Origin of the sequence: Nocardioides sp. GCM10028917 (genome assembly GCF_042666175.1) — a bacterium.
Lineage (GTDB): Bacteria > Actinomycetota > Actinomycetes > Propionibacteriales > Nocardioidaceae > Nocardioides.
On sequence record NZ_JBHTFL010000007.1, the window covers coordinates 1 to 40,495 of the forward strand.

At 70.7% G+C, this 40,495-nt stretch carries 38 protein-coding genes and 1 pseudogene; 20 read left to right on the forward strand and 19 right to left on the reverse strand.

Annotated features, from left to right (window positions below):
- Positions 1 to 200 (reverse strand): annotated as a pseudogene (locus tag ACFQW6_RS09375) (HNH endonuclease); the annotation flags it as partial.
- A gap of 295 nt (positions 201 to 495) precedes the next feature.
- Between ACFQW6_RS09375 and ACFQW6_RS09380 the strand changes: the two are divergent.
- Positions 496 to 1,137 carry a nucleoside/nucleotide kinase family protein gene (locus ACFQW6_RS09380; RefSeq protein ID WP_378543659.1) on the forward strand — a complete coding sequence of 214 codons (642 nt, stop codon included), beginning with the start codon at positions 496 to 498 and terminating at the stop codon, positions 1,135 to 1,137.
- On the opposite strand, the gene ACFQW6_RS09385 is transcribed toward ACFQW6_RS09380, so the two are convergent.
- Together ACFQW6_RS09385 and ACFQW6_RS09390 are read right to left on the reverse strand one after the other, a co-directional pair.
- Positions 1,128 to 1,664, reverse strand: coding sequence for a hypothetical protein (locus ACFQW6_RS09385; RefSeq protein ID WP_378543662.1), 537 nt, complete (start codon positions 1,662 to 1,664; stop codon positions 1,128 to 1,130). The two genes, ACFQW6_RS09380 and ACFQW6_RS09385, sit on opposite strands and share 10 nt — an antisense overlap.
- Positions 1,665 to 1,691: 27 nt before the next feature.
- The gene (locus ACFQW6_RS09390; protein ID WP_378543665.1) at positions 1,692 to 1,940 is read right to left on the reverse strand and encodes a nuclease-related domain-containing protein; all 249 of its coding nucleotides are present in this window, start codon (positions 1,938 to 1,940) and stop codon (positions 1,692 to 1,694) included.
- Positions 1,941 to 2,012: 72 nt separating this feature from the next.
- On the opposite strand from ACFQW6_RS09390, the gene ACFQW6_RS09395 reads away from it, so the two are divergent.
- A complete protein-coding gene (locus ACFQW6_RS09395) occupies positions 2,013 to 2,663 on the forward strand; it encodes an endonuclease/exonuclease/phosphatase family protein (RefSeq protein ID WP_378543668.1) in 651 nt (216 codons plus the stop codon).
- Between the two features lie 28 nt (positions 2,664 to 2,691).
- Here ACFQW6_RS09395 and ACFQW6_RS09400 read toward each other — a convergent pair whose 3' ends face one another.
- Both ACFQW6_RS09400 and ACFQW6_RS09405 read right to left on the reverse strand, forming a co-directional pair.
- Positions 2,692 to 4,356: an NERD domain-containing protein gene (locus ACFQW6_RS09400; protein ID WP_378543671.1), complete on the reverse strand. Its 1,665-nt coding sequence runs from the start codon at positions 4,354 to 4,356 to the stop codon at positions 2,692 to 2,694.
- Positions 4,357 to 4,402: 46 nt separating this feature from the next.
- The gene (locus tag ACFQW6_RS09405) at positions 4,403 to 5,674 is read right to left on the reverse strand and encodes a YbjN domain-containing protein (protein WP_378543674.1); all 1,272 of its coding nucleotides are present in this window, start codon (positions 5,672 to 5,674) and stop codon (positions 4,403 to 4,405) included.
- A 148-nt stretch (positions 5,675 to 5,822) separates the two neighbouring features.
- Here ACFQW6_RS09405 and ACFQW6_RS09410 point away from each other — a divergent pair, with 148 nt between their 5' ends.
- The gene (locus tag ACFQW6_RS09410) at positions 5,823 to 7,010 is read left to right on the forward strand and encodes a zinc-dependent alcohol dehydrogenase (RefSeq protein WP_378543677.1); all 1,188 of its coding nucleotides are present in this window, start codon (positions 5,823 to 5,825) and stop codon (positions 7,008 to 7,010) included.
- 35 nt (positions 7,011 to 7,045) lie between these two features.
- Here ACFQW6_RS09410 and ACFQW6_RS09415 read toward each other — a convergent pair whose 3' ends face one another.
- From ACFQW6_RS09415 to ACFQW6_RS09430, 4 genes are read right to left on the reverse strand one after another with little or no spacing between them, the layout of a single operon-like run.
- A complete protein-coding gene (locus ACFQW6_RS09415; protein ID WP_378543680.1) occupies positions 7,046 to 7,285 on the reverse strand; it encodes a hypothetical protein in 240 nt (79 codons plus the stop codon).
- Positions 7,286 to 7,296: 11 nt separating this feature from the next.
- Positions 7,297 to 8,271 (reverse strand): SPFH domain-containing protein, encoded by a 975-nt coding sequence (locus ACFQW6_RS09420; RefSeq protein ID WP_378543682.1) that lies wholly within the window; start codon positions 8,269 to 8,271, stop codon positions 7,297 to 7,299.
- Between the two features lie 39 nt (positions 8,272 to 8,310).
- Positions 8,311 to 8,928, reverse strand: a complete 618-nt coding sequence (locus tag ACFQW6_RS09425) for a VC0807 family protein (RefSeq protein WP_378543685.1) — start codon at positions 8,926 to 8,928, stop codon at positions 8,311 to 8,313.
- Positions 8,929 to 8,930: 2 nt separating this feature from the next.
- On the reverse strand, positions 8,931 to 9,515 hold the full coding sequence (locus ACFQW6_RS09430; RefSeq protein WP_378543687.1) for a TetR/AcrR family transcriptional regulator: 585 nt from the start codon (positions 9,513 to 9,515) through the stop codon (positions 8,931 to 8,933).
- 129 nt (positions 9,516 to 9,644) lie between these two features.
- Here ACFQW6_RS09430 and ACFQW6_RS09435 point away from each other — a divergent pair, with 129 nt between their 5' ends.
- Together ACFQW6_RS09435 and ACFQW6_RS09440 are read left to right on the forward strand one after the other, a co-directional pair.
- Positions 9,645 to 10,583, forward strand: a complete 939-nt coding sequence (locus ACFQW6_RS09435) for an acyl-ACP desaturase (RefSeq protein ID WP_378543690.1) — start codon at positions 9,645 to 9,647, stop codon at positions 10,581 to 10,583.
- An 82-nt stretch (positions 10,584 to 10,665) separates the two neighbouring features.
- The gene (locus ACFQW6_RS09440; protein ID WP_378543693.1) at positions 10,666 to 11,298 is read left to right on the forward strand and encodes a cupin domain-containing protein; all 633 of its coding nucleotides are present in this window, start codon (positions 10,666 to 10,668) and stop codon (positions 11,296 to 11,298) included.
- Here the strand turns inward: ACFQW6_RS09440 and ACFQW6_RS09445 are convergent.
- Complete coding sequence (locus ACFQW6_RS09445; RefSeq protein ID WP_378543696.1) at positions 11,259 to 11,987, reverse strand: hemerythrin domain-containing protein; 729 nt, start codon at positions 11,985 to 11,987, stop codon at positions 11,259 to 11,261. The genes ACFQW6_RS09440 and ACFQW6_RS09445 overlap by 40 nt on opposite strands.
- A 96-nt stretch (positions 11,988 to 12,083) precedes the next feature.
- On the opposite strand from ACFQW6_RS09445, the gene ACFQW6_RS09450 reads away from it, so the two are divergent.
- Together ACFQW6_RS09450 and ACFQW6_RS09455 are read left to right on the forward strand one after the other, a co-directional pair.
- On the forward strand, positions 12,084 to 15,527 hold the full coding sequence (locus ACFQW6_RS09450) for a BTAD domain-containing putative transcriptional regulator (protein ID WP_378543699.1): 3,444 nt from the start codon (positions 12,084 to 12,086) through the stop codon (positions 15,525 to 15,527).
- 151 nt (positions 15,528 to 15,678) lie between these two features.
- On the forward strand, positions 15,679 to 17,793 hold the full coding sequence (locus tag ACFQW6_RS09455; protein WP_378543702.1) for an MMPL family transporter: 2,115 nt from the start codon (positions 15,679 to 15,681) through the stop codon (positions 17,791 to 17,793).
- Between the two features lie 46 nt (positions 17,794 to 17,839).
- Here ACFQW6_RS09455 and ACFQW6_RS09460 read toward each other — a convergent pair whose 3' ends face one another.
- The gene (locus ACFQW6_RS09460) at positions 17,840 to 18,028 is read right to left on the reverse strand and encodes a DUF1918 domain-containing protein (protein WP_378543705.1); all 189 of its coding nucleotides are present in this window, start codon (positions 18,026 to 18,028) and stop codon (positions 17,840 to 17,842) included.
- 90 nt (positions 18,029 to 18,118) lie between these two features.
- Between ACFQW6_RS09460 and ACFQW6_RS09465 the strand changes: the two genes are divergently transcribed.
- The 9 genes from ACFQW6_RS09465 (at position 18,119) to ACFQW6_RS09505 (ending at position 28,080) form a co-directional block, all read left to right on the forward strand.
- Positions 18,119 to 18,508 carry a DUF2237 family protein gene (locus ACFQW6_RS09465; protein WP_378543708.1) on the forward strand — a complete coding sequence of 130 codons (390 nt, stop codon included), beginning with the start codon at positions 18,119 to 18,121 and terminating at the stop codon, positions 18,506 to 18,508.
- Between the two features lie 140 nt (positions 18,509 to 18,648).
- Positions 18,649 to 19,242, forward strand: a complete 594-nt coding sequence (locus tag ACFQW6_RS09470) for a hypothetical protein (RefSeq protein WP_378543711.1) — start codon at positions 18,649 to 18,651, stop codon at positions 19,240 to 19,242.
- Positions 19,243 to 19,354: 112 nt separating this feature from the next.
- Positions 19,355 to 19,819, forward strand: coding sequence for a hypothetical protein (locus tag ACFQW6_RS09475; protein WP_378543714.1), 465 nt, complete (start codon positions 19,355 to 19,357; stop codon positions 19,817 to 19,819).
- A 226-nt stretch (positions 19,820 to 20,045) separates the two neighbouring features.
- On the forward strand, positions 20,046 to 21,158 hold the full coding sequence (locus ACFQW6_RS09480) for a flavin-containing monooxygenase (protein WP_378543716.1): 1,113 nt from the start codon (positions 20,046 to 20,048) through the stop codon (positions 21,156 to 21,158).
- A gap of 33 nt (positions 21,159 to 21,191) precedes the next feature.
- Positions 21,192 to 22,811, forward strand: coding sequence for a LuxR C-terminal-related transcriptional regulator (locus ACFQW6_RS09485; RefSeq protein WP_378543719.1), 1,620 nt, complete (start codon positions 21,192 to 21,194; stop codon positions 22,809 to 22,811).
- A 121-nt stretch (positions 22,812 to 22,932) separates the two neighbouring features.
- A complete protein-coding gene (locus ACFQW6_RS09490) occupies positions 22,933 to 23,412 on the forward strand; it encodes a hypothetical protein (protein ID WP_378543722.1) in 480 nt (159 codons plus the stop codon).
- Positions 23,413 to 23,445: 33 nt separating this feature from the next.
- Positions 23,446 to 24,279, forward strand: a complete 834-nt coding sequence (locus ACFQW6_RS09495) for an alpha/beta hydrolase (protein WP_378543725.1) — start codon at positions 23,446 to 23,448, stop codon at positions 24,277 to 24,279.
- Positions 24,280 to 24,503: 224 nt separating this feature from the next.
- On the forward strand, positions 24,504 to 24,917 hold the full coding sequence (locus ACFQW6_RS09500; protein ID WP_378543728.1) for a (deoxy)nucleoside triphosphate pyrophosphohydrolase: 414 nt from the start codon (positions 24,504 to 24,506) through the stop codon (positions 24,915 to 24,917).
- A gap of 70 nt (positions 24,918 to 24,987) precedes the next feature.
- On the forward strand, positions 24,988 to 28,080 hold the full coding sequence (locus tag ACFQW6_RS09505) for a DUF3427 domain-containing protein (RefSeq protein WP_378543731.1): 3,093 nt from the start codon (positions 24,988 to 24,990) through the stop codon (positions 28,078 to 28,080).
- Positions 28,081 to 28,205: 125 nt separating this feature from the next.
- Here the strand turns inward: ACFQW6_RS09505 and ACFQW6_RS09510 are convergent, their stop codons facing one another.
- Entirely contained in the window at positions 28,206 to 31,112 is a 2,907-nt protein-coding gene (locus ACFQW6_RS09510; RefSeq protein WP_378543734.1) for a vitamin B12-dependent ribonucleotide reductase, read from the reverse strand.
- A gap of 103 nt (positions 31,113 to 31,215) precedes the next feature.
- A complete protein-coding gene (nrdR, locus tag ACFQW6_RS09515) occupies positions 31,216 to 31,692 on the reverse strand; it encodes a transcriptional regulator NrdR (protein ID WP_378543737.1) in 477 nt (158 codons plus the stop codon).
- Between the two features lie 358 nt (positions 31,693 to 32,050).
- Here nrdR and ACFQW6_RS09520 point away from each other — a divergent pair, with 358 nt between their 5' ends.
- Positions 32,051 to 32,389 carry a hypothetical protein gene (locus tag ACFQW6_RS09520; RefSeq protein ID WP_378543740.1) on the forward strand — a complete coding sequence of 113 codons (339 nt, stop codon included), beginning with the start codon at positions 32,051 to 32,053 and terminating at the stop codon, positions 32,387 to 32,389.
- Positions 32,390 to 32,443: 54 nt separating this feature from the next.
- On the opposite strand, the gene ACFQW6_RS09525 is transcribed toward ACFQW6_RS09520, so the two are convergent.
- From ACFQW6_RS09525 to ACFQW6_RS09540, 4 genes are all read right to left on the reverse strand, one after another.
- Positions 32,444 to 33,034, reverse strand: a complete 591-nt coding sequence (locus tag ACFQW6_RS09525; RefSeq protein WP_378543743.1) for a hypothetical protein — start codon at positions 33,032 to 33,034, stop codon at positions 32,444 to 32,446.
- A 176-nt stretch (positions 33,035 to 33,210) separates the two neighbouring features.
- Positions 33,211 to 33,774 carry a hypothetical protein gene (locus ACFQW6_RS09530; RefSeq protein ID WP_378543746.1) on the reverse strand — a complete coding sequence of 188 codons (564 nt, stop codon included), beginning with the start codon at positions 33,772 to 33,774 and terminating at the stop codon, positions 33,211 to 33,213.
- A 198-nt stretch (positions 33,775 to 33,972) separates the two neighbouring features.
- Entirely contained in the window at positions 33,973 to 34,320 is a 348-nt protein-coding gene (locus ACFQW6_RS09535) for a LysM peptidoglycan-binding domain-containing protein (RefSeq protein ID WP_378543749.1), read from the reverse strand.
- 188 nt (positions 34,321 to 34,508) lie between these two features.
- On the reverse strand, positions 34,509 to 35,315 hold the full coding sequence (locus tag ACFQW6_RS09540; protein ID WP_378543752.1) for an SDR family oxidoreductase: 807 nt from the start codon (positions 35,313 to 35,315) through the stop codon (positions 34,509 to 34,511).
- Positions 35,316 to 35,443: 128 nt separating this feature from the next.
- Between ACFQW6_RS09540 and lexA the strand changes: the two genes are divergently transcribed.
- From lexA to ACFQW6_RS09555, 3 genes are all read left to right on the forward strand, one after another.
- Positions 35,444 to 36,166 carry a transcriptional repressor LexA gene (lexA, locus tag ACFQW6_RS09545; protein ID WP_378543755.1) on the forward strand — a complete coding sequence of 241 codons (723 nt, stop codon included), beginning with the start codon at positions 35,444 to 35,446 and terminating at the stop codon, positions 36,164 to 36,166.
- A gap of 81 nt (positions 36,167 to 36,247) precedes the next feature.
- On the forward strand, positions 36,248 to 37,465 hold the full coding sequence (locus ACFQW6_RS09550; protein ID WP_378543758.1) for an NAD(P)/FAD-dependent oxidoreductase: 1,218 nt from the start codon (positions 36,248 to 36,250) through the stop codon (positions 37,463 to 37,465).
- Positions 37,466 to 37,498: 33 nt separating this feature from the next.
- Complete coding sequence (locus ACFQW6_RS09555) at positions 37,499 to 38,230, forward strand: sulfotransferase family 2 domain-containing protein (protein WP_378543761.1); 732 nt, start codon at positions 37,499 to 37,501, stop codon at positions 38,228 to 38,230.
- A gap of 9 nt (positions 38,231 to 38,239) precedes the next feature.
- On the opposite strand, the gene ACFQW6_RS09560 is transcribed toward ACFQW6_RS09555, so the two are convergent.
- Both ACFQW6_RS09560 and ACFQW6_RS09565 read right to left on the reverse strand, forming a co-directional pair.
- Positions 38,240 to 40,234: an ATP-dependent DNA helicase gene (locus tag ACFQW6_RS09560; protein ID WP_378547506.1), complete on the reverse strand. Its 1,995-nt coding sequence runs from the start codon at positions 40,232 to 40,234 to the stop codon at positions 38,240 to 38,242.
- Positions 40,235 to 40,287: 53 nt separating this feature from the next.
- A complete protein-coding gene (locus tag ACFQW6_RS09565) occupies positions 40,288 to 40,419 on the reverse strand; it encodes a hypothetical protein (RefSeq protein ID WP_378543764.1) in 132 nt (43 codons plus the stop codon).
- Positions 40,420 to 40,495 lie beyond the last annotated feature (76 nt).

Here is a 40,495-nt window from a genome sequence, read left to right on the forward strand (position 1 = left end):
TTCGCCGCCGTGTCCCCAGCCAGGTCGCCGGCGTCGGCGAGGATCCGCAACCGCAGCTCCACCATCTGGGCCTCCGCCGCCACCAGCTCCCGCAACGCCGCCGCCTTGTCCACGGTCGACATGAACGTCGGATTCGCGTCGGCGACCGCCTTCAGCACCGACCTGACGTCACAGGCCGCAGCAAGGATCGGATGCGACACCACGGGACTCCTCCACGTCGACGTACGGGTCGACCACGCGCGCGGTCGAATCGATGGTCGTCGCTCCTGGAGGCCCGGATCACGGACTATTACTCACCCTCGCAACTCGCCCTCCGAGCCCGGGTTGAGCGCACTGGTGACTATGTCCTGGTGGCCCGGATCTGTGGGAGAACGTGCGGCCCAGTCTACCCGTACGAAGCAGTATTCGCCAGAGTTTTCGAGCGTGTGGACAACGTCTGCACTACGCTCGCGGCATGCGCGCACCGACGGTCCCGGACGCTGGCTCCCAAGCCACGTGACCCGCTCATCGGCCACACTGCTCGACCGCGCCCGGGCGCTCCTCGACCGGCCGGGCCGCGTCCTGCTCGGGGTCACCGGCGCGCCGGGCGCCGGCAAGTCCACGCTCACCGAGACGCTGCTGTCGCAGCTGCGCGCTGAGATGGGCGCTGAGGCGGTCGGCCACCTGCCGATGGACGGCTTCCACCTCGCGGACGTCCAGCTCGACCGGCTCGGACACCGCAACCGCAAGGGTGCGCCCGACACCTTCGACGTCGACGGCTACGTCGCCGCGCTTCGCCGTCTGCACGAGCAACCCGACCGCACGCTCTTCGCCCCGGGCTTCGAGCGCGACCTCGAGCAACCGATTGCCGCCGCCATCGCGATCCCGCCGTCGGCTCGGTTCGTGGTCACGGAGGGCAACTACCTCCTTCTGCCCGACGGCGGCTGGGAGCGCGTACGCCCCTTGCTGGCCGAGGTCTGGCACGTCGAGGTCGACGACGACGTACGCCGCGAGCGGCTGGTGCGCCGGCACGAGCAGTTCGGCAAGTCCCCCGACGCTGCCCGCACCTGGGTCGAGCGGGTCGACGAGCCCAATGCTCGGCTGATCAGCGCCACCCGTGACGCCGCAGACCTGGTCGTGCGGCTCGATCAGCTGTGACCGTTGACGGCGTCCTTGGTCGCCCGGTTCTTCTTCCGCGCAGGGGTCCTCTTCTGCTTCTGGACGGGAGTCGGCTCCGAGGACTCGTCCGGCGCGATCACACCGGCGTACTGCTGGCCTGCCCACTCTCCCGCCTTCTGCAGGCCGCCAGTGATCACGGCCGCCAGCAGCAGCAGAGCGCCCGCCATCGCAAGCACCGGCCGGGAACGACGCCTCGACGGACGGCGCGCGGGGGTCGCGGCCTCGTGAGGTGACACAACCGGTCGCACCGCGCCGCGACGGATCGCGTCCGCACAGTGAGCCACCTCGTCCGGGCCGAGCACCGGCGGGCGAGAGGTCAGCGTGGCAACGAGGTTCGCCGTCGAGCACAGAGTCACGTTCCAGGACGTGGCGGTGACTTCTTCATCGCGCACGAAGCAGAGCACGCCGACACAGCCCCGGGGTGACACCAGTGCCTGCACTGCAATCGCTGCCGCCGTCACGGAGGAGACGGCATCCTCGCGACGTCTCCCGTTCTGTGTCAGCACGTGGTCACGGACCTCGATGCTCCCCGACTAGTTCTTGGCGTCCACGACGAACACCCCACCTGGCCCGATGACGACGTGATCCAGGTTGGCGCGTTGGCGCCCCGGCCAGGCGAGGTCGTGGAGCACGACCCAGCCGGCAGGAAGCGCGGCCAACGCCGTAGCCACAGCAACCTCCCCCGCTGCGCCCTGCTCCCACAGAGCGGCCGAGCGCTCGAGACGTGCGGCCTGTTCCCGCTGCCTGCGCGCAACGTCGTACGCGGACTCTCCTGCTGACATGCCTGTCACCCCCGGCGCGCGAGCCTAGGCACTTCTTCCACGGCACGCAGGCGAATCCGCCATGATGCCGCCGTGCGCATCGGGACGTGGAACCTCGCCGGACGCTGGTCGGACGAGCACCGGAGGTTGATGCTCGACGCCGACTGCGACGTCTGGTTGCTGACCGAGGTCAGCGAACGGACGAGTCTCCCCGGTTACGCCGTCAGCCCGTCGCAGGCGTCCACGGCTCGGCGACGCTGGTGGGCGGCGGTCGCCAGCCGGCAGCCGATGGCCTCGAGCCCAGACCCGCATCCCGCCAGCGCGCAGGCACAGGTCGGCGCGACGACGTACGTCAGCTCGGTGCTGCCGTGGAAGTCATGCGGAGCGCGCCATCCGTGGGTCGGTGCCCGTCACGCCGACAAGACGAAGCACGTCGTTGACGACCTGCTCCTGCGCCTCCGCGCTGCCGACTCGCTGGTCTGGGGAGGCGACTGGAACCACGCCCTGGCCGGTCGGGAGTACGCCGGATCGCAGGGCGGCCGCCGCGAGGTCACACGAGCCGTCGAGGAGCTCGGCCTGGTGGTCCCGACTTCCGAGCTGCCCCACCCGATCGAGGGCCTGCGCAGCATCGACCACATCGCCGTCCGGGAAGGCAGAGCGGCGGCGGCCAGACGCCTCGAAGCCACGCACGAGGGCAAGCGCCTGTCCGACCACGACGCCTACGTCGTCGACACCGACCTCTGAGCGTCAGTCGCGCCTCGTCCGACGCACCTCACAACCCGAGCCTCCGGGCGACGTCCCCGCCCGCCACCCGGCGAACGGTGTCGGGATCTCCGACGACCACCAGCTCGTCCGTGGCACGCGACATCCCGACGTAGAGCCGCTCGCGGGCACGGTCGCGTGATCCGTCCTCGTTGAGGCACAGCACGACGGCCCGACGCTCGAGCCCCTTGCAGCCGAGGACGTGGCCGTAGAAGACGTCGTCGTCCCAGTAGGTGCGCCAGTAGCCCTCCTGGTCGTGGAAGTCGGTCCGCTCGACCTGGACCGGGTGGCGGTGCCCGGTGGTCAGGAGGGCGACGTTGCGCGGCTCCCACCCGGACTCGAGCAGCGCATCGACGGCGTCGTCGGCCGCCTCGACTGCGTCCTCCTGGCTGGCAGGGACGAACCGGACGGCCGGCCCGTGGCCACCCCGTGAGTACATGCGGCTGGGCGCGAGGGGTCCGAAGGAGTCATGGATCTGCTGGGTGTTGCGGAGGTTGTGGTCGAGCACGAGCGGAACGAGGGCGACCGGAGGCCGGCCGAAGCGCGCGAAGATCCGCTGGTTCTCGTCGGAGTAGACGTAGAGACCGCCCTGCTCCTCGTCGCGCAGTGACCTGAGCACCGGCGTCCACCAGGAGTCCGCGAAGTCCTGCGCCTCGTCGACGATCACCGCGTCGTACTTGTGGTTGTCGGGCAGCTCCTCGGCGAGCTCGGCCATCTCGGCCGGCAGCCGCTCCTCCCAGAACTCGCTGTCCGTGCGGTCGCCCTCGGCGGCACCCCACTGCTGGCCGAAGGCGTGGAAGGTGCCCACGAACGCGGGTCGGTGGCGGCGGTCCCACGTCGCCACCTGGCGGCGGAGGTGCTCCGCGAGGCCGATCGAGTAGCAGAGCAGCGCGACCCGCTGCGACTTGCGGCCCTGACCGCCACGAGCCAGCTCCTTGGCCTGCTGGAGGGCGAGGACGGTCTTGCCGCTGCCGGCGCCGCCGCGCACCTCCACGCGGGTCAGCAGTCGGGTCACGCGGAGGATGGAGGCCTGTTCCATGGTGAGCCGGTCGAACTCGGCCGCGCGGTCGTCCGACTCCGCGTTGACGTCGTAGGGAGTCGGGAACCGCCCCGTGAGGATGTCGGTGATCACCTCGACGTCGTCGTGGGTCGGCGGCCGGTCGCCGTGCTGCATCCACCATGCTGTGTTGCGGATCCTCTCAGCCAGCACGGCCTGGTCGTCCTTGTCGTGGAGCGACCAGCGCGGCAGCTCGGGAACGCTGAAGTCCGCGTCGAACCGCGTGTAGGGCACGATCACGCCGTGTCCCCAAGCCACGCGGCGGGTGGTGCCGCCGCGCGGGTGCTGGTCGACGTAGCGGCGCAGCGCGTGCTTGGTGCTGCGCGCCTGGTCGACCGGGCGGATCTGCCGGCGACCACCCCCGCTTCGGGTCCACCACCGGTGTCCCTCGGCGTCGTCCGGCTCGACCGTGACGCTGCCGCCCTTGACCTCCAGCACGAGCACGCCGATGTCGGGCATGAGCACGACGAGGTCGGCCTCGTGGTCCTTGTCGCCGTCGGTGAGGCGGAGATTGGCCAGCAGGACGTCGTCGTCGGCGAGCGTGTCGCGCAGCCGCTCCCACACCTCCTTCTCGGAGCCGGTGGTGAAGGTCGGGCTCTCCGGGATCAGGCGCGGCATGCGACCACCCCATCACCGATCCGGTCCTGGCGTGGGCCGAACGCGGTCACCGGGTGGTCCCGGCCTCGTCCTCGTCGAAGAGCGCGAGCTGGTCGAGCTGCACCTTGCGCACCGGCGCGTCGACCATCAGTCGCAGCCCGGCCCGCATCCGTGCCGCCAGGTCGCGGAGGTAGTCGTGTCGTGCCCGCGCGACCTTCTCCTGGGTCCGCCGGCCCGCTGCCCTGGCCTCCCGCATCCGGGTGCGCGTCTCCCGGCGGCGCTTCTCGGTGATCCGGATCGCCTTGAGCAGGAGGCCGGTGTCGTTGCCGTAGATGCGCACCATCGCGGCGGGCCCCACCGACCCGCGGTCGTCGCGCTCGAGCTCGGCCATCACGGCGTACGCCGTCTCGAACCGGCTGCCCGGCCGCTCGCCGGCGGGCTCGGGCGCCGTGCGGACGCGCTCGGCGAGGTCGCGTGCCCACCCGTCGACCTGCGACAGCATCCGGAGTATCTCGATCCGGACGGCGGCCGGCTCGGCCACCTCGAGCCCGAGCTCGCGCGTGACACTGATGCGCTGGTCGGTGAGCACGAACGTCAGGCCGAACTCGGTGCGGTTGAGCCGGTTGACCTCGACCAGCGCGGCCTGGCGGTCCGCCACGTCGTCGACCAGCAGGCACGAGAGCAGAGCCCGCGGAGCGTTGTTGTTGATCGACACCCAGACGAGGTGGTCCTCCGTCGGCAGCGGGAGGTCACCGTCGTCGTCCCACTCCGGCGCCTCGTCGAAGGTGCCGGCGACCGCCAGGTCGATGACCGCCCGGACCTCCTCGACCGACGACGGTCGGACGATCTCGTCCGGGTCGGCCTCGGCGCGGTGCGGCTGCGGCGGCAGAGGGCGTACGGCACCCTCCGGCTCGAGGCCGCCGGCGTCGAGGTAGACCGGGTGGAGCACGCCGTAGACCTCGCGCAGCGCCCGGACCACCATCACGGCTGCCCGGTCGGCCTGCCGCTGCTCGAGGTCGAGCCAGAAGTTGGTCTCGCCCTCGGACCAGTCCTCGGCCTCGGGTCGGTGGAAGCCCATCCCCTCGAGGGCGCGCTCCTGCTCCTGGTCGAGCTCGGACCCGGCGGCGAGGTAGACGTTGCTCACCGCCTCCACGCGCACCATCGCGTCACCGCCTGCCATTTGGCAGTAGGGCGCCGCCGCCGTCCCCTGCTGTGGCAGCTCGACGACGATCGAGTCCTCCTCGCCCATCCCGGCGACGTGGTCCGCCAGGCGCTGGCGGAACTCCCGCCAAGCCGCCTCCACCGCGTCGTCCCACCGACGCTCCAGCTCTCCGCCCATGCCTCGACCCCTCACCGGATCGCCCCCGCGATCCCCACGACCACGACTCTAGGGACGACCACCGACACCGGGTCGGGCTCGCATGCACCGCGCGCACGCGGGTACCGGACGCCTCCGACCACCCCCGACCCGAAGGCGGTTCAGCGCGATGAAGGCAGTCACCTGGCAGGGCGTCCACGACATGCAGGTCACGGAGGTCCCCGACCCCCGCATCGAGGAGCCGTCGGACGCGATCATCAAGATCACGTCGACCGGCCTGTGCGGCTCGGACCTGCACCTCTACGAGACCCTTGCGCCGTTCATGGAGGCGGGCGACATCGTCGGCCACGAGCCGATGGGCATCGTCGAGGAGGTCGGCGCGGGCGTCAGCAACCTCAAGGTCGGTGACCGCGTCGTCGTGCCGTTCAACGTCTGCTGCGGCTCGTGCTGGATGTGTGGCCAGGGCCTCTACAGCCAGTGCGAGACCACGCAGAACCACGAGCACGGCACCGGCGCGAGCTTCTTCGGCTACAGCAAGCTCTACGGCCAGGTCCCCGGCGGGCAGGCGGAGTACCTCCGCGTCCCGTTCGCCGACTTCCTGCCCGTCAAGGTGCCGCACGAGCACGCCGACGACCGGTTCCTCTTCCTCTCCGACGTCCTGCCGACCGCGTGGCAGGCGCTGCAGTACGCCGACGTGCCCGACGGCGGCACGCTGCTCGTCCTCGGTGCCGGACCGATCGGTGACATGGCGGCGCGCATGGGCGTACGTGCTGGCCACCGCGTGATCTCCGTCGACCGGGTGCCGGAGCGGCTCGCCCGCGTCGAGGCCTTCGGCGCCGAGCCGCTCAACCTCGACGACGCCGAGGACGTCGGCAGCGTGGGCGACGTCGTGCGCGAGGCCACTGGCGGCCGGGGCCCGGACGCCGTCATCGACGCCGTCGGCATGGAGGCCCACGGTTCCGCCGGCGCGCAGGTCGTGCAGAAGATGACCGGCCTGCTGCCCGACGCGATCTCGGAGCCGATGATGAAGAAGGCCGGGCTCGACCGCCTCGCCGCCCTGCACACCGCCATCGACGCCGTACGACGCGGCGGCACCATCTCGATCTCCGGCGTCTACGGCGGTCAGGCCGACCCGCTGCCGATGATGCAGCTCTTCGACAAGCAGATCCAGGTCCGGATGGGCCAGGCGAACGTGCGCCGCTGGACCGACGAGCTGCTCGCCATGCTGGTCGAGGACGACCCGTTCGGCGTCGACGCCTTCGCCACCCACCACCTCCCGCTCACCGAGGCGCCCGATGCCTACGCGCACTTCCAGAAGAAGGAGGAGGGCATGGTCAAGGTGGTCTTCCAGCCCTGAGCCGCGACGTGGACCTGACCCGCGACCCGCGTGGGTCAGTCCTCGCGGTCCTTCGGGGGACGTCCCCGCTTCGGCACCGGACCGGCGTCGCGCGGCGCGCGTCCGGAGGCCCGCAGTGCCTCGCGCAGCAGCAGCTCGATCTGGGCGTTGACGCTGCGCAGGTCGTCCGCGGCCCAGCGCTGCAGGGCGGAGTGGACGGCAGGGTCGAGGCGCAGCAGCACGGACTTGCGCTCTGCGCCTCGCCTGGGAGCCGACTCCCCCGCCTCCTCGCTCACGGACGACCCGATCAGGTGTACAGCGAGCCGGTGTTGATGACGGGGGTCGTGCCGCGCTCGGAGCAGAGCACCGTGAGCAGGTTGGACACCATGGCCGCCTTGCGCTCGGCGTCGAGCTCGACGATGTCCTTCTGCTCCAGCTGCGCGAGCGCGCTCTCGACCATGCCGACCGCGCCGTCGACGATCTTCTCGCGTGCGGCGATGACGGCCGAGGCCTGCTGCCGCTGCAGCATCGCCTGGGCGATCTCGGGGGCGTACGCCAGGGCCGAGATCCGCACCTCGATGACCTCCAGCCCGGCCAGGGCGATCCGCTCGGCGACCTCCGAGGCGAGCTCGGCCGAGATGACCTCGGTGTCGCCGCGCAGGGTGACCTCCGTGGCAGCGTTGTCGTAGGGGTGGCTCATCGCCACGTGCCGCAGGGCCGACTCGGCCTGCACCGCCACGAAGTCCTCGTAGTCCTCGACGGCGAAGGTCGCCCGGGCCGTGTCGGCCACCTGCCAGACGACGATGGCCGCGATGTTGACGGGGTTGCCGTCGGCGTCGTTGACCTTGAGCTCGTTGGTCTCGAAGTTGTGCACGCGGACCGAGACGTTGCGTCGGGTGGTCAGCGGGACGATCATCCGCAGCCCCTGCTTGCGCACGGTGCCGACGTAGCGCCCGAAGAACTGCACGACCCTCGTCTGCCCGGGCGCCACGATCGTCAGCGAGGCGGAGAGCAGCAGTGCGAGGACGATGATCGCGACGCCGCCGACGATGAGGCCGATGCCACCGCGGCCGGCGTCCGCGTCGATGATGCCGGCGACCGCCATCCAGCCGCCCAGCCCGAGGAGCAGCAGCGACACGGCGAGCCCGGCGAAGCCGTCGACGGACCACGCCTGGCGCTCGGTCACGTCCACCCGCGTGCCCTCGTGCCCCACCGGGTGTCCTGCCGGCGGACCACCCTCCGACTCACCGATCTCCTGCTGCAGTGCCCGGTCCTCGTCCATGCGGTCAGCCCCTCTCAAGAATGTGATGACAAATAGATATCACATTCTGACCCGCCGCCGCCCTCCCAGGGCACCTGCTCGTACGTAGACGACGGTCGTCACCACGTTGAGCACGACGGCGGTCGCGAGGTACGTCGCCAGGTTGAGCGCAGGCACCACGTCCGGCGGGAGGGTGTACGCCATGACGACCCGCGCGCCGGCGTCGAGCAGCGTGCCGATCGCCCAGAGCGTGCTCGCCGTACGCCACATCTGCCGGAACCACGGCTCGCGCTCCCAGAGCCCTTCCCAGTCGCCCGGCCAGCCGAGCCGGCCCTCGACCATCGGCCTGGCGAACTGGTAGGCCAGCGGCCGGTCGGCCCACCACAGGCTGGCGAGGAACCAGAGGCCGACGCCGCTGGTGACCACCGCGTCCTTGGCGAGCAGGAACCGCTCGTCGCCCGGGACCAGGGAGATCGAGAAGCTCGCGAAGAGCAGGACCGTGAAGAACGCCTCGAGCCCGCCGGGGCGGTTGCCGCGGAGCAGCGACACGCACGCCGGGACCAGGGACAGCACCGCGCCGACGACCAGCGCGGCGTACACGCCGACACCGAGGTGACGCATCAGGTAGTAGAGCGCCGTCGACCCGACGATCCCGAGGAGCGGTCGGAGCAGAGCCACGGTCAGGCCCTCGTCGCGCGGTCGAAGAGCTCCACCAGCTCGGCGGCGTACGCCGTGCAGTCGAGGTCGGCGTCGGCCTCCAGCTGGAACGGCACCGCCTCGACGGCCCGCTGGATGGTGCTGGCCATGACGTGGGTGTCGAAGGCCCGCATCTCGCCGGTGCGCTGGCCGCCGGCGAGGATCCGCTCGAGGTGGCTCACGTCGCTCGGGGCCGGCCTGCCGTCGCCCCACGCGCCGGACACCACCACCTGCAGCAGGGCCGACATGGGCGCGCGATGGGCGTCGGCGTACCCGACGACGCCCTCGATGTAGGCCCTGAGGCGCTCGCCCGGCGTCTCCGCCGCCATGACGCGCGCGCCGACGTGCTCGCCGATCCCGGCGACGACGTGCTCGACCAGCGCCGCGACGAGCTCGGCCTTGCCGGCGAAGTGGTAGCTGATCAGCCGGGTGCTCGACAGGCCGGCCCGCTCGCGGATCCGCGCGAAGGAGGCCCTGGCGAAGCCCTCCTCCGCGATGACCTCGATCGTTGCCTCGAGGATCTGGGCACGGCGCGCAGTTGCTGCTGTCGAGCGAGCCGTTACTTGCATGAGTAAGACGGTAGCGCCGGCGTCATGCACCGCGCAATGCCACCGACGGGCCTAGCCTCCGGACCGCCCTCGGGTGTAGGCAGGGAGGGTGAGGCGCCCGCCCTCGCGACCGCCGGACGAGGAGATGGCATGGCCGCACTCGAGAGCACCCAGCTGCTGACCGAGCTCGAGCCGGTGGTGGAGGAGAACCTCAACCGCCACATGGCGATGGCCGACGAGTGGATGCCCCACGAGTACGTCCCGTGGAGCCTGGGCCGCGACTTCGCCGACCTCGGCGGCGATCCGTGGGAGGTCGCGCAGTCGCAGCTCTCGCCCATCGCGCGCACGGCGCTCGAGGTCAACCTGCTCACCGAGGACAACCTCCCGAGCTACCACCGCGAGATCGACCGCGCCTTCGGTCGCGACAGCGCGTGGGGCACGTGGGTGAACCGGTGGACCGCCGAGGAGGGCAGGCACGCGTTCTGCATCCGCGACTACCTCCTCGTGACCCGCGGCGTCGACCCCGTCGAGCTCGAGCGCGCGCGGATGGAGACGATGGAGACGGGCTACGAGGCGATGGACAAGTCGCTGCTCAACGTCTGCGCGTACGTGTCGTTCCAGGAGCTCGCCACCCGCGTCTCGCACCGCAACACCGGCCGCTACACCGAGGAGCCGATCGCCGACAAGCTGCTCGCCCGCGTGGCCAAGGACGAGAACCTCCACATGATCTTCTACCGCAACATCGTCACCGCGGCCCTCGAGCTCTCCCCCAGCCAGACGATGCGCGCGATCACCGAGGAGGTCGTTGGGTTCGAGATGCCCGGCAGCGTGATCCCCGGCTTCTCCCGCAAGGCCGTGCAGATGGCCAAGGCCGGCATCTACGACCTGCGCATCCACCACGACGACATCGTCGCGCCGCTGTTGCGGCAGTGGGGCGTGTGGGAGCTGGAGGGGCTGGATGCCGATGGCGAGGCTGCCCGCGACGAGCTGGCTGCTGCTGTCGCCGCGCTCGACAGTGAGGCGACGCGGTTCGTCGAGCGACGGGACGAGGCGGCAGCGAAGAAGGCGGCGCGCCAGGCGAGCGGCTAGGAGGCGGGCTTGACCCCCTCGCCTTGGTGATGACGTGCCGTCGACGGCGGACCTACAGTCGACTGTCGGCAGGAGGTGTGCCATGGCCAGGGCCGGTGACGTGCTGGAGCACCCGGTGACGGGCGAGCGGGTCGTGTGGCTCAGGGTCGCGCGGGACACCGACGGTCGGCTCCTCGAGGGCGACATCTTCGCCCGGCCCGGCGGGCACCCGGCCGCCACCCACGTGCACCCGCACCAGGAGGAGCGCTTCCGGGTCGTCCAGGGCACCGTGAGGTTCGAGGTCGACGGCGGGAAGCGGGTCCTCGGGGCCGGGGAGACCACGACCGTCCCGCCCGGGCGGGCCCACACCTGGGCCAACGTCGGCGACGACGAGGCGTGCGTGCGGGTCGAGATCGAGCCGGCACTGCGCACCGAGATGTTCTTCGAGACCTTCTTCGGACTGGCCAAGGACGGCAGGACCAACAGCAAGGGCCTGCCCAACCTGCTGAGCATGGCGGTGATCCTGCGGGAGTACGACGCCGAGATGCAGCTGGCTCGGCCGCCGCCGCCATCCAGCGAGCCGTCTTCACTCCCCTCGCGCTGCTCGGCCGGACGCTGGGATACCGAGGGTGGTACCCGCAGTACACGTCCGCGCCGATGCCGCGACCTCGGTGACCGCAGCGCCAGGGCCGCCTCTCAGGCGAACCGGAACGCGACACGCTCGCCGCGCTCGTAGCGGCGGCGGAAGATGCGCAGGAGCAGCCCGTACCCGGGTGGGGCGGACTCGAGCAGGCGCTCGCGGGCGTCGGCCGGCACGCCGTCCATCGCCCACGGGAGGATGAACGGGACCGCGCGCAGCGGGTAGCGCCTCTCCACCGCCGTCTCGAAGGCCGCGTTCTCCTCCTCGCTGAGGCTCCGCTGCAGCATCGGGAGGGCGTGCTGCTCCTCGTCGGCCAGGTGCGACTGCAGCAGCTCGTGGGCGGCGCCCAGCCGGATCTCCAGCGCGTTGCGGTGATCGGTGCACGGGTGCGCGCTCATCGAGGCGAAGGCGTCACGCACCTTCTCGAGCGCGGGGTCGATGTCGTCGTGCTCGTCCTCCATCTCGGCGAGCACCCGGAGGCCGGCCGCGTCGGCGGCGGCCTCGGCGTGCCGCTGCAGCAACGGCCACAGCTCGTCGTCCTCGGCGGAGTGGTGGTGGTGCAGCACGTCGGCCATCGCGACCCAGCGCCGCTCCAGCGCGGCCCACACCTCGTGCTCCGCGATCGGCGTGCCCTCCACGGCGGCGGCGAACCTGTCGAAGTCGCGCCGCAGGGCGTGGTGCATGACGTACATCCCCGTCTGGTCGTGCGGGCCCTCGGCGGTGTGAGCCTGCCCGGGCAGGGTCAGCTGTGGGCGGTACGACGGGCTGGTCCCGGTGTGCTTCATGGGCTCTCCTCGGCTGGTGGTGCGAGCACGATCTCCCCCGACTCTTGAGCCGGACTCCAGAGCGACTTGGGCCGCTTTCCCGCTACGTTGCTGCGCGTGTGGGTCCGCGTGCTCGGAACGAGCCAGGTGGCGCTCGGGGAGGACCCGGCAGCCACCGTGGACGTCGGCGCCCGCAAGCCGCGCTCGGTCCTCGCCGCGCTGGCTCTCCGGCTCGGCAGCGACGTCCCACCCGACGCGCTGGTCCGACTGGTGTGGGGCGAGGACGCGCCGCGCGGTGCCCACGGCACCCTGCACTCCTACCTCTCCGGCGTACGTCGCGTCCTCGAGCCGGGCCTCGGGCCCCGGGAGAAGCCCCGGGTCCTGCTGACGAGCGACCACGGCTACCGGCTGGCGATCGGCCGCGAGCACGTCGACGCGCACCGCTTCGCCGACGAGGTCCGCACCCTTCACCGGTCGCTCGCGCCCCTCGCCGCGCAGCTCACCGCCGGGCCGAGCGCCGACTGGCCGACCCGCGGGGAGATCTCGCACGGCGTGGACCGGATCGAGGAGCTGCTCGCCCTGTGGACCGGTGACGCGTACGCCGACCTCCCGGACGAGCCCGAGGTCGTCCTCGAGCGCGCGTCGCTCGACCAGCTCCGGCTCGACGCCGAGGAGGCGCGGGTCCTTGGCCTGCTCGCCCTCGGTGACCACGCGGTCGTCGTGGCCGCCACCGAGGAGTCGACGGCGAGGTACCCGCTCCGTGAGCGCGTCTGGGCGCTGCACGCGCTCGCCCTGACCCGCTCCGGTCGGCAGGCCGAGGCGCTGGCCGCGCTGCGCCGGATCCGGTCCGTCCTGGCCGACGAGCTCGGCCTCGACCCGGGGCACGAGCTGCGCCAGCTCGAGCAGGCCGTGCTCGTCCAGGACCCCGCCCTGCACCAGTGGTTGCGTGCTCCCGTCGCGGCCGGGCCTGTGACGGCACCCACCGTCCCGGCGACGTCGGCGCCCCCGCCACCAGCCCCCTCGCCGGCCCCGTCAGCGACCGGTACGACGGCCGGGTGGCCGACGGTCGGCCGCGAGACCGAGGAGGCGGCCCTGCTGGACGTGCTGGCCCGCGCCGAGGCGGGCACGCCCGCGACCGCCCTCCTCGTCGGCGAGCCCGGCATCGGCAAGTCGCGGCTGCTCGCCAAGGTCATCGCCGCGGCGCGCGAGCGCGGCTTCCGCGTGGCGACGGGCAGCTGCTCGCAGGACGACGGCGCCCCCAGCCTGTGGCCCTGGAGCCAGGCCCTGCGCGAGCTCGCCGACGACGGCGAGCTCGACACCCAGGTCGGGGCACTGCTGACAGGCGCACCGTCAGGCACCGGCGACGGTGCCGAGCGGGAGGCGTTCCGCGCCCGGGAGACCCTGGCGCACGCGGTCACCTCCCGGTCGTCGTCCGGGCCGGTCCTGCTGGTGCTGGACGACCTGCACTGGGCCGACACCGCTTCCCTCAAGGTGCTGCGACACCTCGTCACCAGCGCCGCACCCGGCCACCGCCTGGCGGTCGTCGTCACGCGGCGCAGGCTGCCCGAGCCGACCGGCGACCTGGCCGAGGTCGGCGAGGAGCTGGCGCGCCACCACGTGACCCGGCTCGACCTGTCCGGCCTGGCACCGGAGCAGGCCCGGGACCTGGTGGCCGCCGTGGCCGGCACCGTCGTGCCCGCCGAGGTGGTGGACGACTGGCACCGGCGCTCGGGCGGCAACCCCTACTTCCTCGTCGAGCTCGCCCGACTCGACGCCCGCGACAGCACGACGCTGCCTGCGACCGTCCGGGACGTCATCGTGCGCCGCCTGCAGGGCCTGCCCGAGCCGACTCGCGAGCTGCTCCTCCTCGCCGCCGTCCTGGGCCGCCGCTTCTCGCTGGACCTGCTGGCGGCGGTGGCGGGAGAGCCGGTGGAGGACGTCGACGACGCCCTGACGCCGGCTCGCGAGGCAGGGCTCGTGGAGGACCCGGAGGCCGGGACCGCTGCCTTCACCCACGCCCTCACCCGCGACGCCGTCGCGACGACCGCGAGCCCGTCGCGCCTGGCGCGGCTCCACGCGCAGGTGGCCCACACCCTCGCCGACGACGACGCCGCGGTCGGCGGGATGGTCGTCCGCGAGGAGCGGGTCGCCGAGCTCGCCCGGCACTGGCTCGCCGCTGGACCCACCCACGTCGGCCGGGCCTGGCGGGCGGCAGCCAACGCGGCCGCGCAGGCGCGTCGTACCTTCTCGTGGGTCGAGGCCGAGCGGCTCGTCGCGGCGGCGATCGACGCGCACCGACGCGACCCGCTCGGCACGACCGTGGAGCGGATCGACCTGCTCCTGACCCGCGCCCGCGACTGCCGTCCCAACGCGGAGTGGGACCAGGTGCTGCCGTGCGCGGAGGAGGCGATCGCACTCGCCCGGCGCGAGGACGACCTGCCCAGGCTCGCGGCGGCGGCTGCGGCCGCCACCGACGGGTCGGTCTGGATGCCCCAGCAGTGGAACGAGGTGCCGGAGGACGCTGTCGAGGACCTGCGCTGGGCCTTGACCGAGCTGCCCCACGGTGACTCGGCGGAGCGCTGCCGGGTCATGCTCGCCCTCGCGGTGCTGCTCTACTACGACCCCTCGGCGCAGGCCGAGCTGCGGGCGCTCGCCGAGGAGGGCGTCGCCATGGCCCGCCGGATCGGCGACCCCGCCCTGCTGGCCTGGGCGGCACCGACCGCCTGGAAGGCCCTCTGGACCCCGGCCCACGCAGGCCTCCGGCTCGACCTGGCGCGGGAGGGGCTCCGTGCCACGCGGGAGGCAGCGGACCCGGACGCCGAGGTCGTCGCCTCGGTCCTGCTGACCGGCAGCCTTCTCGAGCTGGGCGACCGGACGGCGTACGGCGACTCCGCGGCGGCCACCGCACGGCTCGCGTCACGCCGCCGCAACTCCTACGCCCAGGTGGCGCTGGGGTGGATCGACCTCAGCCTCGCCTCGCTGCGGCGCGACCAGCCCGCCGTCGAACGGCTCTCGGCCGATCTGCACGCGCTGCGGCCGCGGCTCAACCCCGGGAACGAGGCACTCCACCTGATGGGCATCCACCTGATGTCGCACATGTGGGACGAGCGGATCGGCGAGCTGATCGAGCCGATCGCGCAGGCCATCGCGGTCGCGGACAACGACATGGCCGCGGACGTGCTGCTGCTCGCGACGGCCCGCGCGGGCGACCCCGACCGGTTGCGCGCGCAGCTGGCGACGCCGGTGTCGACGCACGTGGACAACTGGGGCAGCACCAGCACCTGGTGCAGCGTCGCCGAGGCCGCCGCAGTCGCGGGCGACGCACTCCTGGCGGAGCAGATGGCCGCCCACCTGACCCCGCTCCACGGGCGGATGGCGATCAGCGGCATCTCCACCCTGATGGGTCCGGTCGACGGCTACCTGGCCCTGGCCCTCGCCGGCAGCGGCAGGAAGCAGGAGGCGACCGACGCGGCGGGACGGGCGATCGACCAGTGCGACACGTGGGGCTTCACGGCGTACGCCGACTGGCTGGGCGCGCACCGCGAGCGACTGACCTTCTGAGGTCTCCCCGCTGGTTGAGGAGCGACGAAGTCGCGTCACGAAACCTGGTCACCACGCTCTTGGGTCGCGCACCCAAGCGGCGTCCAAGTCCGCCTGAAGCTGGCGCCCTCAGGGTCATCGGGTCAGCCCGACCCGCACCCAGGAGACCACCATGTCGTCGTACCTTCACCGTCTCGGCCGCTCGTCCGCCGCCCATCCGTGGCGGGTGATCAGTGCCTGGGTCCTGCTCGTGGCCACCGCCGCGGCGCTGGCCTCGTCCTTCGGCGCACCCATGCGCGACGACTGGGACGTGCCGGGCGCCCGGGCCCAGCAGGGCATCGACCTGCTGCGCGAGCACGGGGTCGGCGGCTTCGCCAGCGCCCGCGTCGTGGTCCACGACCGCGAGGGCGACCCGCTCCCCTCCGCCGAGATCGGCACCTTGACCGAGCGCCTGCGCGGCCTGGAGCACGTCGCCGCGGTCCCGCCTGCCCGGGTCAGCGCTGACGGCGACACGGCTGTCCTCACCGTGCAGTACTCCGAGCCCATCACCCACCCCGACCTGATGGCCGACATCGAGCCGCTCGAGGGTGCGATCGCCGGGACGGTCGACGCCGGCCTGCAGGTGGAGCTCGGCGGCGAGGTCCCCGACACCGCCGGTGAGCCGATCAGCGGACGGGGCGAGCTGATCGGCGTGGGGATCGCCCTGCTGATCCTCGTCATCGCTCTCGGCTCCGCCATCGGCGCGGGCCTGCCGCTCGTCGCGGCCGTCGCCGGCCTGGCCGTGGGCAGCTCGGGCATCGCCCTGCTCGCCGCGACCATGTCGGTGAGCACCTCCGCGCCGATGGTCGCCTCGATGGTGGGGCTCGGCGTGGGGATCGACTACGCACTGCTCCTCGTCACCCGCCACGTGGAGAACCTCCGCCTCGGGCACGACGCCGTCGAGGCCGCCGGCCGCGCGGTCGCGACGTCCGGACGGTCGGTGGTGTTCGCCGCGGTGACCGTGCTGGTCTCGCTGATGGGCCTGCGCCTCGCCGGCCTGTCGACGTACGACTCGTTCGGCCTGGCCACCGCCATCGCCGTCGTGTTCGTCGCCGCGGCCGCCCTCACCCTGGTGCCGGCGCTGTGCCGACTGGCGGGGCGCAAGCTCCTCCCCCGTGCCGCCCGCCGCAACCGTCCGCAGCGCACCCGGGAGCCCCTCACTGCACGCTGGGCCGCCCGCGTCGGCCGCGCGCCGGTCGTCTGGGCGCTGGTCAGCCTCGGCGCCCTGCTGGTGCTCGCCGCACCCGTGCTCGACCTGCGCACCTGGCCCGGTGACGCGAGCAGCCAGCCCACGGGCAACACCACGCGCCAGGCCTACGACCTCGTCGCCGCCGAGTTCGGGCCCGGCGCGAACGGGCCGCTGACCGTGGTGGTCCCGACCTCCGTCGCGGAGGCTGCGGACGAGGCCGTGGCGACGCTGCGAGCGGACGACCGGATCGCCGGCGTCGAACCCGTGGTCACCACGCCGGACGGCGCGCTCTCGATCATCACCGCCGAGCCCGCCTTCGGGCCCACCGACGAACGCACCCCGGACCTGATCGACGACCTGCGGGCCACCCTTCCGGCGAGTGCCGAGGTGACCGGTTGGACGCCGTTCTTCTCCGACATCTCCGACATGCTCCAGGAGCGCCTGTGGCTGGTGATCGCGTTCGTCGTCGGGGTATCCGTCCTGCTGCTCGCGCTGATGTTCCGCTCGGTGCTGGTGCCCCTCAAGGCCGCGGCGATGAACCTGCTCTCCATCACCGCCGCCTACGGCGTGCTGGTCGCGGTCTTCCAGTGGGGCTGGGCCGCGGAGCTGGTCGGGGTCGACCAGCCGATGCCGATCTCGAGCTGGATGCCGATCCTGCAGTTCGCGATCCTGTTCGGTCTCTCGATGGACTACGAGGTGTTCCTGCTGTCGCGGATCCGGGAGGACTACCTGCGCACCGGCGACCCGCACGGCAGCGTCGTGCGCGGCCTGTCGGCCACGGGCCGGGTGATCACCTCCGCCGCCGCGATCATGGTGGTCGTGTTCCTCGGCTTCGCCACCGAGGGCGACGTGGTCGTCAAGCAGCTCGGGCTCGGGATGGCCGTCGCCATCGCCCTGGACGCCACCCTCGTCCGGATGGTGCTCGTCCCGGCCACGATGTCGCTGCTCGGCCACTGGAACTGGTGGCTCCCGGGCTGGCTGGATCGGCTGCTGCCCACCGTGCGCGTCGAGGTCGAGGCCGAGGAGGCGGACCGCGAGCGCGAGCTCGTTGGGGTGTAGGCGGACCAGGGACGGGGGCCGGCGCTCTTCCTCGGCGCGCCGGCCCTCAGCCCTGGGCGGGTACGACGTGCGCGTCGGCGCCGGGGTAGACGAGTCCCTCGTGCCCGTCGCTCCACTTCACGACGTAGGGCGGGCCGCCATCCTCGCCGCGCACCTCGACGATCTCCCCGCGCCTACGGGCCGCGTCCACCCTGTTGCTCTCGACGACCATGCTGTCGCCCACCTGAGCCTTCATCCATCCACCATGCGCCGCGCCGGGCCTTCCGGCAAGGGACCTTGTGCCCCGGCCCCCACCCCGACCTCCAGGCCGCGCGATGATCTCCTCATGACGGAGCGCAACGTCCTCGGCGGCGAGCTGGATCCCTGCGGCACTGACCCCCTCACCGGCTTCCACCGCGACGGCACCTGCACGGTCGGCCCGCAGGACGTCGGCCTGCACGCGGTGTGCGCGGTGATGACCGAGGACTTCCTGGCCCACCAGGCGTCGGTCGGCAACGACCTCTCCACCCCGCGGCCGGAGTGGCACTTCCCCGGTCTCGTCCCGGGCGACCGGTGGTGCGTGGTCGCCGTCCGTTGGCTCCAGGCGTACGACGCCGGGGCGGCCGCCCCGGTCGTGCTCTCGGCGACCTCGGAGCGCGCGCTGGACGTCGTACCCCTCGAGGTGCTGCAGGCGCACTCCGTCGACGTGCCTCCGGACGTCAGCGCGCTGGACTGAGCTGTCTCCACAAGGGGCGTCGAGGCGGTCTAGACGCACCCGCCGTCGCTGTCACTCACCACGCCTTCGGCGTAGATTCGAGGACTGCCCTCCCACCCCCCAATCCCGAGAGGTGGGTGACCACACCGAGGAGGGGCAGCGTGTTCATCCAGATCATCCAAGGCACATGCACGCGCCAGCAGGAGCTCCACGAGCACCTGGACACGTGGCGCAACGAGCTCAGCTCCGGAGCGCCGGGCTGGCTCGGAGGGACCTACGGGTTCACCGACGACGACATGTTCGTAGGTGTCGTCCGATTCGAGTCGCGGGACGCCGCGATGTCCAACTCCGGCCGGCCCGAGCAGGACGCGTGGGCCGCCCGCATGATGGAGCTCTTCGACGGTCCCGTCGAGTTCCACGACTGCGACGACGTGACGCTCCTGATGGACGGCGGGTCCGACGACGCCGGCTTCGTGCAGGTCATCCGGGGCAAGGTCGACGACGTCGACCGGCTCAGGTCGATGATGACCACCGACACCGACTCGCTGCACCAGATGCGGCCCGACATCATCGGCGGCACCCTGGCCGTCGAGCCGGACGGCACCTTCACCGAGACCGTGGCCTTCACCAGCGAGGACGCGGCGCGGCAGGGCGAGAGCGTCGAACCACCGCCGGAAGTGCGGTCCGACCTCGAGTACGCCATGGAGGGCGCGCAGTTCTACGACCTGCACCGCCCCTGGTTCGCCTCCCGCTGAGACGACTCGTCGGCACACCGGGGCGCTCGGGAGCCCCGGCCCCGTCGCGCTTCCGCGCGGGGCATCGCCATACCCGGCACGCGTGGGTGGCTCCGGTAGCAGGATGGACGCCATGACCGCTCGGCCCCGCCTCCTCCTCGCGCTCGCACTCGCCGGCTTGCTTGCCGGCTGCACCGGGGGCGAGGCGAGCGACGACGGCACGGCGCTGCTCACCAACGCGTCGGACCGGGACGACCTGCGCGTCGTCGTGCTCGACGGGGACGGCCAGCCATTCAGGGAGGCCGCCCTGGACCCGGCGTTCCGGTTCGACACGCAGTTCACCGACCGTGAGCGGCAGTGCGTCGTGGCCGGGGACGGCTCGTTCGAGGTGCGCGACGCCGCCGGCAGAGTGGTCGTCCGGCACGACTTCGCGGACCGTGAGGTCTGTGAGCACGACGAGCTGGAGATCACCGACGACCTCGAGCTGGAGTGGGTGGACTGGCCACGCCGGTCGACGGCCGTCATCGAGACGAACGGTCGGATCAGGCCGGCACGACAGCCGCGGGCCGGTTCCTCAGCGCGACGTGGAAGGCCATGACGATCAACGGTCAGCACTCCCCGACCACCAGCCCCGCCGGACGCCGCACACCTGCAACAGCAGCCCCAGCGCCGGCGGCCCGACCAGGCCCCAGACGGTGCTCGTCGTACGCCACGCGCCGAGCACACACGAACCGCTGATGGGTCGATCCACCCACCTTCGCCAACGTGGGAGATGGGTGTCCCGCCCGACGCGCGGAGGGACGCGCGCGCGCGAGCGTCGGTCCATGGACACCACAGACATCGACACCGTGATCATCGGGGCTGGCCAGGCCGGGCTGTCGACCGGCTACCACCTGCAGCGCCGCAACGTCCCGTTCGTCGTCCTCGACGCCGCCGGCCGCGTCGGCGACAACTGGCGCCGCCAGTGGGACAGCCTCAAGCTCTACTCCCCCGCCCAGTTCGACAGCCTTCCCGGGCTGCCGTTCCCCGCTCCTCGGTGGACCTTCCCGGGCAAGGACGCGGTGGGCGACTACCTCGAGACCTACGCCCGCACGTTCGAGCTCCCAGTGCTCCTCGAGACGCGGGTGCAGGCGCTGGACCGCGACGGTGACGGCTACGTCGTGACGACGGACCGCGGCCGGTTCACCTGTCGCAACGTCGTCGTCGGCACCGGGACGTTCGGCCGTACGCCGCTCCTCCCCGACGTGGCCGGTTCACTCGACCCGGCCATCCTCCAGCTCCACTCGAGCGAGTACCGCCGACCCAGCCAGGTCAACGACGGGACCGTGCTGGTCGTCGGCGCGAGCCACTCCGGCACCGACATCGCCTACGAGCTCGCCGAGACGCACCCGGTGATCCTGGCCGGCCGCGACTGCGGCGAGATCCCGCCGCGGCTCGGCTCCCCGGCGTTCCGGATGGTCTTCCCGGTGCTGCTGTTCGCCTGGAAGCACGTCCTCACCCGGCGCAGCCCGATGCGCACCAAGCTGAAGGAGGAGCTGCGGCGCAACGGCGGCCCGATGCTCCGCGTCAAGCGACGCGACCTCGTCGAGCGCGGCGTCGAGCGCGTCACCAGCCGGGTCGAGGAGTCCCGCGACGGCAGGCCCGTCGTCGACGGCACGCCGCGCGACGTGTCCACCGTCGTGTGGGCGACCGGCTTCCGCCAGGCCTTCGACTGGATCCACCTGCCGGTCCTCGGCGAGGATGGCTGGCCGGAGGAGGAGCGCGGCGTGGTCGCCGACGCCCCGGGCCTGTTCTTCTGCGGCCTGGCCTTCCAGTACTCGTTCAGCTCGATGCTCATGACCGGTGTCGGGCGGGACGCGGCCTTCGTCGCCGACCGGGTCGCGGCCCGCTCCCGCAGCCTGGGGAAGGCGACCTCGAGCCACCCCGCGGCGGCCTGAGTCGCCGTACGCTCGGAGCCGGAGGTGTGCGCGATGGAGGTGGCCGACGACGTCGAGCGTGCGCGTCAGGCCTACGCGCGCGGCGACTGGCCGGCGGCGTACGACGCCTGGTCCGCGACCGACCTCGCGCTCCTCACGCCCCCCGACCTCGACGACCTCGCGACGGCCGCCGAGCTGCTCGGGCACCACGACGCGGCAGTGCTGGCGCTGCAGCAGGAGTTCCGGCTGCAGGAACAGGCGGGCGACCCGCAGGCGGCCGTACGCGCGGCCGTCAGGCTCGCGATGAGCTGCGCCACCCACGGCGAGCCGGCCCTCTTCTCCGGATGGGCGGCACGGGCCGAGGCGTTGCTCGACGAGACCGGCACCGACTGCGCCGAGGCGGGGTGGGTGGCCTTCGTCCAGATGTTCGGCCACCTCGGCCGGGGCGAGATCCCGGAGGCCTCGGCGCAGGCCGACCTCGCCACGGACGCGGGACGCCGGCACCGCGACCCCAACCTCGTAGCGATGGGACTGACGGGCCAGGGGCGGCTGCGGCTCTACACCGACCGGGTCACCGAGGGCCTCGCCTGCCTCGACGAGGCGATGGTGCGGGTGATCGCCGGCGAGTGCACGCCGGTCATCGCCGGGCACGTCTACTGCACCGCGATCGAAGGTTGTCAGGAGATCAGCGACTTCGGCCGCGTGGCGGAGTGGACCTCCGCCCTGGAGCGGTGGTGCTCCGCACAGCCCGGGCTGCTCCTCTTCACCGGGCAGTGCGCGCTGCACCGCGCCCAGCTGCTCCGCATGCACGGCGACTGGCCCGCCGCGCTGTCCGAGCTGGGGCTCGCTGCGCAGCGGTACGTCGAGGCCGGGTCCCCCGACGCGATCGGGCTCACCGCCCGCGAGTCCGGCGACGTCCTGCGCCTGCGCGGCGAGCTCGACGAGGCCGACGCCGCCTACCAGCGTGCCGCCGACCACGGCTGCGACCCCCAGCCCGGGCTGGCCCTGCTGTGGCTCGCGCGCGGGCAGGGTGCTGCGGCGCTGGCCGCGGTCGAGCGTCTGCTGGAGGAGGCCGCCGGCGCCGTCGCGAGGTGCAGCGTGCTGCCGGCCGCGGTCGACGTACTCGTGGCGACCGGGCACGTGGACCGCGCGCGGACGGCCGCCGAGGAGCTGGCGTCCCTGGCCTGCTCGGAGCTCCACACCGCGATGGCCGCCGAGTGCTCGGGTGCGGTCGAGCTCGCTGCCGACGACCCGGCAGGCGCGCTGCCCTTCCTCCGCAAGGCAGGCCAGCTGTGGGCGCGCGCGTCCGCGCCGTACGACACCGCCCGCACCGGCGTCCTCCGCGGCAGGGCGCTCGCTCGGCTCGGCGACGTCGACGCCTCGCGCCGCGAGCTCGAGGCGGCGCGCGACTGCTTCCGCCGATTGGGTGCCCGCCCGGCGGCGGACTCCGTGTCCGCCTCGCTCGCGCCGGACTCCTCCCCGGCCGGACTCACCCCCCGCGAGGTCGAGGTGCTGCGCCTCGTCGCCACCGGCCGCACCAACCCCCAGATCGCCGCGGGCCTGGTCCTCTCGGAGAAGACGGTCGCCCGCCACCTCTCCAACATCTTCACCAAGCTCGAAGTGGGGTCGCGGACGGCTGCGGCGGCGTACGCCTACGAGCACGGCTTGATGTGACGGGGGCGTCCCACCTGCTCGCGGGCTCCAGCGGCGCTCAAGTCGTCCTCAGGTCGGGGTCAAGCGGAGGGTGACACGTTCTGGTCTACACCCATCGACCCCAGACCAGGAGCACCCACCGATGAGACCCACCACCCAGGCCGCCGTCCTCACCGTCGCAGCACTTGCCATGTCGACGGCTGCGTCCCCCGCCGTCGCCGCACCCAAGCCCCTCGTGGACCTGCGTGGAGCCGACGTCGGCACGTACTCGCTGGACGCGGCCGGCACCGCACACCTCGCCGGGTCCGTCACCGGCGATCCCTTCGACGGCACGTACGTCGCCACGCTGGCCGCCGACGACGGCTCGCTGCCGGCACCCGGATCCTGCGAGCCCGCCACCGGCACCCTCGACGTGACCTCCCCCAGGCGGACCCTGCGTCTCGACGCCGTCGGTCAGGTGTGCGGCGAGTACGCCGACGCCACCTACGTCGTGACCCACCGGCTCGTCGGCAGCTACGTCGTCACCGACGCCACGCAGCGCCGTCTCCGCGGGACGGACGGCTGGATCTCGCTGATCCTCGCCACCGAGGGACGAGCCAACGTGGAGGTGTTCGACTCCTGAGTGCTGGCCGCGAAGGCGTGCCACCATGAGGCGATGGCACGCCTTCGCGGCAGGGGGATCGTCGTGACGCTCGTGGTCGTGGTGCTTGTCGTGGCCGTCGGCCTGACGGCGGTCTGGGCTCTGCAGCGCCAGCTCATCTACTTCCCCGACGCGAGCGACGTACCACCCGCCAGTGAGGTGCTCCCGGGCGCTCGCGACATCACGCTGGAGACGACCGACGGGCTCGAGCTGGGTGCGTGGTACCTGCCTGCCGACGCCAAGCGCGACACCGGCATGGCCGTGCTGATGGCCCCGGGCAACGGTGGCAACCGTGCCGGCCGGGTCGACCTCGCCCGTCGGCTCGGCGACCGCGGGCTCAGCGTGCTGCTGGTCGACTACCGCGGCTACGGCGGCAACCCCGGCACCCCCAGCGAGGAGGGACTCGAGGCAGACGCCGACGCGGCCGTACGCGCGTTGGTCGAGCTCGGCCACCCCCTCGACCGCACGATCTTCTTCGGCGAGTCGCTGGGGACCGGCGTGGTCGCGGGCCTGCAGCAGCGGCACCGTCCGGCCGGGATCGTGCTGAGGTCCCCGTTCACGAGCCTCGCCGACGTCGGTCGGCACCACTATCCGTGGCTGCCCGTCCGCACGATGCTCCGCGACCGGTTCCCAGTGCTCGACCCGATCGCCGCGAGCGACGTACCCGTCACCGTCATCTACGGCGACCGCGACGGCGTGGTGCCGACCGAGCTCAGCGCACGAGTCGCGGACGCAGCGCCGTCGCTCATCGACCGTGTCGTGCTCGAGGGGGCCGACCACAACGACGCGGTGATGTTCGGTCCGCGGGTCGCCGGTGCTGTCGAACGGCTCGCAGCCACCGTGGGCTGACGGCGGCGGACTCCCCCAACGGCAGGGACGCCCGCCGGAGGCGGGGACTCCGGGCGGGTATCGGGGTTGATGGGCCGTGTTTCTATCGTGACGCGGTTTCAGCTTCGGCACGAGGCTGCGCCGCGGGTGGGGAGTGAGTCACGCCCCGTGGCGCCCCACTCCTGCCGCTTGGCCCTTCTTGGCCTAGTGGTTCCGTAGGCTTGCAACCCGAGCAAAGGGAACCAGTGAAGAAGCAGATTCACGTTGTGGGCGCGGTCATCGTCTCCGAAGGGAAGGTGCTGGCCGTTCAACGAGGACCGAACGGTTCCTTGCCCGGCATGTGGGAATTCCCTGGGGGCAAGATCGAACACGGTGAGACGCCGCAAGCGGCTCTGATGCGCGAGATCCAAGAGGAACTTCGTTGTGACATCGCGGTCGGTGACGAAGTCGCTACCACCAGCCACGAGTACGACTTCGGCGTCGTGCACCTGACGACGTTCTACTGCAACCTCGTATCCGGGACGCCGCAGCTGGTTGAGCACGTAGATCTTGTGTGGAGCGAGCCGAGCGACCTTCGAAGGCTCGAGTGGGCTCCTGCGGACATACCCGCCATCGAACGAATTGAGCAGCGGCTTGGGCATCCGCGACGGCCTCGGTGAACCGTTGAATCTCATTTTGGACTATCAGAACGCCACATTCAGGTAGCTGGTCCTGGCAAGCTTCTGGTCCGTGCAGCATCCCCGTCACCTCGCGTCCGGTCTTCACGAATCGCTGCTCACTGAGCAATTGAACGCGGCTTTGCAGCTGGAAGAGTCGCGCGAGATTGATGTGGCGAAGGTCGACGAAGCGGACCAACCCCACGTGCTTGCGCGCCATATCGGCGCTGCACTGCAACGTCGGCTGGCAGCGATCAAGGACCCGGCAGCTCGCCTGGGCGCCGCGAATGAGTTGCTCCGCGCTCTTGAGGAGTCGTCGGACTCCTTCATCCCGCCAATTCAGCAGCTGCATTCGCTCCGACCAACCCCCGGCCCAGGTCAGACCAGGCGATTCGTTCACCGACCGAAAACGCCCCTCAATGACGCCGCGCTGCTCACCAACGCGCACGGTGAGCCCAGTTTGGCTTCTGAGCTCCGAGCTGAGATCGACTCAGCTGACTCGATTGACCTGCTGTGCGCCTTTGTCATGTGGCACGGCCTGCGACTGATCGAGGGTGAGCTCGCGACTGCGCGCGAGGCAGGCATCCCGATTCGGGTCGTGACAACGACGTACATCGGTGGGACCCAACGCGAGGCGCTGGACCGTCTCGTCCGCGACTTCGGTGCCGAGGTCAAGATCCAATACGACGCCAAACGCACCCGCCTCCACGCTAAGGCTTGGCTGTTCGGCCGGGACTCGGGCTTCGACACCGCATATGTCGGCTCGTCGAACCTCACCACGTCAGCGATGCTCGAAGGTGTCGAGTGGAACGTTCGGCTTAGCAAAGCGGCGACGCCTAGCCTGATGGACAAGTTCCGGGCAACCTTCGACGCTTACTGGAACAGCCCTGAGTTCGAGACGTACGACCCCGCTCGCGACCGCGACCGACTCGATGACGCTCTGCTCGAGGCGAAGAACATCAAGAGCTCCGACCGCGTCACGATCAGTCTGGTCGGCCTCGAAGTACGTCCGTACCCGTATCAGCAGGAGATGCTCGACGCCATCGACGTCGAACGTGTCCTCCACGACCGGCATCGCAATCTTGTGGTGGCTGCGACGGGGACGGGCAAGACCGTGATCGCGGCCCTTGACTACCGGAGCCTCGTGTCAAAGCGTGGCGGCGCCCAACCCAGTCTTCTCTTCGTCGCTCATCGTCGCGAGATCCTTGAGCAATCGATGAGGACCTACCGAGAGGTCCTCGCAGACGGCGACTTCGGCGAACTGTACGTCGGCGGCCAACGCCCCGAGCGCTGGAAGCATGTCTTTGCAAGCGTTCAGTCGCTGACGTCGTATGGCGTTGCGAACATCCCACGCGACGCCTACGAGGTTGTCGTCATCGACGAATTCCACCACGCGGAGGCGAAGACCTACCGGCGGATCCTCGATCACCTCCAGCCGAGCGAGCTTCTCGGGCTCACAGCGACTCCGGAACGGGCAGATGGAACAGACGTACGCTCCTTCTTCGAAGGGCGAACCGCAGCCGAGCTGCGCCTCTGGGATGCACTGGGCGCAGATCTCCTCTGTCCCTTCCACTATTTCGGCATCGCCGACGGCACTGACCTACGTCAGATCACGTGGAGCCGTGGACGCTACGACGAGACGCAGCTTGCCGACGTCTACACAGGCAATGACGCGCGCGCCCGCATCGTCCTGACTCAGGTCCGCGACAAGATCGCCGATGTCAGCGGGATGCGTGCTCTCGGATTCTGCGTGAGCGTGGCCCACGCCGAATACATGACGAAGGTCTTCAACGACGCCGGCATCCCGGCTCGCACGGTCACTGGCGACACTCCTCGAAATGAACGGTCTGACTCCCTCAGGGCGCTGAGAGCGGCTGAGGTGAACGTCCTCTTCACAGTCGATGTCTTCAACGAAGGACTGGACGTCCCCGACGTGGACACGGTGCTGTTTCTGCGGCCGACCGAGAGCTCCACGATATTCATGCAGCAGCTCGGACGGGGATTGCGGCGGACGCAGCGGAAGGCAGTCCTCACCGTCCTCGACTTCGTCGGCTACCACCGCAAGGAGTTCAACTTCTCCCGGAAGTTCTCGGTGCTTACGGGCATCCACGGGAAGCATCTCGAGAAGGCCGTGAAAGAGGACTTTCCGTTCCTGCCATCCGGCTGCCAGGTGCGGTTGGACAAGACGACTCAGGACGTCGTCCTCGAGAACCTGAAGTCGCAGATCGCCAACCGCTGGGCGCAGATCGTTGCCCAGCTGCGCTTCACGAAGGACGACTCCCTGGACTCATTCCTGGAGTCCTCCGGCCTCGAGCTCAGCGACATCCTGCGACGTGGCAGCCATTCCTGGACCAAGCTGCGTCAGGATGCGGGTCTCGAAACCCTGCCCGGCTCCGACCTGGAGGAGAAGCTCCTCAAGCGGGTGCGCGCATTCGCTCATGTTGACGACCCCCTGCGCGCTGAGTCGTATCAGTCCCTGCTCGCGGAGAGCGCACCCGCGTACGACGACTTGTCGCCCGCCGAACAGCGGATCGCCCGGATGCTCTACTACTCGTTCTGGTCCGACGGTGGTGGGTTCGCCAGTGTGTCCGAGGGCTTCGATGCGATGCGTCGCGAGCGAGCAGCCCGTGCGGAAATTTCGAGCGTTGTCGATCTGAGCTTTGAGGCCGCTCGGCACGTTCCGTACGCCCTGGAAGGACCCCTCTCCGATGTGCCGCTCCAGATCCACGCTCGCTATCAGCGCGAGGAGATCCTCGCTGCGCTGGACTTCCCGCGCCTTCCCAACAGCTTCCGCGAAGGCGTCTTCTACTTCGCCGAACGCAACGTCGACGCCTTCTTCGTCACCCTGAAGAAGTCCGAGGCCGACTACTCGCCCACCACGATGTACGCCGACTACCCGATCTCCCGCGACTTGTTCCACTGGGAGTCGCAGTCCACGACTTCCGTCAACTCCCCGACCGGCCGACGCTACCTGGACGGATCGTCGACCGTGTTGCTCTTCGTTCGACAGGAGCAGAAGGATGACTTCGGGACGTCGCCGTATCTCTTCCTAGGACCGGCACGTTACGTCTCGCATACAGGCGACCGACCGATTGCGATCACCTGGAAGCTTCAGACGCCCATGCCGACCGACTTCTTCAACCACGCCTCCGCCGTCGCTCAGTAGCGCAGCTGCGGGGCGGCGCGTCGGGTTGGCTCTCAAGGCAGGCTCTTCCCCGCGCGCCCGGTGGCGATCACAGATACAGCAAAACGGCCCCGACACCAATGGTGTCGGGGCCGTCCTGTCATTGATCAGCTGCAGCCGCTGGTGCTCCCGCAGCCCTCGCACACATAGCACGAGCCAGCGGGGCGCATCTTCGTGCCGCAGGTCATGCAGAGCGGGGAGTCGACGGCGGTGCCGGTGAGCTTCTCGAAGAGCTCGGCGGTGGTCTTGGCCTCGCCCGTGGACACCTGGGCCGGGACCTGGCGGGCCTCGGAGCCGTGGGTGTCCTTGGTCTCGACATCCTCGATGACCTCGGTCTCGTGACGTGCCTGGCGGCCCTCCTCGACCAGCGGCTCCAGAAGCTCGGCAGCCGAGCCGGTCTCCTCCACGAGCGGCTCGTAGGAGCCGGTCTCGAGGTGGCGCTGGCGCTCCTCGGCGGAGTAGATGCCGAGCATCGAGCGGTCCTCGAAGGTCAGGTAGTCGAGAGCCAGGCGGCGGAAGATGTAGTCCATGATCGACTGCGACATCCGCACGTCCGGGTCGTCGGTGAGGCCGGCGGGCTCGAAGCGCAGGTTGGTGAACTTCGAGACGTAGGTCTCCAGCGGGACGCCGTACTGCAGGCCGATCGACACCGCGATCGAGAAGGCGTCCATCACGCCCGCCAGGGTCGAGCCCTGCTTACCGAGCTTGAGGAAGACCTCGCCGAGCTGGCCGTCGTCGTGGGCGCCGGAGGTCATGTAGCCCTCGGCACCGCCGACGGTGAACGACGTCGTGCGGGAGACGCGCGACTTCGGCAGGCGCTTGCGGACCGGGGCGTAGACGACCTTCTCGACGACCTTGGTCTCGACCGCGGCCGAGGCGGCAGCCTTGTCGGCCTCGTCCTTCTTGGCCTTGCCGCCGCCGTCGGACAGCGGCTGGCCGACCTTGCAGTTGTCGCGGTAGACCGCGGTCGCCTTGAGGCCGAGCTTCCAGGACTGCAGGTAGACGTCCTCGATCTCCTCGACCGTGGCGTCCTCGGGCAGGTTGACCGTCTTGGAGATCGCACCGGAGAGGAACGGCTGCGCGGCCGCCATCATCCGCACGTGGCCCATCGGCTTGAGCGAGCGGGCGCCCATCGCGGTGTCGAAGATCTCGTAGTGCTCGGTCTTGAGGCCCGGAGCGTCGACCACGTGGCCGTGCTCGGCGATGTAGGCGACGATCGCCTCGATCTGCTCGGGCTGGTAGCCCATCTTCTTGAGGGCCCGCGGGATCGTCTGGTTGACGATCTGCATCGAGCCGCCGCCGACGAGCTTCTTGAACTTCACCAGCGAGAAGTCGGGCTCGATGCCGGTGGTGTCGCAGTCCATCATGAAGCCGATGGTGCCGGTCGGCGCGAGCACCGAGGCCTGCGCGTTGCGGAAGCCGTTCTTCTCACCCGTCTTGATCACGTCGGCCCACGCCTTGGTGGCCAGCTTGTGCACCCGGCCGTCCTCGGTGTGCAGCACGCGGACGACGTCGTTGGCCGCCTGGTGCTTGCGCATCACGCGCTTGTGGGCGTCGGCGTTGCGGGCGTAGCCGGCGTACGGGCCGACGATCCCGGCGAGCTCAGCGCTGCGCTTGTAGGACGTACCGGTCATGAGCGACGTGATCGCGGCAGCCATCGAGCGGCCACCCTCGGAGTCGTAGCCCAGGCCCATCGCCATGAGCAGCGCGCCGAGGTTGGCGTAGCCGATGCCGAGCTGGCGGTAGTCGACGGTGGTCTGGCCGATCGCCTCGGTCGGGAAGTCGGCGAAGCAGATCGAGATGTCCATCGCGGTGATGATGAACTCGACGGCCTTCGCGAAGAGCGCGGCGTCGAAGGTGTCGTCGTCCTTGAGGAACTTCAGCAGGTTGAGCGACGCCAGGTTGCACGAGGAGTTGTCGAGCGACATGTACTCCGAGCACGGGTTGGACGCGGTGATGCGGCCGGTCTCGGGGTTGGTGTGCCAGTCGTTGATCGTGTCGTCGTACTGCAGACCCGGGTCGGCGCACTCCCACGCGGCCGTGCTGATCTTGCGGAACAGGTCGCGGGCGTCGACGGTCTCGATAACCTCGCCGGTGCCGCGCGAGCGCAGGCCGAACTCGGCGCCGTCCTCGACCGCACGCATGAACTCGTCGCTGACGCGGACGGAGTTGTTGGCGTTCTGGTACTGCACGGAGGTGATGTCGGCGCCGCCGAGGTCCATGTCGAAGCCGGCGTCGCGCAGCGCGCGGATCTTGTCCTCCTCGCGCGCCTTCGTCATCACGAACTCCTCGATGTCGGGGTGGTCGACGTCGAGGACGACCATCTTGGCCGCACGACGCGTGGCGCCGCCCGACTTGATGGTGCCCGCGGACGCGTCGGCGCCGCGCATGAAGGAGACGGGACCCGAGGCCGTACCGCCGGAGGAGAGGAGCTCCTTGGAGGAGCGGATGCGGGAGAGGTTGAGGCCGGCACCGGAGCCGCCCTTGAAGATGAAGCCCTCCTCCTTGTACCAGTTGAGGATCGAGTCCATCGAGTCGTCGACCGAGAGGATGAAGCAGGCCGAGACCTGCTGCGGCGACGGGGTGCCGACGTTGAACCACACCGGGGAGTTGAAGGAGAAGTACTGGTTGACCAGCAGCCAGGTCAGCTCGTGCTCGAAGATCTCGGCGTCGGCGTCACCGGCGAAGTAGCCGTTGTCGATGCCGGCCTTGGTGTACGTCTTCACGACCCGGTCAATGAGCTGCTTGAGGCTCCACTCGCGTACGTCGGTGCCGACCGCGCCGCGGAAGTACTTGGTGGTGACGATGGTGGAGGCGTTGACCGACCAGAAGTCGGGGAACTCCACGCCGCGCTGCTCGAAGACGGTCTCGCCGGTCTTCCAGTTCTGCTGGACGACGTCGCGACGCTCCCACGTGATGGCGTCGTAGGGGTGGGTGCCCTCGGTGCTGAAGACGCGCTCCAGCTTCAGGCCCTTGCCCCTCGCCTTGGCGCGGGTGCTCACCGTCTCGGTCATGCCATCTCCTGTGGTGGTGTGGTGTGAACATCGCGAGTCTTCTCGCGGTTGCTTGGTGAGCCCGGCAGGCGGCTTCCCCACCACCTGCCGGGCCGAATGTGGGTCAGCCCGTCTGGACGGGCTGATCGTCTGCGGCTCGCTCGAGCCGCAGCATCTTGATCTCGGCGTCGAAGTCGTCGACCGACTCGAACGCGCGGTAGACGCTCGCGAAGCGGAGGTAGGCCACCTCGTCGAGCGCGCGGAGTGGGGCCAGGATCGCGAGACCGACCTCGTTGGCGTCGAACTCGGCCTGGCCGCTGAGCCGCAGCGCGTCCTCGACGTCCTGGCCGAGGCACGCGAGCTGAGCGTCGGTGACCGGGCGGCCCTTGCAGGCCTTCCGGACGCCGGCGATCGCCTTGTCGCGGTTGAACGGCTCGGTGGCGCCGGAGCGCTTGAGCACCGTCAGCTGCATCTTCTCGACCGTGGTGAAGCGGCGGTCGCAGGCGGCGCACGTACGACGCCGACGGATCGAACCGCCGTCGTCGGCGACCCGGGAGTCGAGGACCTTGGTGTCCTCGTTCTTGCAGTTGGGACAGTGCATGGCGGTCCTCCTCTCGTTCTGCGGTCGGGCGCGCTTCGTACACCCACATAACGGGGTGTCGGCTGGGGATGTTCCTGTGGACAACTAGCCTTGAGCTGTGTGCTTCGCCCTCTGGCCTGTGCACCAGATGTGGATAACTACAGCGGTGTAACTACTAGATGTAGTGGTAACCGTACGCCCCGACCACAACGCATGGCAAGCGAATGCCGAACCTCGTCGGACCAATTTCGAGCCCACGGTAAAACCGCAGGTCAGTGCCCTTGTCACCCATGTTGAGGACGCGGGTCGACGGCGTGTCGGGGCCCACAACTCATCGGATCCCGTGCCCGATCAGGCCGCTTCCGCCACAATGACTTCCGTGTCCACGGCGGGTAAGCGAGCAGGGTCGCGGAGAGCGGCTCCGGCGCCGCGGACCCTCAACAAGGCCGCCCTCGGTCTGGGCATCGCGATCACCCTCTGCGTGGTCGCCTGGGGATACCTGGTCTATGCCGCCATCGACTTCGGTACGGCGGCGCGCAGCGGCTCCGACGGGTCGGCCTGGAGCTTCATGGCGCTGGCCTGCCTCGGTGCGATCGCCTGCCTCTTCGTCGGGCTGCTGCTGGTTGCGCGGCTGATGCGGGCGTTGGGGATCACCCAACCCCCGCCCTCGGACGACGCTCCCCCGCGCCCGGTCGGTGGGAAGCGCGCGGCACGCTGATCGCGGAGTCTCCGAGTCACCTGGTGACCCTGGCGCTCCGCGTTGTCGGCCGGCCTACTCGAGCACCAGCTGCGGGAGTGCCTCGACGATCTCGAGGTCCTGCCCCGCGCCCTCGACCGTCAGGGTGTCGGGGATCGACGTCCACTCTCCCTGCCCGATGCGGTACTCACCGGCGTACGTCGTGTCGACCCGTACGACGACGTCGCCCGTCCGCGCATAGGCGTGGGTGATCTCGAGGTCGGGGTGCGGGCTGCCGGGGCTGGTGGTCGTGGTGCTGTCGTCGTCCCCGAAGTAGTAGGTGTACGAGACGGGGACGGCTCGGATCACCACGGACTGGCCGGCGACAGTGACGGACTGGTCGATCGACCGGTGGTCGGGTGTGTAGAAGTTCGTCTCGAAGTTCACGAGCGTCCGCCCGCCGCGCGGTTGTACGACCAGCTTGGACGACGGCCAGGCGATTCGTTTGAACTGTCGGATGATCAGCTTGGCCAGGTCGACCTGCTGTACGGCGTTCTGCGGCACGCAGACGTCACCCACGTCCGTCCCGTCCATGTAGACGTCGTGGACGTATCCCTCCTGGCCGCCCTCCACGCATTCGACGTACTGCGTGCAGATGCCGCCGTTGTCGCACTGAATGGAGACCACCCACGTGTGGCCGTCGCCCGAACTAGAGCTTCCGGAATAGTCCGAGTAGGTCCATTGGCACTCAGCGTTCACTGAGTCCAAGCCTCCCGCTACCGCGCACGGTCCGTCAGCAGCACCGGCCGGAACCGGGACGAGCACCATCCAGGCCAGCAACAAGCAGCCAGCCAGGGCTGATCTCATGCCGCTGTCCGCAAGAAGTTCTTGATGCGCAACTCCTCGCCAACCTCCTCCAGGAACACAGTGAGGACCTCCCGGCCTCCGGCAAAGGACTGCTGTTCCTGACCTTGTGCATCGAGAACCTGCGTCCGACCCAGCACGCGCGTGAGCTGGTACTGGTCCGCGCCCCCGTCAGACTCGACGCTGACTACTCGCAGACCTCCGAGACGGACCGACCCGCCGTCGCCGTAGATCTGGTCGACTTGGTCGGCGAACTCCGAGCACGGCTTGCACTTCGGACCGAACGCTCGGTACTTGTCTGTGTCTCCGTCGTTCTGGGCCGTCAATGCCGCCGCCTGCCAGCGCCGGATGAAGTCCTCCGGACTCTCCGCCTCCGGCGTCTCGGACTCGATCGGAGTGGGGGTCGGCGAGGAACTGGTGGTCTCCGGGATCTTCGGCTCCGGCTCGGGGTCGTCGGAGCACCCTGCCAGGAGGACGGGGACCGCGAGGGTCAGCGCGAGGGCGCGGCGTACGTGCATGAAGTGCCTTCCCGAGAACAACGTCAGCACGCTGAAACTACCCATCTGGGCGACCGTGGAACCAGACCGACGGCAAAACCTGTGGAGAACCCGCGCGGGGACTGGATCTCGTGACGGTCGCTGCGCGACCTCCTCGATCAACGAGCGAGCCGAAATGCGCCGAGGGGCGGGCCACTGGGCCCGCCCCTCGCCTTCCCTTGGTCCACCAGCCGGGGTCGAAGCGGCTGATGGAGGCCTCTCGCGTCAGTCGGAGACTGGAACGCGGAGCTTCTGACCGGCCGCGAGGCCGGCGGACTCGAGGGCGTTGAGCCGCTCGATCTCGCTCATCATCGAGCGGACGTCGCCGTCGGTGGCGATGTCGCTGGCGATCCCCCACAGGGTGTCGCCGGGCGCGACCTGGACGATCTCGGTCGGGGCGGGCTGGCCGGCCTCGCCGGTGCCGACCGCGCCCCCGGCGAGCATGAACGCCACGCCGAGGACGAGGAACAGCGACGTCAGGAAGACCGCCAGGCGGCCGCGACGGGTCAGACGGACCGTCGAGCGGGCACGCGGGGTGGCGGTGAAAGCTGGGGCAAGGCTGAGGGTGCTCATTTGTGGCCTCCTGGGGAAGATCAGCCGGTCGTGTTCTGTCGAGCGAATGTCTAGTCGGACCCACCGACAGCGGCTTCCGCCACCGGGTGTCGATCAGATGTTCGATCGAACATGTGTACGACGTTAGAGCACGTGTTCGAACAACTCAAGGACCTCGTCGAACAAATGTTCGGCGTGTTCGAACACGTTCAGCGGCGACCCATCGCGCGTCGCCCCTGGGCTGCGAAGAGCCCGGCCGCGTGCTGCATCAGCCCCGGCGCGAGCGCCGAGCCGCGGACGACTCCCCCGCGCCAGCCCGGCACAGCCCGCACGACGCGGCGCGATCCCACGAGCGCGACTGCCGCGGCCGCCACGTCGGCGACCTCGAGGATCGGGCCGCCGGAGTGCACCAGCTGCGAGCCCAAGCCGGACGGGTCCTGGGCCGCGAGCATCGCGGTGTCGACCCCGTCGGGGCACAGGGCGTGCACCCGCACCCCGCGCGGCGCCTCGGCGTTGACGGAGGCGGAGAGGGAGACGACGGCGGCCTTCGTCGCGGCGTACATGCTGTAGCCCGGCACCGGCCCCAGGCCGGCGAGCGAGGCGATGTTGACGACGTCCCCGCCGGCGGGGCCGAACGCAGCGAGCGCGGCGCGCGTGCCCCACGTCGTACCCAGCAGGTTCACCTCCACCAGCCGGCGCACCTGCTCCTCCGACAGGTCGACCAGGGAGCCGTCGTCACCCACGCCGGCGTTGTTGAACCACGCCGTCAGCGCCCCGTGCCGCGCGGCCTCCTCAGCCACGAGGCGGTGCGCGTCGGGATCGCGTACGTCCTGGGCGAGGCCGGCGACCGCGCCGATCTCCGCCGCCGTTGCGGCGGCCGCCGAGCCGTCGAGGTCGCCGATGACGACTCGGTGCCCGTGGGCCACCATCAGCTCCGCGATCCCGCGTCCGATCCCGCGAGCCCCACCGGTCACGACGCAGGAGGAAGGCGGACCGGTCAGCGGGCTGGTCGACATGCCGGGACACTAGCGACACGCGGCTTCGAACAGGTGTTTGATCCTGCGGCATCCCGAGGTCTACGGTGGGCGCACCAGATCCTCCCTGTCCAGCCGCGGACGGAGGGGTCGACGCTAGTGGAGGACGCATGGCCAAGCAGGACGACAAGAACGTCATCGAGATGCCCGACGGCCCCCCGGACGCCACCGGCCTGACCCCGCGCCAGCAGCGGGTGCTCGCCACGATCAAGGACTCGATCGAGACCAAGGGCTACCCGCCCTCGATGCGTGAGATCGGCCAGGCCGTCGGCCTCACCTCGTCGTCCAGCGTCGCCCACCAGCTCCGGGTGCTCGAGGGCAAGGGCTTCCTCAAGCGTGACCCCAACCGACCCCGCGCCCTCGAGGTCTTCCTGCCGGAGGTGATGGCGGCGCGGCGCAGCATGTCGAGCGCCGAGGAGACGTCGTACGACGAGACCGGCATCGGCGACGCCAACCCCGTCGCCACCAACGTCCCGGTCGTCGGCCGCATCGCCGCCGGTGGCCCGATCCTCGCCGAGGAGCAGGTCACCGACGTGTTCCCGCTGCCCAAGCAGCTCGTCGGCGAGGGCACCCTCTTCCTCCTCGAGGTCTCCGGTGACTCGATGGTCGACGCGGCGATCTGCAACGGCGACTACGTCGTCATCCGCCAGGAGCAGACCGCCACCAACGGCCAGATCGTCGCGGCGATGATCGAGGGCGAGGCGACCGTCAAGACGTTCCAGCGCAAGGACGGCCACGTGTGGCTGCTGCCCCACAACGACGCCTACGACCCGATCCCGGGCGACAACGCCACGATCCTCGGCGTCGTGACGGCGGTGCTCCGCAGCCTCTGATCGACCGGGGTCTCGTGACGGGACTCCGTCCCTCCTCGACCAGCGGGGGCGCGGTGACCAGCGAGGGTGCACGATGGCGGCATGAGCAACGTCGAGCAGTCCTATGACTACGTCATCGTCGGTGCGGGGGTCGCCGCGGCGAGCGCCGTGAAGGGCATCCGTTCGCAGGACGAGTCCGGGCGGATCGCGGTCCTCGGCTCCGAGCCCGACAAGCCGGTCTACCGGCCCGTCCTGACCAAGGACCTCTGGCTCAAGGACGACGAGACCCTCGAGGGGTCCTCGCTCGCCGGCGACCTCGACGAGGACGACGCCGTCAACCTGGTCACCGACACCACGGTGACCGAGATCGACCCCGGCGCGCACGTCGTACGCCTCGCCGACGGCAGCAGCGTCGGCTACGGCAAGCTGCTGCTCGCCACGGGCGCCGAGCCCCGCGTGCTCGACGTCGACCCCGGCCCGCGGGTGATCTACTACCGCACCGCGGCCGACTACCAGCTCCTGCGCGCCGTCGCGACCGAGGGCAGCCACGTCGCGGTCATCGGTGGTGGCTACATCGGCTCGGAGATCACCTCGTCCCTCGTGCAGAACGGCGTGCAGGTCACCCTCGTGCTCGACCTCGAGGACGTCCAGGAGCAGATGTTCCCCCGCGCCCTCGCCGCCACCCTCACCAAGGCCTTCGCCGACCGCGGCGTGACCGTCGTGCACGGTTCGGTGGAGGGTGGCCAGGAGGAGGACGGCGGCGTACGGATCCGCCTCGGCGACGGCACCTCCATCACCGCCGACGCAGCCGTCATCGGTGTCGGCGTGCTCCCGCGCACCGGCCTCGCGGAGGCCGCCGGCCTCGAGGTCGACAACGGCGTCGTGTTGGACGAGCACCTGCGCACGAGCGACGCGGACGTGTACGCCGCGGGCGACGTCGCGTCGTACCCCGACGCCCTCCTCGGTCGCCGTCGCGTCGAGCACGTCGACCACGCCGAGAAGTCCGGCGAGCACGCCGGCAAGGTGATGGCCGGCGCCGACGACGCCTACGACTACACGCCGTTCTTCTGGTCCGACATCCTCGACTACGGCTACGAGGCCGTCGGCGAGACGAGCAGCCGGCTCGACATGGTCGAGGACTGGAAGGACGGCGAGGTCGGCACCGGCGTCGTCTACTACCTGAGGTCGGGACAGGTCCGCGGCGTGCTGCTGTGGAACGTCTGGGACAGCGTCGACAAGGCCCGCGCGCTCATCAAGGAGACCGCCGACACCCCCGTCCCCGACCCGGAGTCGCTGCGGGGGCGCATCCCGTTCGGGTGAGCGGCGGGGGAGGCTCCGTGTAGCCTCGCGCCGATGTCTGCCGCCGGCCCCGACTCTCCGCCACCGGAGCTCTTCCGCACCCGTCCGGGCAACCGGCGCCGACTGATCCCGGAGGCGCAGGCCGAGGTCGACCGCTTGGCCGCGGCGGGCGAGGCGTCCGCGTGGCTCAGCCCGCTGGCGTACAACCTCACGATCAGCCACAGCCACCGGTTCGTCTGGTACCGCGTGGCCAAGGTCGCGACGCGCACGATCCGGCACCACTGCGAGACGCACGGCGTGAGCGTGGACGTCGACCACGCGATGCGCGTGCGCTACCCGCTGGCCAGCTTCGCCGACTACTTCGCCTTCGCGTTCGTGCGCGACCCGCTGGACCGGTTCGTCTCCGCGTGGCACGACAAGGTCGTCGACAACAACTACTACGACTTCGACCCGGCCACCCACGAGCGGATGCAGGTGGTCGAGGAGTTCGCCCGCTGGACCGCCGCGCAGGACCTGTCCGCCGTGCCGGGCACCGACCAGCACCTCACCCTTCAGAGCCGGATGATCGACCTCAACAGGGTCGACTTCGTAGGTCGGCTGGAGACGTTCGACCGGGACTTCGCCGAGGTGTGCGAGCGCATCGGCGCACCGGCCGTGCCGTCGGCGCCGAAGAACCAGACCGCCCCCGGTGGCCGTGACCGGCAGGTGTCGGACGAGCTGAGCGAGCTGGTGGCCACGATGTACCGACGCGACTACCAGGTCTTCGGCTACGAGCCTCCGACCTGAATCGGCAGGCTACGACTGGCCGAGCCGCTTGAGCGCCTGCCGGACGAGCGCCGGGTCGGTGGTCGACCACATCGGCGGCAGCGACGCCTTGAGGAAGCGGCCGTAGCGCGCGGTCTCGAGGCGCGGGTCGAGCACGGCGACGATGCCGCGGTCGGAGGTCGTGCGGATGAGGCGGCCCGCGCCCTGGGCGAGCAGGAGTGCGGCGTGGGTGGCGGCGACCTGCATGAAGCCGTTGCCGCCCGCCTGGTCGGCGGCCTTCTGGCGCGCTGACATCAACGGGTCATCGGGCCGCGGGAACGGGATGCGGTCGATGAGCACCAGCTGGCAGGTGTCGCCCGGGACGTCGAGGCCCTGCCACAGCGAGAGCGTGCCGAAGAGGCACGTGTGGGGGTCCTCGACGAACTGCTTGGCGAGCTCGGGCAGCTGCGCGTCGCCCTGGGCGAGCGTCGTCAGGTGCGGCAGGCGCGCCCGCACCGCCTCGGCCGCCGTCTCCGCGGCGCGTCGGGACGAGAACAGTCCGAGCGTGCGGCCCTCGAGGGCGTCGACGAGCTCGCAGATCTCGTCGAGCTGCGCAGGGCCGAGGCCGTCCCGGCCGGGCTGCGGCAGGTGGCGGGCGACGTAGAGGATCGACTGCTGGCCGTAGTCGAAGGGCGAGCCGACGTCGATGCCCTTCCACGGCAGCGCGTCGTCGGCGTCGGTGGTGGCGACCTGGTGGCCGACCCGTTCGGTGGGCTTGAGGCCGAGCGAGGTGGCGACCGCGCCGAACTCGCCGCCGAGCATCAGCGTCGCGCTGGTGAAGACGACGGTCTTGTCGGTGAGCAGCTTGTCGCGCATCGGGCCCCACACCTGCAGGGGCGCGACGTGGAGCCGGGCCGGGAAACGGTCGCGGGCCTCGCCCAGCCACAGCACGTCGGCCTGGGAGCCGGCGGCCATCCGCTCGGCGTTGACGAAGACCTCCTGCACCATGCCCTTGGCCTGGGTGCGGCCGGCATCGGCCTCGCCCTCGCCGCCGGACTCGCGCGGGAACGCCGACAGGCACGCGCGCGCCGCGTCGCGTACGAGCACGAGGGCGTCGGAGAGCTGGGTGGACACCTGGTCGATGCGGCCGGGCGGCGTGGCCTCGATCGCCTCGGCCAGCTGCTGGGCGGCGTCCTCGAGGTCGCCGGCAGGGTCGCCGTCACCGTCGGCCCAGCGCATGGCGCGGCGGGCGGCCCGCTCGATGTCGGACACCCCGAGCTCGTCGGTCGCGGCCTGGGTGACGCGCGCCGTCAGCTCGTGGGCCTCGTCGATGACGACCGTGTCGTAGTCGGGGATCATCGGCACGTCCTCGATCGCGTCGATCGCGAGGAGGGAGTGGTTCGTGACGATCAGGTGGCTGCGGTGGGCCTTCTCGCGGGCGAGCTCGGCGAAGCACTCCGCGCCGAAGGGGCACTTGCTCGCGCCGAGGCACTCGCGGTGGTTGACCGAGACCTGTCGCCACTCGCGGTCGGTGTGGCGCGGGGCGTTGTCGCGCTCGCCGCTGCCGCCCTGCTCGGTCTCCTCCTCGGCCCACGCCCGCAGCTCGAGGACCTTCTCGGCCATGGCCCCGAGCGGCACGTCGACCAGCGTGCCCTGGTCGTCAGGGACGCCGGCGCGGATCCGGTGGAGGCAGGCGTAGTTGGAGCGACCCTTGAGGACGGCGTACGACGTGTCGAGGCCGGGCACGTCCTTGACCGCCTCGACCAGCCTGGGGAGGTCACGCTCGACGAGCTGGTGCTGCAGGGCGAGGGTCGCGGTGGCGACGACGACGCGCTTGTCGTGGAGCATCGCCGGGACGAGGTAGCCCAGCGACTTGCCGGTGCCGGTGCCAGCCTGCACGAGGAGGTGGCGGCCCTCCTCCATCGCCTCGGCGACCTCGGTCGCCATCTGCACCTGGCCGTCGCGCTGCTGCCCACCAAGGGCGGCGACCGCCGTGCTCAGCACCTCGCTGACGGGTGCGGGAACGGTGGCGGTCTCGGGCACCAGAGCACCCTACGCGGCGGCGCCGACGCTCCGTCGTACGCCGTCCACAGCGGCCGTCAGTACTTGTTCTTGCGGCCGATCTGGCGCTCGATGCGGCGCTCGGGCTGGCCGAGGACCCGGGCGAGGATCTTGACCCGGTAGCGGTAGGCGACCACGCCCAGGACGACGATCAGCAGGATCCACAACATGCAGCGATCCTACGCGGCGCCGACAACGCGTACTTGTAGGCGAACTTGGAGGAGCAGTCTGACACTTGGAGGGGGT

Coding starts and splice junctions, on each gene's coding strand:
- ACFQW6_RS09435 (WP_378543690.1), top strand. CDS start 9,645: ATGGCCGCACTCGAGAGCACCCAGCTGCTGACCGAGCTCGAGCCGGTG.
- ACFQW6_RS09480 (WP_378543716.1), top strand. CDS start 20,046: ATGGACACCACAGACATCGACACCGTGATCATCGGGGCTGGCCAGGCC.
- ACFQW6_RS09410 (WP_378543677.1), top strand. CDS start 5,823: ATGAAGGCAGTCACCTGGCAGGGCGTCCACGACATGCAGGTCACGGAG.
- lexA (WP_378543755.1), top strand. CDS start 35,444: ATGGCCAAGCAGGACGACAAGAACGTCATCGAGATGCCCGACGGCCCC.
- ACFQW6_RS09540 (WP_378543752.1), bottom strand. CDS start 35,315: ATGTCGACCAGCCCGCTGACCGGTCCGCCTTCCTCCTGCGTCGTGACC.
- ACFQW6_RS09475 (WP_378543714.1), top strand. CDS start 19,355: ATGACCGCTCGGCCCCGCCTCCTCCTCGCGCTCGCACTCGCCGGCTTG.
- ACFQW6_RS09495 (WP_378543725.1), top strand. CDS start 23,446: ATGGCACGCCTTCGCGGCAGGGGGATCGTCGTGACGCTCGTGGTCGTG.
- ACFQW6_RS09530 (WP_378543746.1), bottom strand. CDS start 33,774: ATGGGTAGTTTCAGCGTGCTGACGTTGTTCTCGGGAAGGCACTTCATG.
- ACFQW6_RS09400 (WP_378543671.1), bottom strand. CDS start 4,356: ATGCCGCGCCTGATCCCGGAGAGCCCGACCTTCACCACCGGCTCCGAG.
- ACFQW6_RS09490 (WP_378543722.1), top strand. CDS start 22,933: ATGAGACCCACCACCCAGGCCGCCGTCCTCACCGTCGCAGCACTTGCC.
- ACFQW6_RS09465 (WP_378543708.1), top strand. CDS start 18,119: ATGACGGAGCGCAACGTCCTCGGCGGCGAGCTGGATCCCTGCGGCACT.
- ACFQW6_RS09420 (WP_378543682.1), bottom strand. CDS start 8,271: ATGGACGAGGACCGGGCACTGCAGCAGGAGATCGGTGAGTCGGAGGGT.
- ACFQW6_RS09510 (WP_378543734.1), bottom strand. CDS start 31,112: ATGACCGAGACGGTGAGCACCCGCGCCAAGGCGAGGGGCAAGGGCCTG.
- ACFQW6_RS09445 (WP_378543696.1), bottom strand. CDS start 11,987: ATGAAGCACACCGGGACCAGCCCGTCGTACCGCCCACAGCTGACCCTG.
- ACFQW6_RS09455 (WP_378543702.1), top strand. CDS start 15,679: ATGTCGTCGTACCTTCACCGTCTCGGCCGCTCGTCCGCCGCCCATCCG.
- ACFQW6_RS09535 (WP_378543749.1), bottom strand. CDS start 34,320: ATGAGCACCCTCAGCCTTGCCCCAGCTTTCACCGCCACCCCGCGTGCC.
- ACFQW6_RS09390 (WP_378543665.1), bottom strand. CDS start 1,940: ATGTCAGCAGGAGAGTCCGCGTACGACGTTGCGCGCAGGCAGCGGGAA.
- ACFQW6_RS09430 (WP_378543687.1), bottom strand. CDS start 9,515: ATGCAAGTAACGGCTCGCTCGACAGCAGCAACTGCGCGCCGTGCCCAG.
- ACFQW6_RS09460 (WP_378543705.1), bottom strand. CDS start 18,028: ATGAAGGCTCAGGTGGGCGACAGCATGGTCGTCGAGAGCAACAGGGTG.
- ACFQW6_RS09555 (WP_378543761.1), top strand. CDS start 37,499: ATGTCTGCCGCCGGCCCCGACTCTCCGCCACCGGAGCTCTTCCGCACC.
- ACFQW6_RS09550 (WP_378543758.1), top strand. CDS start 36,248: ATGAGCAACGTCGAGCAGTCCTATGACTACGTCATCGTCGGTGCGGGG.
- ACFQW6_RS09485 (WP_378543719.1), top strand. CDS start 21,192: ATGGAGGTGGCCGACGACGTCGAGCGTGCGCGTCAGGCCTACGCGCGC.
- ACFQW6_RS09440 (WP_378543693.1), top strand. CDS start 10,666: ATGGCCAGGGCCGGTGACGTGCTGGAGCACCCGGTGACGGGCGAGCGG.
- nrdR (WP_378543737.1), bottom strand. CDS start 31,692: ATGCACTGTCCCAACTGCAAGAACGAGGACACCAAGGTCCTCGACTCC.
- ACFQW6_RS09405 (WP_378543674.1), bottom strand. CDS start 5,674: ATGGGCGGAGAGCTGGAGCGTCGGTGGGACGACGCGGTGGAGGCGGCT.
- ACFQW6_RS09565 (WP_378543764.1), bottom strand. CDS start 40,419: ATGTTGTGGATCCTGCTGATCGTCGTCCTGGGCGTGGTCGCCTACCGC.